Source organism: Marivita lacus, from assembly GCF_014637725.1.
In the GTDB taxonomy this organism is placed as follows: Bacteria; Pseudomonadota; Alphaproteobacteria; order Rhodobacterales; family Rhodobacteraceae; genus Marivita; species Marivita lacus.
Map to the genome: position 1 here is coordinate 1 of NZ_BMFC01000004.1, position 56,545 is coordinate 56,545.

The window sequence follows — 56,545 nt, forward strand, 5'->3', positions numbered from 1 at the left end:
CGGAGGTTCACGTTCTTGCCCGGACCATGGACGTTCATGGCAATTGCCTCCTTGCAGGAGGCAGCGGTCACACCGCATTCGATCAAGTACTGCTTCACGTTTTCCCTCTCCGTAGTGCGAGTTCGGTCGTGATTTTCTCAACCGCGTGGGAAGAAAACGCCCGCGCATCCACTCGGGAAATCGCCCTGCCATCGCGATAGTGGTTTTTCCCCAGCCAATCCCTGGCAAATGTCCGCATGATGAGGGCAGCCTCATTGCAATGCCGACGGACCGCACTGTCAAAGCTCTCGAGGTCATGGACGGAATGCGCAATGCGGCCCGGGCCGACCATGTTGTGGAGGTTTCGATCCACGTAATAGTGGATAACGCGCTCGACAAAGTTGGCGTAAAACGTCTGCGCCAAGGCTGCGAATTTATGCGTGCCCTTCAACCCGGCGAGTGAAGCCCGCACATCGTTCGCGCTGGGGCTCCACAGAGATGGAAGGTTCGATTGCATGCCCTCCGCCAACGCCGAAAGACCAGCGCGGCGGGCGATCTCCCCGAGGTCTGTATTCCCTTGGTGGATCCGACGCTGAACGCGCTCCACAGCATTGTCATACTGAAACAGGATTTCAGAAACCGACGAGGGCGTGGCGCCGTCGATGCCGATTTCGCCCAGTGACTTTGGTGAGTCTTTGGCCGCAGCTGCCTGAGGCAAGCGAATGAGCAACCAGAGCGCTTCGATGAAGACATCGTCTTTCAGAGCAAATTTCAGCGCTTCCCGACCAAATTCGGTAATCTGATCGGCCACCGCCTCGGTCGGAATGCCGCCGTCCACAATGTACCGAATGATTTCAGGCAAGGAGCGGTATGCCGGCATTCTACCAAGACGCTGATGCCCCATTTATTCTGCTTCCAAAGTTATCAGTGATCGAATCCGGTAGACACACGCCAATCAAATTTTCCCCCGAACCGGCGCCTCTTGCGCACTCAATTGTTCACTCTGTCCCGGACAATGACTCCCTTTTTAGTAATTGGTAAATAAAAAAAACACGCTTGAGGAGAAACAATCGCTTGGCGCGTCTATGAATGATTTCGAAGCAGCGCGCAGAAACCAGATAAGCGTTTGTTTCCGATTGTTTTTATCGGCTGACCGCATAGCGTTTCCCTGTTCAAAACGCTTTTCAAATGGTACTGCAATGAACCCCTTCCCTCCCAACAAGATGACCCCCGCCGAACGCCGCGCCGAACTCTGCGGCCTGCTGGCGCTCGGGTTGGTTCGGCTGCTTGGTAAGGATGGCCGCGAAGTATCTGACAATACTGGAGAACGTCGCCTACACTATCCCGACGACCAATGCCGTCATGCAACTCCAACTCACCGGAGAAACGCATGACGAAGCCCGACCCCATCCCCGCGCGCCTGGCCGCGCTGAAGTCCTTGTCCGTCACCCAGTTGAAGTCGGAGTGGCAGATGATCTTTGCCACGGCGGCGCCGAACAACAGCCGAGCGTTCCTCGAGAGCCGGTTGGCCTACCGCATTCAGGAGCTGACGTATGGAGGCCCTGATCGCGAAACTCGGCGCATGCTGGACCTGCTGGCCGACGAGGTCAGCGGCACCCTGACACGCAAGAGCCAGATCGCCGATCCTCGCAATCCCGTGGTCGGCACGAGGCTGATCCGAGAATGGAACGGGGTCGAGCACACGATCACGGTCCTGCGGGACGGGTTCGAATGGCAAGGCCGCCCCTACAAATCCTTGTCCGCGATCGCGCGCGCGATCACCGGGACGCGCTGGAATGGCTACCGCTTCTTCGGGTTACGCGAACGAAAGCGGGGGAATGATTGATGGATCAACGCGAAAATCCCGTCCGCCGCCACCGCTGCGCGATCTACACGCGCAAATCCTCCGAGGAAGGGCTGGAGCAGGAGTTCAACAGCCTGCACGCCCAGCGAGAGGCTTGCGAGGCCTACATCGCCAGCCAGCGCTCCGAGGGCTGGGCGCTGGTCCGCGATCAGTATGACGATGGCGGGATCTCGGGCGGGACGCTCGAACGGCCCGGCCTCAAGCAGCTTCTGGCCGACATCGAGGACGGCCTGATCGATGTGGTGGTCGTCTACAAGATCGACCGCCTGTCGCGGTCGCTGATGGACTTCTCGAAGCTGGTCGAGGTGTTCGACCGGAACGGCGTGACCTTCGTGTCGGTGACGCAGTCCTTCAACACCACCACGTCCATGGGGCGGTTGACGCTGAACATCCTGCTCAGTTTCGCGCAGTTCGAGCGCGAGGTCACAGCCGAGCGCATCCGTGACAAAGTCCGCGCCTCCCGAATGAAGGGCATGTGGATGGGCGGCTATGTCCCGCTCGGGTACGATGTAAAGGACCGCAAGCTCGTGGTGAACGAGGAAGAGGCCGCTACCGTGCGGGGCATCTTCGAGAGGTTCGTCGAGGTCGGATCAGCGACCGTGCTGGCCCGTGAACTGCGCCGCAAGGGGGTCCGCAACAAGCAGGGCACCTTGGTCGACAAGGGATATCTCTACAGGGTGCTGGTGAACCGCGTCTATCGCGGCGACGCGGTCCACAAGAGCAAGGCCTATCCCGGCGAGCATGCGGCCATCATCGACGCGCAGCTGTGGGATCAGGTCCATGCCATCTTGCGACAGAACCCGCGAAAGCGCGCCAACAACACCCGCGCGCAGGCGCCAGCGCTGCTCAAGGGGCTGATCTTCACGGCCACGGGCGCCGCCATGACCCCGAGCAGCACGAAGAAGGGCGCGCGGCGATACCGGTACTACGTCTCGATGGACGTCATCAAGAATCGCGAACCCAGCGACGCGGGCATCCCGCGCCGCCTTCCTGCCGACCTCGTGGAAGCGGCTGTGGTGACCGAGTTGCGGCGGGTGATGCGCGCGCCGTCGATCACGGCACAGGTCATTGCCCACTTGGCGCGCGAGGGTCACGCCTTCGCCGAGGCCGACGTGATCTCCGCGCTGCAGACGTTCGAGGACGTCTGGGACCAGCTGTTCCCTGCGGAGCAGACCCGGATCGTGCAGTTGTTGGTGCGCCGGGTCACCGTCACGTCCGAGGGGCTGGTCATTGATGTCCGGACCGACGGCGTCTCGGGCGTCATGCGCGACATGATGGCGCCACGAAAGAAGGTGGCGGCGGAATGATGAAACCCGACGAGTCCATCCAGATCTTCGTGCCGCTCAAGGTCCGCAAGCAGAACGGTCGGCCGAAGATCATGCCGCCCTCCACCTATCTGCCCAGCGAAGACCGGACACAGGATCCGCATATCCTGCGCGCCATCGGCCGGGCGTGGGGCTGGCGGCGGCGCATGGAAGCTGGCGAATTCAACACGGTCACCGATCTGGCGAAAGCCGTCGGGCTGGCCGAACGCCATGTCAGTCGACAGCTGCGGCTTGCCTATCTCGCGCCGGGGGTCCTCAAGCGATTGGTCTACAAGCGGGAGGTGCCCGCTGTGACCCTGTTGAAACTGACCGATGTCGCGGCCCTGCCATGGCACGCACAGCCGGAGCGGGTGTTCGACTAAGGCTCAGTGAAAGCTCGCCTGAAACGCCGTTGCGGTCAGCGAGACATGCGCGTCCAGTGGCGGGTGCAGTTCGAACGCCTTCGGCTCGCGTGAGAAATTCCACAGCCGGAACAGACGCCATTCCGACCGGCGCTCATCGGCCACGGCCAGTTCGTTGCGGGTGATGTGGAACGGCGTGCGCTCCCATCCGTTCGTGGTCTTGACCTCGATCAGCCGGGGTAGCCCGTCCGGGGCGAAACTCGCGATGTCGTAGCCCGCGCCGTCGCCATCCTCCTCCGACACCCAGCGCACCTTGCGCGCCAGATCGTCCCGTCCGGCCGTCCGCAAGGCCGCCCGCTCGTGCCCCAGCACACGTTCCTCTCCCGCGCGTCCGAGGGCCCGGTTGCGCTCGTCCCGGCCCGCCACGTCGAACTTGCGCGCGATGTGCAGCATCTGGTCCAACTCCTGCGGAGGCGGCTGGTTCGACAACGTCGGCGGCGGCCCGATCCAGATCTGCGCCGCCTCGCGTAGGCCAGCGGCGGGTTGCAACCGAGGTTGGCGCCCGAGCCAGGCCGGGTTCAGCGCCAGCCACCGCGCCACGGCATCCACCAGCGTCATCTGAAAATTGAATGCGGGCTTGTAGCCAGGGATCCAGTCCTCGCCGAGCCCCTTCAGCACCGCGCTGATGTTCTGATGCTTGAACTCGACGGACCCCTCGGACCGGTCGTTCAGCAGCGGCAGCAGCGCGCGGCGATGCTCGGCCTTGCTGTAGCGGCGCGCGGAGATGTCGTCGGCCAGCATCGCGAAGTAATCCGCGACGATCAGGTCGTTCTCTTCATCCGTCCAGGGCCCGTTCGACATTGCGCCAGGCTATGGGCGCGAAGTCTGTTTGTCATCAGAGACTTCCGGCAGGGTCCTGGCTCGCTTCGGACGCTTCCGCCGGACTTGGGGATCGGCCGCCGCAGAGCCGTCCTTCCGACCGCCCTGCGCCTTCGTGTCGGTCTCCGTCACCGGAATATTTCGCGAACGGGGCGAACCCATGAACGCGGCAACCCATTGGAAATGCGAGGATGTTTTACGCCGTCCCGTGACCGTCAAGGGGCGCTCGAAGAGAGACACGGGCCATTCGGAGACCCATTCTGCGTCGAGCGCCCAGTCTCCGGAAGGCGGATCGCCCAGCCAACGCCCTTTGAAACAAAAAGAAAAAAGGCCCCAATCGGGGCCCTTGGACGGATTCGGTGTCTGAATGTGGCGGACAGGAAGGGATTCGAACCCTCGAGACGGTCACCCGCCTACGCACTTTCCAGGCGCGCGCCTTCGACCACTCGGCCACCTGTCCGAGGCGGTGTTTAGAAGAAACCGTTGGGGGGATGCAAGGGCGATTGTTCAGATATATGGCAAGTTTGTATCAAACGCCGCGTGTGCGGAACCAGAGCCACAGGAAAACACCCGCGATGGCGATCTCGATGGCGGCCGCGCCCAGAATGGCCGGGCGCGCGGTCCCGGTCTGCCAGGCAGTGATCCCGGTCGCCGCCACACCCAGAAACGCAAGCGCACCGATCAGGCAGAGCGTGGCCAGAAACGGACCTGGCGCCAGCCCACGCGCAGAGACCAGAACCACGCCAAGCGCCAGCACGGCGGGGGAAAACCGGCGGGCGGGGAAATCCATGCCGGGCACGTAGCTGGTCGCGTATAGCTGGAAATAGCTGGACGGTGCCACCAGCAGAACCAGCCCCACGACAATCACGAAGCCGCCAACCGCAAGAAACAGCGCGCGCTGCATCATGTGTCGAGGGCGATGTTGACGCGGCGGTTCTGTTTGCCCTTGTTCTCGATCTTGCCAAAGACGACGCGTCCGATCTCGCCGGTGCGGGCGACATGGGTGCCACCACAGGGCTGCAGATCGACCTGCTCCTCGCCCTCTCCGATCCGCACGAGCCGCACCCGTCCGCTGCCGCGCGGCGGCTGCACGGACATGGTCTTGACCAGCGACGGGTTCGCCTCCAGCTCGGCATCGGTGATCCAGCTTTCGCTGACCACGAGGTCACGGTCGATCAGCCGGTTCAGCGTGTCCTCCAGCGCGTCGCGGTCCTCGGGTGGCTCCGGCATCATGAAATCCAGACGCCCGCGCCCTGCCCCGATGGCGCCGCCGGTGACCGGCAGCGGGATGACCACAGACAGCAGGTGCAGCGCGGTGTGCACCCGCATGTGCTTGAACCGCCGTTCCCAATCCAGCCGCTGAACCACATGCGCGCCGATGGGCGGCAGGCGGACCGGCTCTGCGGGCACCAGCACGCTGGTCCCGGCATCGCCCTTGACCGTGGTCGCAATGGCCAGTGTCCGGCCGTCCCAGTCGATCCAGCCGCTGTCCCCCGGTTGACCGCCCCCCGTCGGATAGAACAGCGCCGTGTCGAGGATGACACCGCCTTCCTCGGTGTGGGCGACCACGCGCGACGTCGCCTCGCGGGCATAGGCGTCGGTGCGAAAAAGCGGGTCCTGGGCGTCGGTCACGATGTCGGCTCCTCGGAAGATTCATTCCCGGCCCGCGCACCGGGCAGCGCTTCGGGGTTGCGCAGCCAGATGTCACGCTGAGCAAAGGGAATCTCGATCCCCTCCTTGCGGAACGCCTCGGTGATCTGGTGGTTCACCTCTGTCCGCACCACAAGGATCTTGGTCACGTCCCGAAGGATCATCCGCACGTCGAATTCCAGCGAATCCGCGCCGAACCCCTTGAAATGCACAAAAGGTTCCGGGTTCATCAGCACCATGTCGTGGTTGCGGGCGATCTTGAACAGGATGTCCTCGACCTTGCGGGTGTCGCTGCCATAGGCGACGCCGACATCCACCACCAGACGACCCAGAGTGTTGCCGCGCGTGTAGTTCGTCACGGAATTGGACACCAGATCGGCATTCGGCACGATCACCTCGGTCCGGTCAAAGGTCTCGATCCGGGTCGAGCGCACGGAGATGTCGCGCACCGTGCCGTGCTGGCCATTCACCTCGATCCAGTCTCCCTCGGAAATCGGACGTTCGATCAGCAGGATGATCCCCGACACGAAATTCTGCACGATGTTCTGCAGGCCGAAACCGATCCCGACCGACAGCGCACCGGCAACAAAGGCCAGCGCGGTGAGGTCGATGCCCGCCGCGGTGATCGCGACGATGGCCGCCAGGAAGATGCCAAGATAGCCGGTGCCCGACACGATGGCGGTCTGCCCGCCCTTGTCGAGCCGCGTCTTGGGCAGGACCGACCCGCGCAAACCGCCCTGCAACAGCCGGGTCAGGACGTAACCGATGACAAAGACAAAGGCGAAGGTCAGGAAATCGGTGGGCGAAATCCGCGTCTCGCCAAACGAGAACCCCGCCTGGAACCGCGCCCAAAGCTCGGTCAGGTCGGCCACCCGCGCGCCCCAGATCAGCGCCAGCACCGGCAGCGCCGCAACCGTCAGCACGCTGCCCGAGATGACCGGCAACAGGCTCTGGTTTTCGTCCAGCGGCGTACCGGTGAAGAGATGGTAGAGATCGCGCATCAGGCGCTGCAGCATCAACAGCAGCGCAAACAGACCGAGCGTCAAAATGGTCGGAAAGATCAGCGCTTCGGCAATGTTGAAATAGCCGACCCCCGACAGGATCGGCCCCGCGATACCGACCAGCATCGCACCCTGCCCCGCCAGCCGTGCAAGGCGGGACGGGAAGGTCAGCTGCTGGCTTTCCTCGGCGCCGTCCTCGCTCGTGACCCCCTCGGGCCCGGTGCGGCGCAGGATTTGGCCCAACCGGAACAGGATCAACCCGCAGAGCAGGTGGATGACGAACCCAAGCACCGCATGTGTCTCGTCCGCCCATTCACCGATCTCGGTGAGATAGGTGAACATCGCATTCAGCGCGAGCAGCCAGGACAGGGAATTGACGTAGTACCGCGCTTCGGTGCGGCGCTGTTGCGACAGCAGGATGGTGTTGATCTCGTCATCGCTCGAAAAGGTCTCGACGGCCAACCAGCGCGCCAGCAGCACGACGAACAGCATGTAAGGCAGCACGAAGATGATCTGGGTGCCACGCGTCCCGACCAGACCGCTCATGGTGATCGCCAGCACGAACAGGAACAGCCCTATCGTGGGCACGGCCAGACGCAACAGCGCCAGAAGCGTGCTCCAGACGCCGGTGCCCCTGCGGGTACGCGAACGCAGCCAGGCTCCCAGACGGTCGATCAGCTTGGGCGCACGGAACACCAGAAGCATCGAGAACGCGATGATCCCGAGGATCACCGGCAATTGGTCGAACACTTTCTCACGCACCGACTCGTCGGCCCAGTTGGTCCTCACCTCGCGGGCAATGTCGCGGAACGGAGAAATGACACTGGTGATCGCCGGCCCCCACAAACGCGGATCCAACGGCCCCGGGTCGCGTTCCAAAAGGCGTTCCGTCTCGCGCGAGCGGATGACCTCGTCGATGGAGGCGATCAGGCCGTTGGCGCGGTTATACGCCTCTTCGGCCCGCATCAGCGGCGCCTGGAGCTGGCTGATCTGGTCCCGCAGGTCCTGCCTGCGCTGCGCGATTTCCTCGGGTTCGGACCCCTCCTCTGGCGGCGGCCCCAAGGCATCAAGCTGGGATTGCAAGGTTCCCAGCCTCGGGTCTCCGGCGTTCTGCTGGCTCAGCAGCCGGTCGCGATACCCCGACAGGTCCGAACGCAGTTCCTCGAGGGTCTCGGTGGGTACATCACCTGTTTCTAGGGCAGCTTCGGCGCGGGAGGCAACGTCGCTCCACGCGTCGTAGTCGATTTGCGTCGATTGCGCCCAGACAGACGCCGACGCCAGCAGAACCAGAAGCGTTGCCGCCCGCAGCGCTGCCAGAAGCCGGGTCATGATTCCTCGAAGACGGTCGGAATATCCAGAGGAGCGGCCTGCATCCAATCGGGCACGGGCAAGCCTTTTTCACGCAGGAAGTCGGGATTGAACAGCTTGGACTGGTAGCGCGTGCCATAGTCACACAGGATCGTCACGATGGTGTGGCCCGGCCCCAGATCGCGCGCCATGCGCATCGCACCGGCGATGTTGATGCCGGACGATCCGCCAAGGCACAGACCTTCCTCGGCCAGCAGGTCGAACACAATGGGCAGCGCCTCGTCATCGGGGATCTGGTAGGCGAAATCCGGTGTGAACCCTTCGAGATTCGCCGTGATCCGCCCCTGCCCGATCCCTTCGGTGATCGACCCGCCCTCGGACTTGAATTCGCCGGTGGTATAGTACGAATAAAGCGCCGCTCCCATCGGATCGGCCAGACCGATCTTGACACCCTTGGGCTGAAGCACCTCTGCCACACCCGCAATCGTGCCACCCGACCCCACGGCGCAGACAAACCCGTCCACCTTGCCATCGGTCTGGCTCCAGATCTCGGGACCGGTGGTTTCGATATGCGCCTGCCGGTTGGCGACATTGTCGAACTGGTTGGCCCAGATCACACCCTCGTTGCTGCGCCGCGCCATTTCTTCGGCCAGACGGCCGGAATAGCGCACGTAGTTGTTGGGGTTCTTGTAGGGTGCCGCAGGCACTTCGACCAGTTCGGCCCCCGCCAGCCGCAGCATGTCCTTCTTTTCCTGGCTCTGCGTCTCGGGGATGACGATCACCGTCTTGAACCCCATCGACGCGCCCACCAGCGCAAGCCCGATGCCGGTATTTCCCGCCGTGCCCTCGACGATGGTGCCGCCCGGTTTCAGCAAGCCTTTTTCGATCGCATCCCTGATGATGAAAAGCGCCGCGCGATCCTTGACCGACTGGCCGGGATTCAGGAACTCCGCCTTGCCGAGGATGGTGCATCCCGTCAGGTCGCTGGCCTTGCGCAGCTTGATCAAAGGAGTGTTGCCGACTGCCTCGGCCAGTTCGCCCGCAAAACGCATGATGCCCCCGTCAGATGTGTTTGGTCAGGGTGTAAGACCGCTGGCCGAGGAACTCAAGCCGAGGCGCGCAATCTGCCGCGTTCCGCTGCCAGCCAGTACAGCATCATCACCAGCGGCCCCGCATTGATCTCGCCGCTCCGGACCAACCCCATCGCCGCGTCGAAGGGCATGACATGGCTGCGGATATCCTCGTGTTCCGATGCCAGACCGCCGCTTGACGCAGTGAATTCGGAAAGGTCGACAACGCCCAGGAAACAATGAAAAAACTCGGTCGAATATCCGGGCGATGCATAAACCCGCACCATTGGCTCCAGTGCGCCCAGCCGCAATCCGCTTTCCTCCATCGCCTCGCGCCGCGCAGTGTCGGCGGGCTCCTCGCCCGCATCGACCAGACCGGCGATGGGCTCGAACACCCAGGGCTGCGGATCATCGCGCCACAGCGGACCGAACCGCAGCTGTTCGACGAGGAGGATTTGATCGCTTGCCGGATCATAAGGCAGCACCAACGCGGCATCGAACGCCAGGAACGCCTCACGCATCACGCGCGGGCTGCGGGTGCCGTCGAACCGCTGATGGTCGAACCGAAACTCCGCCAGTTCGAAAAACCCGCGATACCCTTCGGCGCGCTCGTGCAGGGTCACATCCCCGGCGGTGTTCTTGTGTCGCCGCGTGGTCGGGCCGGGATTTGCCCGCGCGATCATCCGCGACCAGTGCCGTGCCATCAGGAACGGACGCAGGCTGGCCGCTGTTTCCGCGTCATACCGTGCCCGGCGCGCCATCACATCGCGCGCGGCACCCACGGCCATTTCACCCCAGCCGCGCACCCAGTCGCCCAGCACCCACTCCGCGCCTCGGGTCTGATCATGCGACATCGGATAAAAACAAAGCGCCGTAGTCTCGGTGCCAGACTCAACAACCGTCACTTCGCTCAGATGATAGGAAAATGCGCCTTCGTAATATCTTAGGCGATCTTCTTCATCTTCTGTCACAGCTTCGAGGATCACTCCGGGCGCGGTGTGACCCGGTGCTTTCTCGATCATCGGATAGGGTTGATCCTTGACCCAGGACACGCGGTGATCTGGCAAAACCGCCGGGTTCAACCGTTCGGACAGCGCATTCGGCCCGACACCCAGCACGGCTTCCAGCACGGGAACGTGGCACAGCGTGCCGTAGAAGAACAGGTCAGACAAACCGCTCTATTTCCAGCGCCGCGCCGCGTATTCCGAAAAATACCCCGTAAGCAGCGCTCCGACCAGGAAGGTCGAGATCATCATGGGGTTCATCAGCAGCGCGCCGTATTCGATGCCGATCTCGAAAATCGCCGAGAACGCCTCGACCGGGCCGTCAAACCGGCGCTTCATCGACTGGTCGAACATCTCGAGGCTGGCATGGACGAACACACACCAGAAGATCAGCGCCGCCACCCCGGTCAATCCGTTTGCAATCGCGTCCCGAGTGCCCCGCCCAGCCCGCGTGCCCACCACGATCCAGCCGACACATGCTCCGATTATGGCGTTGTATATGGAGAAATTACCGAAATACGTGCTGACCGGAAGCAGCGTCTTCACCAGTTCCGACGCCAGATATCCCAAAGCGGCCAGACACAGAGCAGCGATGGCTTTGGCGGCGGTTGGCATTCAGCTGGGTCTCGTAATTGTGATCTGGGTCACATCACAGTTTCCGCTACGAAAGGTCGCCGCGCAAGAGGTGAGATAAAAATTCCACATTCTGCGAAACCGGTCGTCAAAGCCCATGGCTGACACCTGATCCCATTTCTCGTTGAACGTGTCGTGCCAGCGCCGCAGCGTCTGGCTGTAGCTTTCACCGAACTCGATGGACTGCGCGACCTTGAGACCCGCCGCCTCGATTTCCTGTCGCAGCACGGCGGGGCTGGGCAGCATGCCGCCGGGGAAGATATATTTCTGAATGAAATCAACGCCGCGATTGTAAATCTCCCAGCGCGATTCCTCGACGGTGATGATCTGGAGCGTCGCGTGCTTGCCCGGCTTGAGGCAGTTCTTCACCGACTTGAAATAGGTCGGCCAATAGCGCTGACCAACCGCCTCGAACATCTCGATCGACGCGATGCCGTCATACTGACCGGTTTCATCCCGGTAATCCTGCAGCTTGAAGGTCACACGATCCGACAAACCTGCCTTGGCAATCCGCGCCACCGCGTAATTGTACTGCTGTTCGCTGATCGTCAGCCCGGTGACCATCAGCCCCCGCTCCTTGGCGGCATATTCCGCAAACCCGCCCCAGCCACAGCCGATCTCCAGCACGTGATCGCCGGGCTGCGCACCCATCTGGTCGACCATGCTCTTGTACTTGGCGATCTGCGCCCTTTCGGTGCTCTCCTGCCCGGTCTCGAACATGGCCGAGGAATAGGTCATCGTGTCATCCAGCCAAAGCGCGTAGAAATCATTGCCCAGATCGTAATGGTGGCTGATGTTCCGCTTGGCCTGACGCTTGGAGTTCGACTGCATCCAGAACCGGAGCAATTCGTACCAGCGCACGAACTTTATGGCCGGAAAGCTGTCATAGACATCGTTGTTTTCACCATGCACGAAATCCATGAAGGCCTGAAGATCGGGCGTGCTCCACCAGCCTTCGAGATAGGCATCGCTGAACCCCAGATCGCCGTCCCGGATCAGTCGGGCAAAAAGGTCATGGTTGTGCACATGCACTTCGGCCACCGGACCCGGCTCTTTGCCCTCGGCGCGAAAATGCCGCCCGTCGGGCAGGATGAAATCCACACGGCCCTTCCGCAACTTGTCTGCCATCGCGAAGACCTGCGCAAAATAGCGCGGCAGATCGGGTTGATTGTCGGTCGAGGTCAGGATCATTCAGGTCTTCCGCTGTCTAAGTTGGTCTTACTGGCCATAGGCTTACTGGGCAGGCAATTCGTTATCCCAAGGTAGTCCCACCCGGACAAAGACAAGATATACCGAACGTTAAGTAACGGATTTTGCTCGTAATGCGATAAATTTATCCGACAGCGCCTGCGGCGGCAAACCCCTTCTCAGAAATCGCGGTTCTCGTAGGCCGACAAGGCCCGCTTGCGTCCTTCGTCCGGCCCGACCACCGGATCGGGATAGGTGTCGCCCGCTGACAGACCCCAGGAGCGGGGGATCGCGTCGAAATAAGACAGCGCATCTTTGTGCGGATCGCTGTATTCCTCGGCGATCCAGCGGCTCACATAGTCGCGGTCCTTGTCGAACTTGTCGAGCTGCGTCACCGGGTTGAACACCCGGAAATAGGGCGTCGCATCCGGCCCCGACCCCGCCGACCATTGCCAGCCCATCGCGTTCGATGCCGGATCCCAGTCGATCAGGCAGTGATCGAACCAATCCATCCCGATTTTCCAGTGACACATCAGATGCTTGGTCAGGTAGCTGGCCACGATCATGCGCCCGCGATTGTGCATCCGACCGGTCACATACATCTCGCGCATCGCCGCATCGACAAACCGAATACCGGTGCGCCCCTGTTTCCAAGCCGTGACCTCGGCGCTGTCCGCGTCCTCGTTCCACGGAAACGCGTCCCAGTCCTCGCGCCAGTTGCTGCTCAGGATGCGCGGCGTGTGCCACATCAGGTGATAGGCGAACTCGCGCCAGACCAGTTCCTTGAGAAACGTTTCCGCCCCCGGTTTGCCATCCTGCATCGCCCGCTGTCCCGCGTGCCAGCATTGCGCCGGGCTGATCTCTCCCAACGACAGGTTTTCCGACAGGTTCGACGTGCCGTCGACTCCCGGAATGTCCCGCGTGCGGTCATAGTCAGCCACCTTGGTCGCCATGAACGCACCCAACCGCGTTTGCGCGGCCTGCTCACCAAGCTGCACAAACGGCCGCACCACGTCCGCGCCCCGGTCCATCGCCATCGCCAGATCCCAATCCGCAAGCGCCTCGCTGTCGGGCCAGTGATCCGGCGCAGGCAGGGAGGACGGCGCCGACAAAGGCACTGGCACATCGCGGTCGCGCACCGATTTCCAGAACGGCGTGTAGACCTTGTAATATTCCCCCTGCTTGGTCTCGACCGTCCAGGGCTCGAACATCAGGTGCCCGGCAAAGCTTTTGGCCTCGATCCCCTGCTCCTTCAGCGCCGCCTTCACGTCACTGTCGCGCGCCACAGACGCCGGATCATAAGCCCGCTGCCAATAGACCGCACCGGCACCCGTTTCCCTGACCAGCGCCGGGATCACGTCGCGCGCATCGCCCGAGCGCAGGATCAACCGGCTGCCCTTGGCCTCCAGCGCCTCGGCATAGGTCTCCAGCCCCAGCCCCAGGCGCCATTTGGGGGCCGCGCCAAGCCCCTCCACAGATGCGTCGCGCAGGACGACAGGGATCACCGGACCGCCACGCTCCACCGCCGCCACCAGGGCCGCATGATCGCTCAACCGCAGATCCCTGCGAATCCACACCAGTGTCGGAGATGTCATTGCCTTGCCCTTTTCATGTTTCCGCGCGACCTAGCAGCACCACGGCAAAGGTCAAACGACCCTGCCGCAGTCTCCGGTTCGCAGATAGTTTGGGTGGGTCCGCCGCAAGCAGACAGGAGCAGCACCCCTACAACACAGCGTCCAGCGCCTCGATCACCTTGGTCACCTCGGCCTCGGTCGTGTAATGCACGAAACTCAGGCGCAACACGCCCTTGTCCATGTCCACGCCCATCGCCTCAAGCGCGCGCACCGCGTAGAAATCGCCGCCGCCGCACATGATCCCGTGCTGCGCCATCTCTGCCGCGACCTCTTCACCGGGCCGGTTCAGCGCCAGCGCCACGGTGGGCGCGCGCGAAGAGGCCTCGGAGGGGCCGATGAGCCGCACCGAATTGCGGTCCTTCACCGCGTCCAGCAGCGGCTGCAACAGCGCCACCTCATGGTCGCGCATCACGTCATGCATGTCCCGCGCCGACACCCCGTGATGTGCGCCCAGCGCTTCCATGTAGTCGACCATGCCCGCACAGGCCGCGATCTGCGCATGATCCGGTCCCGCAGGCGTGAACCGCTTGTAGAGCGCGCCTGCGTTGAAATAATGCCCCTGGTTCGGCAGGATCTGCCCCAGTGTCCGGCGGATCACCATGATCCCCTGATGCGGACCGTAGGTCTTGTAGCTTGAAAACAGGTAAACATCCGGCCCCAGATCACCGACATTGACAAAGCCATGCGGCGCATAGCTGACCCCATCGACACAGACGAACGCCCCCGCCGCATGGCACAGCGCCGTGATCTCAAGCACCGGGTTGATCTCGCCCACCACGTTGGAACAATGCGGGAAACACACCAGCCGCACGCTGTCATCCAGAAGGTTTTCCAGATCGGCGATGTCCAGATGCCCGGTGTCGCGGTTCACCTTCCATTCCCGAACTTCGATCCCCTTGTTGACCAGATGCCGCCACGGCCCGGTATTGGCTTCGTGATCCTGGTTGGTCACGATGATCGCTTCACCCGGCTGCAGGTATTGCCGGAAGGCCTGCGCCAGAACATAGGTATTCTGCGTCGTGGAGGGCCCGAAACTGACCTCGTCGGTCTCGACCCCCAGCAATGCTGCCAGCCGCGACCGCGCCTCGTCCATCTCGTCTCCGCCCAGTTGTGACGCCTCATAGGGCGCATAGGGCTGCACCTTGCGGGTCCGGTAGAATCGCGTCAGCCGGTCGATCACCTGCCCACAGGCAAAAGATCCGCCTGCGTTCTCGAAAAACGCCTGTCCCTGCAACGAGGGCTCCGAAAATGCGGGGAAGTTTGAACGAACGAAGTCGATATCGAGCATGGTCTTTTTATTCCTTGAGGACACAGCACCAACGCGGGCCAGAAGATACGGGTGACATGGCACAGGAAAACCGCCCCGAACGGTGCCGGGGCGGAGTATAGCGCAAAAAGCGCGGATCAGAGAATGCGACGTTCGGCCTGCAACCCTTTCCAGATGGCGAAACACATCACCAGCAGAACGATGGTAAACGGCAAGCCGGTCGAAATCACCATGGATTGCAACGACTGCAACCCGCCCGCCGAGAGCAGCAGCACGATCGCCACCGCTCCTTCGAAGATGCACCAGAACACCCGCTGCGGCACCGGCGCATCGACCTTGCCGCCTGCCGTGATCGTGTCGATGACCAGCGAACCCGAGTCCGACGAGGTGACGAAGAACACGATCACCAGAACGATGCCGATAAAGCTGGTGATGCTCGCAAGCGGCAACCCGTCCAGCATCTTGAACAGTTGCAATTCAAGCGGTGCGTCCTGCGCCGCCGTATAGCCGTCCAGCACCACTTGCTGGATCGCGACGCCGCCAAAGACCGACATCCACAGCACACAGACCATCGACGGGATCAACAGCACGCAGGTGATGAACTCGCGCACGGTCCGGCCCCGGCTGACACGGGCGATGAACATGCCCACGAACGGCGACCAGCTGATCCACCACGCCCAGTAGAACGAGGTCCAGCCCTGCACGAAGTTGGTGTCTTCACGACCCACCGGGTTCGACAGCGCGGGCAGATACGTCAGGTAAGCGGCAAGGTAATCGACAAACCCGGTCAGGATCGCCAGCGTCGGTCCGGCAAAGAGCACGAACAGCAGCAGCAGCGCCGCAAGCCCCATGTTGATCTCCGACAGCACCTTGACCCCGCCATCAAGCCCGCGCACGACCGAGATGAGCGCCACGGCGGTGATCGCCGAGATCAGGATCACTTCGGTGGTCGAACTCACCGGCACGCCGAAGAGCTCGTTCAGACCCGCATTGGCCTGCGTCGCGCCAAAGCCCAGCGACGTGGCCAGACCGAACAAAGTGGCGAACACCGCCAGAATGTCGATCACATGCCCGGGCCAGCCCCAGACCCGGTCGCCCAGAAGCGGATAGAACGCCGACCGGATCGTCAGCGGCAGGCCCTTGTTGTAGGAAAACAGCGCGAGCGCCAAGGCCACGATGGCATAGATCGCCCAAGGGTGCAGACCCCAGTGAAAGATCGTCGCCGCAAAGGCCAGCCGAACGGCCGCCTCCTCATCGCCACCCGCCGCACCCAAAGGTGCCCAATCGGTGCGCGCCCCGCCCTCTGACGCGGTGCCGCCAAGGGACGCCGCGAAATGGCTCATCGGTTCGGACACGCCGTAGAACATCAGGCCAATGCCCATGCCCGCGGCGAACAGCATCGCGAACCAGCCGACATAATTGTAATCCGGCGTGGCCTCCGCGCCACCCAGCCGCACCGATCCCACCGGCAGCACGATCAGGGCAAGGCAGAACAGCACAAAGATATTGGCGGCAGTCAGGAAGAACCAGTCGAACCCCTGCGTGACGGTGCTGAACATCCATGTGAACATGGCACCCGACTGTTCGGGCAGGGCCAGCGTGTAAAAGACAAAGGCAATGATGCACACACCGGACACCACGAAGACCGGGTTGTGGATATCAAGGCCCAGCGGCCCGATCTTGGTCTCGAAATTGTCCTGTCCAATCTCGTAATCGGTCTCGATGATCTGCGACGACCCCTCTGGTTCGGGTATCCCCTGATTTGCTGAAGTATCGGCCATGAAACGGCCCCCCATATTTTTTCTGAAATTGACTGACGGTTATGCGCGTCAGAACACAGCCGGTTCCGCCAGGGACGTCACCGGACCACCATCACCGACACGTTCGCCCGCTTTGCGACCGTGCCCCCGTTCGACGGCCAGATGTAATCGGTGATGTTGGGCACATGGCTCGCCATCACCACCAGATCCGCCCCGGTCTCCTCGACCGCCTTGAGCAGGGTCGGATCGAGATCCGCCGCCGGGTCATGGCTGGTCAGGCCCACACCTTCGGTTCTTGCACCCGTCGCCTCGCTCTGTTGCTGCGCGAACGCGGTCATCTTCGCGGTGAATTCCTGCGGCGTATGCGCGACCGCTCCCGGTGTCTCAGCCGTGACACCGACATAGATGACGGTTGCATCGTAATGTCGCCCCAGATCCGCGGCACATGTCAACGCGCGGTCCAGTGTCTCGACATGCGCCAGGTCCACCGGCACCATGATTCGATTGAACAAGTCTGTCCCTCCTGCTTTGTCTGCCAGCACGTCGCGCGTGCCGGTCTGGGGACGCGGCCTTTGGGCAGAGTGCCCTGCCTCGTCTCGGTGCCAAAGCGCCCCCGAACATCACCCCGATGCGGGCGACATGTCACAAGACTAAACGAAACAACCGCCCCGATGCAAACCGGAGCGGTGATTGATGTCGCATTTGCGACACAGACGTGCTTCGAAATTCCTTTGGAACACACAGAATTTCGGAAATTTCACCTCGGGACATGTCGCTTTCAGGCGATCACGTCCAAGATGTCGTGGACTTATCCGGCAGCGACATCCACCACGACGCGGCCCTTGACGTGACCTTTCAGGATCTCTTCGCCAAGCCGTGGCAGATCGGCCAGCGTCGCCGGCGTCACCATCGCCTCGAGCTTGTCCATCGGCAGATCCTTGGCGATCCGCTGCCATGCGCGCACACGGTTCTCGTAGGGCTGCATCACGGAATCGATTCCCAGCAGGTTCACCCCGCGCAGCAGGAACGGGATCACCGTGGCAGGCAGGTTGGCACCGCCCGCAAGACCCACCGCCGCGACAGACGCACCGTATTCCATCTGCCCCAGCACGCGGGCCAGCATCGCGCCGCCGACCGCATCGACGCAGCCACCCCAGCTTTCGCTTTCCAGCGGGCGCTTGACGGTCTCGTTGATCTCTTCGCGCGCCACGATCTGCGAAGCCCCCAGCGATTCCAGATAGGACGCCTGTTCCGGACGCCCCGTCACCGCCGCCACCTTATGCCCCAGCGCCGCGAGGATCGCCGTCGCCACCGATCCGACACCGCCCGCGGCCCCGGTCACCAGAACCGGCCCCGGCTTGATGCCGTGATCCTCCAGCGCCATCACCGCCAGCATCGCGGTGAACCCGGCCGTGCCCACCGCCATCGCCTGACGCGTGTCGAGCCCCTCGGGCAGCGGCACCAGCCAATCGGCCTTGACCCGCACCTTCTGGCTGTAGCCGCCCCAATGCGCCTCGCCGACACGCCAGCCGGTCAGGATCACCTTGTCGCCCGGGGCGTAACGCGCGTCATCCGACGCCTCGACCGTGCCGGCAAAATCGATGCCCGGCACATGCGGATAGTTCCGCACCAAACCGCCTCCCGGCCCGATGCACAGCCCGTCCTTGTAGTTCACGGTCGAATATTCGACCGCAACCGTCACCTCGGCCTGAGGCAGATCGCCCAGTTCCAGTGTTTCCACCGCCGCGGATGTCTTGCCGCTCTCCTCGTCCTTGCGGACCACCAATGCGTTGAATCCCATGGCTCGTCTCCTTTTGCTGTCGTCACAACTTCTCTGGTTCAAAAATATCTCGGGGAGCGTGAGGGGCTGGCCCCTCACTCCCCAACTCTGCAACCGCTCAGACCCAGAAGGTTTCCGAAACCTGCGCCGCGCGCACTTCGCGCGGCAACACCACATCCAGATCGGTGCCCTCGTCCCAATGGGTCATGCGTACCATGCCGATGGCCACGTTGGTGCCGAAATCCGGGCTCCACGCCGCACTGGTCACCTGCCCCACCTGAATGTCTCCGGCCATCAGCGGCCACGGCCTGTCGCAGACAGGCACCCGGTCACCGTGGATCTCGATCGCCCGGATCTGCCGCACCGGCCCTTCCTGCGCCACCCGCAAGAGCGCATCGCGCCCGACGCAGCCGATGGCGGTCTGCGTGTTGCAGAACTTGCCCAACCCGCATTCATGCGGCGTGTTGTTGTCGGTCATGTCATTGCCATAGCTCAGCAACCCGCCTTCGATCCGTTCGATCAGGTTGGGACAGCCCGCATGCACATCCAGATCGCGCCCCGCCTCCATCAGCGCATTCCACAGCGGCATGCCCAGATCACTGCCCTCGACGTAGATCTCGAACCCGCCCTGCCGCGAATAGCCCGACCGCGCCACCGCCAGCGACCGGCCCTGGAATTCGAGCATGCGGAAGCGGAAGAACCGGATGTCGCGCACCTGATCGCCAAACACCCGCGCCATCAGATCGTCCGCCTTCGGCCCCTGCACCGCCAGCGGCGACACGTCAGGCTCGTCCACCAGCACATCCAGCCGGAACCCGTAGGCCAGCCCCTTGACCCAATAAAGCAGATCGCTGTCCGCAATGGAAATCCACCAGCGATCCTCCGCCAGCTTGACCGCCACCGGATCATTGAGCATCCCGCCGGTCTCATCGACGATGGGCACGTAGTAACACTGCCCCGGCAGCATCGATCGAAGGTCGCGCGGCGTCAGCATCTGCATCAGCCGCCCCGCATCCGGACCGCGCAGCTCGACCTGCCGCTCACAGGCGACATCCCAGACCTGCACCGCCTCTTTCAGATGGCGGTAATCCTCTTCGACCGACCGGAACACGGTGGGCAAAAGCATGTGGTTGTAGACGGTGTAGCCCTTGACCCCCGCCGCCTCATTGCCATCGGAAAACGGAGTGCGCCGCAACCTGCGCGACGGAGAGATCAAAGCCATGCACATACCTCATGCACAAGTAAACGGGAGGGTGGGCGGGGCGACGTGCCTGCACGAGCGCCGTCCTGCTGAACCGGGATCAGAGCCAAGGCCCCTCGTCCGGCATGAAGGCCAGATCGGTGACAGGCGCCTTGGCCCCCGCCGCCGTCAGCATCGCGTGGATCTGCCCGCGATGGTGGGTCTGGTGGTTGAAGAAATGCAGGATGCACAGATCAAGCGGCTTGGCCATGTCGCGGCCCATCGCGCCGGAATACCAGGTCAGGTCGCCTTTCAGGTCGATCGCGCGCAGCTTGTCGGCCCAGTGCAGGATGCGCGCATCGACACGGTACCGCTCTCCGGCCCAGGCGGCTGCGGTGGGCTGCAGGTCGACACTGTCGGCAATGCCGCCCTCGGGCCGGGCACCGCCATCGAACCGCGACATCCACATCATGTCCCCCCAGAGCAGGTGATTGGCCGTACCCAGAAGCGAGCCGAAAAAACCCTTGCGATCGCGGCGCAGCTCGGCATCGGGCAACACATCGAACGCCGCCCGCAGTTGCGTGTTCTGCCAGGCGTTATACCGCGCCATCGTCACGCAATATTCCGGGAAGATCATCATCTTACTTGGGTCCAGACCAATTGATCGGGCAAATCTCAGCCGATTTGCCGCCAAAATCCCAGATACGGCCGTAGTCGCGCACCTTGGACTTGAGTCCCCTTGCCGCGATGATGTCCGGGCCCATCCAGTACTTTGAATTGGTGATCATCACCGGGTGATCGGGATCGCCGCCATCGAGCATCTCGATCTCGCCCTGGATCTTGCGCCCGATATACAGCCCGCGCTTCTTGCCTTCGCGCACGATTTCGACCTTTTCGCGCTCGGCGCCCACGATGTCGCTGACCAGCATCGTGAAAAGCCCGGTCGTGCCCCCCGCAGCCCCGCTGAAGATCTGCAGGATGCCGTTATAGGCCTTTCCGCTTGCGCGCTCATCCACATAGGCCGCCACTTTCCAGCCGCCTTCGGCCATGCGACCCGGGATCTCGACCATCAGCCCAACGTTCAGGCCCGACAGGCTCTCCCCCTCGTAATGCCCTTCGTCGATGGCAATCGCCATCCACGCATAGCAATGCCCTTCGGTCGGGGGATGCGCGCCAAGGCTGACCACGCAGGGGCAGAAGACCGTACACGAACAGTTCAGGAACAGCTCGCCCTTGATCGCCCACTCGGTCGGTGCCATGCGCCCCCGCTTGGGATTGTCCACCCGCTGGTCGATCCTCTGGCTGACCGGCAACCGGTCCGCATCTGGGCGTTTCTTGACAGCCATCTTATCCTCCCATCACGACAGGCCAGCCGACCACCGCAACACCTGCGGCAATCAACAGAACACCCATCGGTTTTGTTGTATAATGCCCGATCTGGGGCAGTTTTTCGATCACCATGAACAGGGTCGCAAGCCCCATCCAGGCAAGGTTCATCACCCCGCCGACAAATCCCAGTGCCATGAATCCCCAGCAACAGCCGACGCAGAACGCGCCAAGGCCAAGGCCCATGCGCAACCCGCCGTCAAAGCCGGTTTTCCAACGGGTGAGGAAATAGCTCATCGGGCTGTGACACACACCGTGGCACACCTCCTTGGCGCGGGTGAACTGGAACGCACCGACAACGATCAACAGCCCGCCCTGGAAGAATAAGCTGCGCCCTATGCCCAACATGTCGATCACACCGCCGAACAGCAGCGCAAGCTGCACCGCTGTGATCAGCGCCGCGAAAGCCACCCAGACAATCGTGTATCCCAAAAGGACGGCCCACCACCCAATGCGGGTGCCATTGGCACTGACCATCAGATCTTCATAGGCACGCAGTGTCGGCACCATGGTCGGCAGCATCATCGCCGCCATCATGATCGCCCACATGGCAAAGAGCGGCCCGAATTCGGCCATCGGCATCACCATGTCCATGCGGGGGTCCATGTTGCGCATGGTCTCGCCCATCGGCCCCGGACGGCCCAGCAGATCGAGGTCCATGCCCGTGGACATCACGTAAAGGAACACCCAAGACACGAGAATGGCTGCGAAAAACGTCAGCCATCCAATCGTGCGAAATGTCCCCTGCATGCCAAAACCTCCCAGACTCAGCTTGACGATATGAATGTCAGACAATTAAATGTCTGACAAATGGAAAATCCAAAAACCCCACCGAGCCTGTCCGCCAAGATCGCGGACGCCATCCGCACCGCGATCGTCGATGGTCGGTTGCTGGTGGGGGACCGCCTGCCGTCGGAATCCGAACTTGCCGACAATCACGGCGTGTCCCGCGCCACCGTGCGAGAGGCGCTGAAACGGCTGGCGGCGCAATCGCTGATCCGCACGGAACGCGGCGCATTCGGCGGCGCGTTCATCAACCATCTGTCCTACGCCGAGGCCCGCGCGCAGCAGGTCACGACCTCCACGCTGCTGCTGGGGATGAACGCGATCAGCTTTCAGGTGGCCTGCGAGGCCCGCTATGCGCTGGAGCGCAGTTGCACGTCGCTGGCCGCCGAGCGGCGCACCGACGCGCTGCTGGCCACCATGCGATCCGAGATCGACAGCCAATCCACCCGCGACCTGTCGGACGAGGCGTTCTGCGCCTCGGACGTGGCCTTTCACCGCGCGCTTGTGGACTGCGCCGGAAACGAAGTTCTGAGCTATCATCTGGCCGGCAGCGTCGAGGCGATGCAGCCCCTGATGAACATGATCACCTTTACCGCGCGGTCACGCGCCGAAATCATCGACCTGCATCGCGCCATCGTCAGCGGTCTGGAACGCCGTGATGTGGCCTCGGTGGACCGGGCGCTTGCAACGCTCGAAGCCTACACGATCACGCTGGGCCAAACCGTGCTCAAGGCCCGCGCGACGCGCTGAGCGCCTCAGCCCAAAAGCGCGAGCCCCGGGAATGTTTCGAGCAGCCAGAAGGCAAAAGACGTAAACGCCCCGGTCACCAACGCAATCCCGACGATCACCAGCAGCCCGCCCATCGCCAGTTCGATCTTGCGCATGTGCTTCTTGATGCGGTTCATCAGCCCCATCGCGCGGGTCAGGAACATCGCCGCCAACAGGAACGGAATGCCCAACCCGGCGGCATAGACAGCCAGCAGGACCGTGCCCCGCGCCACCGACGCCTCTGACGCCGCCATCGACAGGATCGCACCCAGCTGCGGCCCGATGCAGGGCGTCCAGCCGAACGCAAAAGCCAAGCCCAGCACGTAGGCACCAAAGGCCGATCCGCCCTGCTGACCCGATTCAAGCCGCGCCTCCTGATCCAGAAACGGAATGCGGAACACGCCCAGAAAATGCAGGCCGAAGATGATCACGACCACCCCCGACGCCTGCGCCAGTTGCGTCTGGTACTGAAGGAACAAGGACCCGAAGGCCGAGGCGGTGAACCCCAGCAGGATAAAGATCGTCGACAAGCCCAAGACAAAGAACAGCGCCGCCATGACGCCCTTCCTGCGGCCTTCGCCGCCGGCCTCGATATCGGCCACGCTGACACCCGACATATAGGCCAGGTACGGCGGCACGATGGGCAACACGCAGGGGCTGAGGAACGACAACGCCCCCGCCAGAAGCGCAATGCTCATGGCCGGAAACAGGGCTGCGTCGATGATCTGAAATTCCAACATTCTTTCGACATAGGCCAAGCATCACGCGCTGTCACGCGACGCGGAGTCACATGATCGTGCCAAGCCAGTGGACAGCGGCAGCGCACAGGCCTAAATCCCGCGCATGACACAAGAACTCGATGCCACGGGGCTGCTGTGCCCCCTTCCCGTCCTGAAGGCGCGCAAGCGCCTGATGGGCCTGTCTTCGGGCAGCGAATTGCATGTGCTGACGGATGATCCGGCGGCCATCGTCGACATGCCGCATTTCTGCAACGAGGCGGGCCATACACTTGTGCGCAGCGAAACGCGGGACGATGCCATGCTCTGGGTCATCCGCAAGGCCTGAGCCCACAACGCAAAACGCCCCCGTGCCTGACACGAGGGCGTTTTTTTTCAGTTTATGCTGCTTCGGATCAGCGACCCAGGGTCCACCATCCCCGACGCTTCTTGCCGGAATCGTCGTCTGACCCGTCATCGGCATCTGCACCCACGGTTTCGGGCACGGCTTCAGGCTCGGGCGTCTTTTCAGGCTCGGGCGTCTGCTCTGCTTCGACAGGCGCTTCGCTGACCGGCTCGGCCTCTGCGACCGGCTCCTGAGCCGACGCGGCCTCTTCGACGATTTCCGCAGGAGACACCACCTCAGGCACCGGCGCGATGTCCTCGGTCGGGATCACCGTCAGGGCAGGTTCTTCCGCCGTTTCTGGCTCTTGAGCAACAGGCTCCTCAGCCACAACAGGCTTCTTCGCGCGCGACCGTCTGGCCGGAGCTTTCGCGGGCTTCGGAGCCTCTTCGGCCTCGGCAGCAACCGCTTCACCTTCTGCTGCGGGTTCGGGCTTCTTGCGCGACCGGCTGCGGGGCTTCTTCTTGGGCGCTTCTTCGGCGACGGGTGCCGCCTCGTCCGCCTCTGCCTCGACCTGCGCGGCCTCGGGTTCGGATGTCACCGCTTCTGCCGCAGGCTTGCGCGACCGGCTGCGGGTCCGCTTGGGCTTGGCCGGAGCTTCGTCGTCGGACGCAGCTTCGGTCACCGCGTCGTCGGTCGAGTCGGCGTCGTCTGTCGCATCGGCATCATCGGATGCGTTTTCGGCAACGCGTGCCGCGTAATCCACATCCGACTCGCCCTCTTCCTGACGATCCCGGTTGCGGTTGCGGCCACGGCCCCCCCGGCGCGACCGGCGGCGGCGCTTCTTGGGCTTGGACTCGTCATCCTCGCCATTCGCCTGACCTTTGCCATTGCCATTGCTCTTGGCCTTTGTCTCGACCGGTGTGGCCTCGACCTGCTGTTCCTCGTCCTCGTCGTCTTCGTCCTCGGCGGCATCCTCGTCCACCTGATCCATCAGCGAGGTGTTGACGGACACGACATGCAGCGGCGCTTCGGGCACCACGCGGGTCGCGGTCTTGAACTTCTCGATGGTGAAATCCGGGCTGACCAGATGCACGTCACCTTCGATGCGGACCGACATGCCATACCGGGCCTCGATCTGGGCCACGTGTTCGCGCTTCTGGTTCATCAGGAAGTTGGCAATGGACACGGGACAGCGCACCAGCACTTCGCGGGACCGGCGGCGCACGCCCTCTTCCTCGATCTGGCGCAGCACCTGCAACGCCATGTTGTCATCCGACCGGATCAGACCTGTGCCATGACAGCTTGGGCAAGGCTGGGTTGTCGCCTCGATCATACCCGGGCGCAGACGCTGGCGTGACATCTCCATCAGGCCGAAACCGGAAATCCGGCCAACCTGGATGCGCGCGCGGTCGTTCTTGAGCTTGTCCTTGATGCGCTTCTCGACGGCGGCGTTGTTCCTGCGCTCGTCCATGTCGATGAAGTCGATCACGATCAGACCGGCAAGGTCGCGCAGACGCAGCTGGCGCGCCACTTCCTCGGCGGCCTCAAGGTTGGTCTTGAGAGCCGTTTCCTCGATCGAGCCTTCCTTGGTCGCCCGACCCGAGTTCACGTCGATGGCCACAAGCGCCTCGGTCACGCCGATCACGATATAGCCGCCCGACTTGAGCTGCACCGTCGGGTTGAACATCGCCGACAGATACGATTCCACCTGATGCCGCGCGAACAGCGGCATGGGTTCGGCATAATGCTGCACGTTCTTGGCGTGGGACGGCATGATCATCTTCATGAAGTCCTTGGCGATGCGGTAACCGCGCTCGCCCTCGACCAGAACCTCGTCGATATCGCGGTTATAGAGATCGCGGATCGACCGTTTGATCAGGTCGCCCTCTTCGTAGATCTTGGCCGGAGCGATGGATTTCAGCGTCAACTCGCGAATCTGTTCCCACAACCGCTGGAGGTATTCGTAATCGCGCTTGATCTCGGTCTTGGTGCGCTTGGCGCCTGCCGTGCGGATGATCAGGCCCGCGCCCTGCGGCACGTCGATCTCGTTGGCGATTTCCTTGAGCTTCTTGCGGTCGGGTGCGTTGGTGATCTTGCGGCTGATGCCGCCGCCCCGCGCGGTGTTGGGCATGAGCACGCAATAACGGCCCGCCAGCGACAGGTAGGTGGTCAGCGCCGCGCCCTTGTTGCCGCGCTCTTCCTTGACGACCTGCACCAGAAGAATCTGACGGACCTTGATGACTTCCTGGATCTTGTAGCGCTTGGGACGCGGCTTGCGCGCCGGGCGGATGTCCTCGTGGGTGTCGTCATCGGCAACGGATTCGATGTTCTCATCGCGATCCGCCGGCTCCGACTTGTCATCATGGTCGTCATCGTCATCGTCATCGTCGTGATCGGAGGTAAAGGACCGTTCAATGTCCTCGGGCTCTTCGACCGGCGTGTCCGACACGGTCTCCATCGGAGACAGGCCTTCGCCATCATCGTCCTCGTCATCGAGGTCGATCGTCTCCATCCCCGAGATCTCGTCCGAGATTTCCTTGGTGGCAACCGCATCATCGCCATCCGCCTTGGCAGCGCGCGACCGGTTGCGGCCTCGCCCCCGACGCGACTTGGGCTTTTCATCCTCGTCTTCGCGCCGCGCCTGCGATTCCGCATAGGCGCGCTCTTCTTCCATCAGCGCTTCGCGGTCCGCGACCGGGATCTGGTAGTAATCGGGATGGATTTCCGAAAACGCGAGAAACCCGTGGCGGTTGCCGCCATAGTCGACAAAGGCCGCCTGAAGCGACGGTTCGACCCGGGTTACTTTTGCGAGGTAGATATTTCCAGCAAGCTGGCGTTTGTTCTCGGACTCAAAGTCAAACTCTTCGACCTTGGTTCCGTCGACCACGACTACGCGGGTTTCCTCCGCGTGGGTGGCATCGATAAGCATTTTCTTGGGCATATGTTCCGTGCGCACAACCGTCGCGGCCCCCGTCTTTCATAAAGAGGGCGGGATCGGGTGTGTCTTGTCAAGGCGAGTGCGTGCGCAGTGGCTGGCCGGGGTGAAATGCCCCGTTGCTCTGGCCTCATGTCCTGCGCGCGTTTCATCGCGTTTCTTCTCCGACGCAGATCACCTGGGTGACCGCATCCATTGCGAACCTGATGTTCGGATAAACCTCAGGTGTTTGTAGAAGGCCTTTTGGGCCGTATCAGCCTGCTCTGACCTCAGGACACTCTGCCGATGATCAGAACAGCGAAACTCTTGTGCCACACTCCGAGAGACGGATTGGGCTGTCGATCATGATAGAGGCAGAGCGACCCATTGCACAATGGGCAATCGCATCTTTTCTGCATATGTCTGGTGTCTTAAGACACAATCATCGCCCGATCAGACAAAATGAGTCCCCATGAGCAAGAGCCTCGCCCGCGTCCGTGCAGCCATTGAAACGCTTGGCCTGACCGCCGAAATCCGCGATGTCGGGCAGGCCCGCACCGCGCAGGAGGCCGCAGACAGCGTCGGCTGTCACCTCGACCAGATCGCCAAGTCCATCATCTTCCGCGCCGAACACAGCGGCGATGCGGTGCTGTTCCTGACCGCTGGCGGCAACCGGGTCGATTCGACCAAGGCATCGGCCTGCGCGGGCGAACCGCTGGGCAAGGCGGATGCCGACCTGATCCGTGCGCAAACCGGCTTCGCCATCGGCGGCGTTTCCCCTATCGGGCACCTGACCCCGATCCGCGCATGGCTCGATCCGCGCCTGCTGGAATTCGACGTGGTCTGGGCCGCCGCAGGCACGCCCCGGCATGTCTTTCCGCTTGACCCAAAGCTGCTGCCGAAAATTTCTTCGGCACAAATATCTGATTTCACGTCACAAAATAAGTAAATGTAAAAAACATTCACATAAACTCTTGCAAACCGGCCGTGCATTTCCGATTTGTTCAATGTGAAGGACATTCACATCACGCAAACAACGGAGTTGACAATGAGCACGATCACTGCCCCCGCTTCACTTACGGCCCGCATGGGTTGGTTTTCCCGCGCCGAGGCGTGGCTCGACGACAAGGGCAAAGGCGCCTGGATCGCCGCAATGGTCCTTGGTTTCATCTTTTTCTGGCCCGTCGGCCTCGCCCTTCTGGCCTACATGATCTGGAGCAAACGCATGTTCAATTCATCCTGCAGCCGCAGAAGCAACCGCAGCCTGTCGCCGACCTTCAACACGATGCGGTCCTCGGGCAACGCCGCTTTCGATGCCTACAAGACCGAAACCCTGCGCCGCCTCGAAGACGAGCAGGAAAATTTCGAAGCCTTCCTCAAGCGTCTGCGCGACGCCAAGGACAAGGCCGAGTTTGACCAGTTCATGGACGACCGCGCCAAGACCAACCGCGAACAGCGCGACTCTGCCGAGGCCTGATCCTTGCATCCCCGCACAGTGGCCCCATATCGGGGCCACGCCTGTCCTGACCCAAATCCAACGGTTTCCCCGATGCACGCCAGCAACACCTACCCCAACCTGCCCGACCCGGTGGTCCAGCCCGAATTCTACGACAGCGTCCCGATCAAGCGCGGCATCGCCTGGCTGATCGACGCGGCGCTCATCCTCGTGCTGGTGGTTCCCATCGTCGTGATGACCCTCTTCGTGGCGCTGTGGTTCCTGCCGCTGCTGTTCTTCGTGGTGGGCTTCATCTACCGGGTTGCCACCATCACCGGGGGCTCGGCCACATGGGGCATGCGTGTCATGTCCATCGAGTTCCGCGACAGCCGGGGCGAACATTTCGACTTCAGCCAGGCCTTCATGCACACGCTGGGCTACACCGTGTCGATGTCGGTCTTCCCGCTGCAACTGATCTCGATCGCGATGATGTTCCTCACTGAACGCGGCCAGGGGCTGACCGACATGCTGCTGGGCACCGTGGCCATCAACCGCCGGGCCTGACCGCCCGCGTCAAACCGATTGACAGACGCCCCGCCCTTTGCCATCGAAGCGCAGATGTGCCGACGATGGCGTCGTCGGGCCGAGACCCACATCAAGCTTTCCCACGAAAGCGTATCGTCCTGAACGCCCGGATGTGATGCCGGGCGTTTCCTGTTTGGTCCCCGGTTGATGACACGGAAACATGACCATGCAAGGCACGATCCAGCGCCCCCAGACCTTCACCTGCCACAATGGCGACAAGGCCCCCTTGCCCTTTGCCACCGCCGAATACGACCAGCGCATCGCCAGCCTGCGCGCCATCATGGCGGCGCATTCGCTTGACGCGGTGCTGCTGACCTCGATGCAGAACATCGCCTATTATTCGGGCTTTCTGTATTGCAGCTTTGGCCGCCCCTACGGCCTCGTCGTCACCCCGGACAGCTGCACCACCGTGACAGCCAATATCGACGGCGGCCAGCCGTGGCGCCGCGCCCATTGCGACAACGTCATCTACACCGACTGGTCGCGCAACAACTACTGGCGTGCAGTCGCGGCCCTTGTGGGAAAAGGCCGCCGCATCGGGATCGAGGGCGATCACCTGACCCTCGCTGCCCGCACCACGCTGGACGACTTCCTGAACACGCCGGACCTCGTCGACATCGCCCCGGCCACGATGCAGACCCGCATGGTCAAATCCCCCGCCGAAATCGCGCTCATCACCGAAGGCGCGCGCATTGCGGATGTGGGAGGCTACGCCATCCGCGACGCCATCTCGGTGGGTGCCCGCGAGATCGACATCGCCATGGCAGGCCGCGACGCGATGGAGCTTGAAATCGCCCGCAGCTTTCCCGACAGCGAGATGCGTGACACCTGGGTCTGGTTCCAGTCCGGTCTCAACACCGACGGCGCGCACAACCCGGTGACCATGCGCGCGTTGGAGCATGGCGATATCCTCAGCCTCAACACCTTCCCGATGATCTCGGCCTATTACACCGCGCTGGAACGCACGCTGTTCCTTGGCGATCCCGACGCCGACAGCCTCCGCATCTGGAACGCCAACGTCGCCGCACATGAACTGGGCCTGAGCCTGATCAAGCCCGGCATCTCCTGCGCGCAGATCTGCGACGAGATCAACCGCCTGTTTGCCGATGCGGGTCTTCTCCAATACCGCTCGTTCGGCTATGGCCATTCCTTCGGCATCCTGAGCCACTACTACGGACGCGAAGCCGGGCTGGAGTTGCGCGAAGACATCGACACGGTGCTGGAGCCGGGCATGGTCGTGTCCATCGAACCGATGCTGTGGATTCCCGAAGGCACAGCGGGCGCTGGCGGCTACCGCGAGCACGACATCCTTGTCGTGACCGAGGGCGGCGCGACCAACATCACCGGGTTTCCTTACGGACCCGAGCACAACGTGATCGGCTGAGGCCGCAGGATCAATGGCCCACCCTACACGTCTTCCGTAGGGTGGGCTTTCAACCCGTCACGATAATACGCCAGCACAAATACCCGGATGGCAGAGGCCAGCCCGACATCGATCTCGCGCGCCTCGTCGATCTCTGCGGCAAGCGCGTTGATCGGCATGTCCCGCGCGTCGGCAATATCGCGAAACGCCCGCCAGAACGCGTCCTCCAGCGACACGCTGGTGCGATGGCCCCGCAGCGTCAGCGAGCGCTTTACGGGCCGTCCGCTCATGTGGTTGATTTGCCGTCCAGATCGCGCCGGTCCTTCTCGGCCCGCGCTTTTTCAAGGTCTTTCTGCGCCTTGGTCCGCCCGAACTTCACCGCGTTCTCATCCGCCGAGGCGCGCTTGTCCTTGCGCGCCTTGGTCTTGCGAAACTGGTTGAGGTTGGTGACGGTTGTCATGCCCCAAGATTATCCCAAACGGGCCCAATTTCCAGCCGCGTGTGACGTCTGACGCAGAATTTGAGTATTTTTCACAAGAAGAAGACCAAATGCGCGCGCCTTGATCTTCTTCTTGTTCCAAATACTCGAAAAAGCGGTCTCAGCCCTTCGGACCGATCATGTCCTCGGGCCGCACGACACGGTCAAAGGTCTCGGCATCGACAAAGCCCAGCGCAATCGCCTCTTCCTTGAGCGTCGTGCCGTTCTTGTGCGCCGTCTTGGCCACTTTCGTCGCGTTGTCATAGCCGATGGTCGGCGCCAGCGCCGTCACCAGCATCAGCGATTCCTTCATCAGCTTGTCGATGCGCGGCTCATTGGCCTCGATGCCCAGCAGCATCCGCTCGGTAAAGCTGTCCGCCGCGTCGCCCAGCAATTGCATCGACTGCAACAGATTATAGGCCATCATCGGGTTGTAGACGTTCAACTCGAAATGCCCCTGCGAGCCCGCGAACTTGATTGCGGCATCGTTGCCCATGACGTGCGCTGCCACCTGCGTCAGTGCCTCGGCCTGCGTCGGGTTCACCTTACCCGGCATGATCGAACTGCCCGGCTCGTTTTCCGGCAGGATCAATTCCCCCAGACCGGACCGGGGCCCGGAGCCGAGAAAGCGGATGTCGTTGGCGATCTTGTAGCACGACCCCGCAACTGTGGCCAAGGCGCCCGACATGAAGACCATCGCGTCATGGGCTGCCAAGGCTTCGAACTTGTTGGGTGCGGTCACGAAGGGCAGCCCGGTGATCTCGGCCATGTTGGCCGCCACGGTCTCGCTCCAGCCCGCCTTGGTGTTCAACCCGGTGCCGACAGCCGTGCCGCCCTGGGCCAGTTCGTAAATCCCCGGCAGACAGGCGTTCACCCGCGAAATCCCCATGCGGACCTGATGCGCGTAGCCGGAAAACTCCTGCCCCAGCGTCAGCGGAGTCGCATCCTGCGTGTGGGTCCGGCCGATCTTGATGATGTCCTTGAACTCGTCCGCTTTCTGCTCGAGCCCCGCCGCGAGCTTGTCCAACCCCGGCAGCAGCACGTCGCGCACCATCATCGCGGCTGCAATGTGCATCGCGGTCGGGAAGGTGTCGTTCGACGACTGGCCCATGTTGCAATGGTCGTTCGGGTGCACAGGATCCTTCGATCCGATCACACCGCCCAGAATTTCGATCGCCCGGTTCGCGATGACCTCGTTGGCGTTCATGTTCGACTGGGTGCCCGACCCGGTCTGCCAGACCACCAGCGGGAAGTTGTCGTCGAACTTGCCCTCGATCACCTCGCCTGCAGCCTGAATGACCGCATCCGCCAGACGCGCGTCCAGATCGCCCGAGGCCTTGTTTGCCTGCGCGCAGGCCTGCTTGATCACGCCCAGCGCGCGCACGATGGCGATGGGCTGCTTTTCCCAGCCGATCGGGAAGTTCATGATCGACCGCTGCGTCTGGGCCCCCCAATACTTGTCTGTGGGGACCTCGAGCGGGCCAAAACTGTCGGATTCGGTGCGGGTCTGAGCCATCTGGGCCTCCTCGGTATGCAGTTGCATGCCGTTTAGCCGCAACCGCCGCTTTGGGCAATTGTCAAACTGGCGCAGGCGCTATTTCCGGAACGTATCGAGGCTGACGACCTCGGCATCCTTGCGCCCGGTCTTGCCTTTGTCCTTGGCCTTCGACCCATCCTTTGGCTCTTTCGCCGTGCGCGGCGCACGCACCAGTGCCGAGTCGTCGCTGGCCTCGCCCTCGGTGCTCTCGAACCGCAGACCAAATTCCACCGACGGATCGACAAAGGTCAGCAGCGCGTCGAACGGGATATACAGCCGCTCGGGCGCATCGCCGAAATTCAGCGTCACGGCGAACCCGTCTTCCGCCACTTCGAGATTGTCGAACCAGTGCTGCATCACCACCGTCATTTCGCCCGGATAGCGGTCCGACAGCCAGTCTGCGATTTCCACATCCGGGTGACCGGTGTCGAAGGTGATGAAGAAATGATGCTCCCCCGGCAGGCCGTCCCTCTGGACGTCCTGAAGAACGGTGCGAATCAATCCGCGCATTGCCTGGTGCATCAGGCTTCCATAATTGATGCCAGTCGTCATCGCCGTCATCTCCCGAGTCACCTCCAGCATATTGCATTAAATCCAAAACAAAAGGCTTCGCATGCTTCAATGTGAAGACGCGGGCGGAAAACCCTCAGCCGAAGACCGCGCTGATTTCACGCAGGATTTTCCGCCGGATCGCGCGGGCATAGTCGCGGTGGCCACGGGCGGTTTCCACGAACCCGTCGCGCGTGATCACGTTGCGCTGGTAGAAGTTGGTAATCGCACGGCCCAGCCCTTCGATCGCCAGCCCGTTGACCGTCACCCCGGCGCGTTCCGCCGCGCGCCGCATCTGCCCGATCTCTCCGCCTGCGTTGGGCGTGCCGTCGCCGGACATGTCGATCACCCGCCGCGTGCACTCCGGCCCCCTGCCAAAATGATCGAGCGCGTGGCGCATCGCCTCGGCCGGCGCGGTGTTCGACATGACGAACGCGCGCGGCAATTGCGCCACCGCCGCCGCGAACAGCTCCACATGGCTGGGGCTGCGCATCTGCGTCCAGTCAAGACTGACCTCCTGCGCATCCACCCCCGACCATTGCACCACGCTGAGCGCGACCTCGTCCCGCACGAGGATCTCGGCGATCTCGGGATCGCGCAGCGCCGCGGCAAGCCCGTCGATCTGCAACCGGTATTCGCCCGGATCGACCGATTGCGACACGTCCATCGACAGGATCAAAGCCGTCCGGCAGGCCGCTGCGGGCTGCGCGAGACACAGGGTTATGAAAAGGGCGCGCATGAACATTGTCGCCAGTGATGCCGCGCCACGACCGGAGGTCAAGAAAAACACGCGTGACCGGATCGGGCCGCAGCGTGATTTTCCCTTTGCTCTTGGGACCGCGCCGGATTCATATGCACCCAACCAAAAGGGAGACCACCATGCGCGCAGCCGTGATCCGGGCGTTCAACGAAGACCTGTCCATCGAAACCGTAAGTGACCCGACCTGCCCCGACAACGGCGTGGTGCTTCAGGTCGAAGCCTGCGGCGTCTGCCGGTCCGATTTCCACGGCTGGACCGGCGAACACCCCAAGGTGAAACCGGGCGACATCCTGGGCCATGAATATTGCGGCACGGTTGTCGCCGCTGGGCGCGATGCCAGGCACAAACCGGGCGACCGGCTGATCGCGCCCTTCATCCTGTCCTGCGGCACTTGCCCCGCCTGCCACACCGGCGTGTCCAACACCTGCGCGCAACAAATCGTGCCCGGCTTCGGCACGCAGGGCGCCTATGCCGAACTGGTGGCGGTGCCCTTTGACCACAACCTCGTTCCCCTGCCCGCCAGCATGACCCCCGCGCTTGCCGCCGGTCTTGGCTGCCGGGTGACCACCGCATGGCACGCGCTGACCGACCGCGCCAATGTCCGGGCGGGCGAATGGGTCGCGGTGCATGGCACTGGCGGGATCGGTCTTGCCACGCTGCTGCTGGCCAAGATGCTGGGCGCGCAAGTCGTTGTGGTCGATGTGGTCGAGGACAAGCTGACCCACGCCAGGAGCCTTGGCGCCGATGCGGCCGTCAACGCGCTGACCGACAACGTGGCCCAAGCGATCCACGACATCACTGGCGGCGGGGCACATGTCTCGGTCGAGGCGCTGGGAATCGCGGCGACCACCAATGCCTCCATCGATTGTCTGCGGGTGCTGGGTCGTCATGTGCAGGTCGGCATGCCTGCGGGCGAAACCGGCATGATGCAGGTCAACATGCGCGGCATCTACAGCAAGCAATTGTCGTTCTTCGGCACACGCGGCATGCCCGCCTGGAAATACCCGACCCTGCTCGACATGATCGAACGCGGTCAGGTGGACATCCGCCCGATGGTGGCGCGCGAGGTGTCGCTCTCTGGGGCCAGCGCCGAACTGGCGGCCATGCACGGACCCACCGCGCCGGGCACGGCGGTGATCACGGATTTCACCCGCTGAGCGGTTCTGAAAGCTGACAATGTCATGAAAATGCAGGCTTCTGTTGCCAGGTGCCTGCGAACCCCGCCTTACGCTGCTAGGCGCAAGGGCTTAAAGTTCGGTATTGCGAACAGCTTACGCTGCGAGCGCTACCGGAGCATGGTTGTCATTTGCAACTATACTTTGTGAACCGATAACGGTGGTATCCAACCGAGACAAAGCTAACGTGTTTGGACGTTCGTCGATCCTGTTTCGGCCCCATGGTCCTGCAAATGACAGGGTGTTTGGTGGAGCCGCCGGGTACCGCCCCCGGGTCCGAGCCGTTTATTGAACGCGCGTTTATGTCCATAGGTCCCTTGCGGGAACACATCCAATATCGGGCTTCCTGGTCCGGATTTCAAGCACCAACTTGCCAAAGATGTGCCACGGTGCCCGCGCGCAAGTGTCTGCCCTGTGGGCAAGGTTCCGGGTGCCGACCGTGACCGTCCTTTTTCGCCCGCTCGCACAAGTTGTGATTGGACCGGCGGCCCGCCTTTGGGCATCCTCATCGCATGAAACACATGTTTGCCCTGCTGATCGTGCTCAGCATGTTTGTGCCCCGACCCGCCACCGCGCAAGAGATCGAGGTCGATCTCGAACTGGTCCTGCTGGTGGACGTGTCCCGCTCCATGACGCCGCGCGAGCTCGAGATCCAGCGGCGCGGCTATGCGGAAGCCTTGCGGTCAGACGCGGTGTTCGCGGCGCTGCAATCGGGGCTGCTGCAGACCGTGGCCGTGACCTATATCGAATGGGCCGGCGCGCAGGAGGTTGTGGTCGACTGGCGCGTGCTGCAGACCCGTGCCGATCTCGATGCCTTTGCCAACATCCTTACATCGCGCTTTGAACCCTCGCTGCGGCGCACCTCGATTTCCGAGGCGCTGATCTATGGCGCAGAGCGCATGGACGCCAACATCTACAGCGGTCTGCGCCGTGTCATCGACATTTCCGGCGATGGCCCCAACAACCAGGGGCGCAACGTCGCCCTTGCACGCGACGCGGTGCTGGCCCGTGGCATCACGATCAACGGTCTGCCGCTTTTGACCGAGGAAGGCATCGACACCACCTGGCATCTCGACAATCTCGACATCTATTACCAGAACTGCGTGATCGGCGGGCCGGGGTCCTTTGTCATCCCGGTCTATGACTGGGACGATTTCGCCGAAGCCGTGCAGCGCAAGCTGGTGCTGGAGATGGTCGCCAACCCTGACCCCGCGCAGGTGATCCCGGTGCAGGGCAGCCGGTTCGATCCCACCGATTGCCTGATCGGCGAAAAGATCTGGCAGGACCGCCGCCGCTACTGGGACAGCCCCTGACCCCTTACAGGTTGGCCCAGAGCAGCCACGCGGCGAACACCGCTTCGAACAGGAAGTACAAATGCGCCTTGGGAAAGGGCGGCTTGTCGAGGATCAGCGACAGCGCCCGCCCGGTCCCCGCGCCCAGATAGACGAAGCCCAGCATCGCATAGGCCCAGGGCTCTGCGATCCAAAGGCAGGCGGCACCCACCACGACGAACATGCCCCCCGCCGAGGCTCGCAGCTCCGACAGCCCCATCGTGGTGTCCCCGGTGCGCAGGTCCAGCACCCCGGCGGTATAGCGCGGCGCAAGAAAGCCGAACGCGCCCAGCGCGATGGTCAGAAGGGCAGCGGTGATATTGAGAATGTCGATCATGGGGTCTCCGGTCTTGGTCGAGGGTCAGGGCCTGTGTTCGGTCCTGTGTCCTGCATGCCTCCAGATAGCCCGTGCGGCAGGATTGCCACCAAACAATTGGCGCATTTCTATGTCACTGCTACACTCGCCCCAAAACCAAGAGCAGCCGCCCATGTCCGCCCCGCAGCCCAAGGTGCACCGCCGCAAGGTGTTCTACATCCCCGGCTACGACCCGTTCCCGGCCCGCCGGTACCGCGAGCTGTACCGCAGCGAAGGCGCGAAACAGGCCGAGATCTCGGGCTACGGCCTGCAGGTCGAGGCATCCCGGCAGGATGGCACCTATGGCTGGCACGCCTCTGGCCTGATCGACGACAGCCGCGTGACCGCGGATTTCGAAGTGCTGCTCTGGTCCGACATCGTGCGCGACAGCATGTCGAGCAGCATCCCCGCGACCTATTGGCACCTGCTCCGCACCAGCTGGATCTACATCGCAAGCGGCACGCTGCGCCGTCTGGCGGTGTTGCCCAAAGGCCCGCTTGCCGCAGCGCTCTACCCGATCGGTGTGCTGATCCTGCAACTGCTGGCGGCGCTGCTGGCGGCACATCTGACGGGCTGGGCTTTGTCCACACTCTTCGGTGCTGCGACCCTCTGGGCCATCGGCCCCGGTGTCCTTCTCGACTGGGGCACATCGCTGCTCTACTGGACGCCGTTCTTTGCGATCGTTGTGCTGGTTCTGCGCTGGTTCAAATCGCAGGACCGGCGCATCTACGCCTATTACCTGATGCACGATTACGCCTTTTCGGCCAGTGCCAAAGGGGCAACACCTCCCGCCCTGCAAACCCGCATGGACGACTTTCGCGGCACCATCGCCACAGCCCTGTTGCAGGATTACGACGAGGTGCTGGTGGTCGGTCATTCCTCGGGCGCGCATCTCGCGGTGTCGATCCTTGCCGACATCCTGCGCGACACTCCCGACCGCCCCGCACGACCTGCCCTGTCCTTCCTCAGCATCGGCCACGTGATCCCGATGGTGTCCTTCCTGCCCGATGCATGGGCATTGCGCGCCGACCTCCAGTTCCTGTCCGAACGCGACGAGATCGTCTGGGTCGATGTCACCGCGCAGGGTGACGGCTGCTGCTTTGCGCTCTGCGATCCGGTAGGCGTGTCGGGTGTGGCCACCCGCGACAAGCAATGGCCGCTGGTCTTCTCGGCGCAGTTCTCGCGCACGATGGCCCCCGAACGGTGGACGGCCCAGCGGCGGCAGTATTTCAAGCTGCATTTCCAGTATCTCTGCGCGTTCGAGCACCCGCTGGACTATGATTATTTCCAGATCACCGCAGGCCCGCTGACCCTTGGCCAGCGCTATGCCACCCGCGCGCCCTCGCCCAGCCGCATCGACGTCCCGGTGTCGAAATATACGAACACCGCGCCGTGATTCCCCCGAAACCCAAATCGCGCCCGGACCGCGTGTCGCTCTGGCGCTACCTGCGGCTGTTCCGGCGCGATATCCTGTCGGCCCAACCCGAACGGCTCTATTCCGCGTGGATGGCCGAATTCCGCACACCGTTCTTTCGGTCCTATCTTGCCAATGATCCGGCATTAATCCGGACCATCCTGAACGACCGGCCGCGCGATTTTCCCAAGTCCGACCGCATCGGCGAAGGGTTGCGCCCCCTGCTGGGGCAATCGGTGTTCCTGACAAACGGGCCGGTTTGGGACCGCCAGCGCCGCATCATCGACCCCGCCTTCGAGCGCGGCCGACTGACGCAATCCCTGCCCGCCATGTGGGAGGCCGGTGAGGCGATGGTGACCCGCGTGCTGGCGCAGATCGGCGACGGCACAGAGGTCGAGATCGAGATCGAGGAAATCGCCAGCCACGCCGCCGCCGACGTGATCTTCCGCACGCTGTTCTCCATCCCCATCGAGGACGCCACCGCAAGCGAGGTGTTCCACGAATTCCGCGCCTACCAGCGCAGCCAGCCGATCCTGAACCTAGCCGCCTTCGTGCCCCTGCCCGGCTGGTTTCCGCGCTTTCACCGACCCGCGACCAAACAAGCTGCCAAACGCATCCGCGCCCTGATCACCCAACTCGTAGATCAGCGCCGGGACGCCATCGAACAGGGCACCGCGCCCGACGATCTGGCCACCCGGATCATGACCACCCCGGACCCTGAAACCGGCACCTGTTTCAGCGCCAACGAGATGGTCGATCAGGTCGCGATCTTCTTCCTCGCCGGGCACGAGACCAGCGCCAGCGCGCTGGCATGGTCGCTTTATTGCTGCGCCGCGTCCCCCGACTGGCAGACCCGCATCGCGCAAGAGGCGGAGGTGCTCACCGACCCCAGAGAGGTCAAACGCCTGACCACCAGCCGCGACGTGTTCCGCGAGACGCTGCGGCTCTATCCGCCCGTCCCGATGATGGTGCGCGAAACCACCAAGGCCGAGACGTTCCGCAAACGCGCCATCCCCAAGGCGGCGCAGCTTGTGCTCAGCCCGTGGCACCTGCACCGGCATACGCGGCTCTGGCACGATCCCGATGCATTCGACCCTGCACGCTGGCAGACCGACGCGGCCCGCCAATCGGCGCGCGATGCCTATATGCCGTTCAGCGCCGGCCCCCGCGTCTGCCCCGGCGCGGGCTTTGCCATGGCAGAGGGACCGCTGCTGCTCTCGCTGCTCCTGCGCGCGGTCACCGCGACACCCGTGCACGGCAAGACACCCGAACCCGTCGCCCATCTGACGGTGCGCGCACGCGACGGGATATGGCTGCACGCACGCCCCCGACGCAGATCGGGCACAGATGCGCTGCCATCGAACGGGGGTTAGCGCTAACCGTTTGGCATGGCTCTATCTTTTCGACAAAGGCTGATCTAGGACACGTACAAGCACACCATTCAACCTTGGGGACACCGCATGACCGACACCGCAATGGCAGACCGCATCGAAACCGGCGCAGGCTTCATCGCCGCGCTTGACCAGAGCGGCGGGTCCACTCCCAAGGCGCTGCGCCAATACGGCATCGAGGAAGACGCCTATGACGGCGATGCTGAGATGTTCGCCCTGATCCATGACATGCGCTGCCGGATCATGACCGCGCCGGATTTCACCTCGGACAAGGTGCTGGGCGCGATCCTGTTCGAACGCACCATGCGCGACAGCGTGGATGGCGTGCCGGTTCCCACCTATCTCTGGCAGGAGCGCGGCGTGGTGCCATTCCTCAAGATCGACAAGGGTCTGGAAGAGATCGACAACGGCGCACAGCTCATGAAGCCGATGCCGGGGCTCGAGGCGCTGCTGGCCGATGCCAAGGCGTTGGGCGTCTTCGGCACCAAGGAACGGTCCGTCATCCACGAGGCCAACGAGACCGGCATCAAGGCCGTGGTCGCCCAGCAGTTCGAGGTGGCCTTGACCGTCTGCAAGGCGGGCCTTGTGCCGATCATCGAACCCGAGGTGGACATCAACAGCCCCTCCAAACCCGAGGCCGAGGCGATCCTGAAACAGGCCATCCTGACCCATCTCGACGCGCTGGACGCCCACACAAAGGTCATGCTCAAGCTGACGATTCCCACCGAAGACGGGCTTTATGCGACACTGGCGGATCATCCGTCCGTGCTGCGCGTCGTGGCATTGTCGGGCGGCTACAGCACCGATGACGCCTGCGAACGCCTGTCCCGCAATCCCAACATGATCGCAAGCTTCTCGCGCGCCTTGGCCGAAGGTCTGACACATCAGATGTCGGAGGCCGATTTCAACGCGGCCCTTGGCAGCAACATCGACAAGATCTTCGCGGCGTCGAAGTAACCTTCGCGGCAAACCGGATGATGCAAAAGGCGGGGATTACCCCGCCTTTTGAAGCGCCTTGACCGTGGACCCGTAGCCACCATGATCGACATAGCTGCGCTCGGTCTCGCTGGAGCGGCGACCCAGTGCGGCATTGCGATAGGGAAAGCGGCCGAACTTGCGGATCACTTCGCGATGCGCGCGGGCGTGCAGCAGGTTGCTGGCACCGTGTTCGGGCATCCGGTCCAGCATGAGGCGCACGCAGCGGTCCTGATCGGCAAGGTTTTCCGAATGCATCAGCGGCAGGTAGAAGAACTGCCGCGCCGGTTCGTCGATCTTGAGATCCCAGTTCTTGCCGATCGCCTGCTTGGCGGCGGCAAGCGCAAAACGGTCCGACGCAAAGGCCTTGCCGGTGTCGCGGAACATGTTGCGCGGGAACTGGTCCAGCAGGATGATATAGGCCAGCACACCGCTGGGATAGGTCAGCCACAGGGCATGACGCCCCTGCATCGCCCCGGTCCATGCGTCTTCGAACCGGTCCCGGACCTCCTGGTCCAACGCGTCTTCAGCCTTGTACCATCCACTCGGGCCGACCTCGTCAAGCCAGAAACTCAACACTTCCTCAGGCGTGACCATGACTCTCTCCCCGACTGTCGCGCAAACCCCCCGTGCGCTAGCAAGATCTAGCCAGAAAAACAGTCATGAAACAGTCACATTTGGTGTCATTGACGACATATTCCGCAGGCAGCGCTAAACTGCCTCATTAAATGGCCGTTTTGTCGGGAGGCGTCGCATCAGACTCAGCCTGCGCTTCGGTTTGCGCCTCATGTGCCTCGGCGGTCTCGGCTGCCAATCCCGACGCGATCTCGACAGAGACCGGCGACCCGGTCGGCATCAGGCGCTGATAGGCAATGGTGTCCCCGGACGAGGGTGCCGGGCGCTGCGTCATCCGGTAGACCGCGTACCCCGTCAGCGTCAGCAGCACGATCGCCAGCAGGACGAAATATCCCGGCGGACCCATCACCCCCATCGCGTAGCCGGTGATCACAGGGCCCGCGATCGCGCCCACTCCGTTCACGAACAACAGACCAGCAGATGCCGCCGCCATGTCCTCGTGCTGGAGAAAGTCGTTGGTATAGGCGGTGAGCAGCGAATAGAGCGGGTTGGACAGGCCGCCGATCAGAAAGGCCGACGCCAGCAGCACGTAGAAATTGCTGCCCAGAAGCATCCCCATCAACGACGCAAGCCCCGCAATGAGCGCCGAGAGCGCGATCAGCACCCGCCGGTCGAACCGGTCCGACAGCCAGCCCACGGGGTACTGAAAGATCAACGCCCCGACATAGAACGCTGCCGTGAACATCGGGATCTGTGAAATGCTCAGCCCCGCCTCGGTCGCATAGACCGCCGCCATGCCGAACTGCGCCGCAAAGACGCTGCCCATCAGGAACATGCCGACACAGCCGAGCGGCGACACGTGGTACAATTCGACCAGCGTCATCCGCTTGGTGCTCTCAAAAGCGGGCGTGGGCGAGATCGACAGCAGGATCGGCGCAAAGGCGATGGAGACCAGCACCGACGGGATCACGAAAAGCAGGTATCCCGACGGGTCCGGCACCACCAGCAGGCCCTGCGCGATGATGATGCCCAGCATCTGCACGATCATGTAGGCCGACAGCGCCTGTCCGCGTGTCTCGTTGGTGGCCGCATTATTGAGCCAGCTTTCCGCCGTCACATAGACCCCGCAGAAACAGAACCCGATCACCACGCGGCCAAAGATCCACGCAATCGGATCCTGAAAGGTCGGAAACAACAGCAGCGCCGCCGACACGAAAGACCCCAGTGCCGCGAACACCCGCACATGCCCGACCCGGCGGATCATGTTGGGTGTCACCCGCGACGCCAACAGGAAGCCCGCGAAATAGGCCGACATGACCAGCGACAGCTCTATCGACGAAAACCCGAGCGTCGAGCCGCGCACCCCGAGCAGCGAGCCCTGCAACCCGTTGCCGAGCATCAACAGCAGCATGCCCAGAAGCAATGGCCACGAGGTTCGGATCACGGTCAGCATGTGTTTTCCTTTTGCGGGTCGAAGCTCGTCTCTCATGTGGGGCTAGAGCAGCCCGACCACAACCGCAAGGACAGCAGCGACAGTTTTCCGACACGTCACGCCGCAGACGGGACATGGATCAGGGGATCAGCAGGGAACTGTCGCCATAGGAGAAGAACCGGTAGCGCCTCTCGATAGCGTGGGCGTAGATCAGCCGCACCCGATCCTGCCCCATCAACGCCGAGACCAGCATCATCAGCGTGGACTTGGGCAGGTGGAAATTGGTCATCAAGCCGTCCGTGACCTGAAACTCGAATCCCGGATAGATGAAGATGTCCGTATCGCCCTCCCACGCCCGGATCTGACCGCCGCGCGCCGCACTCTCGATCAGCCGCAGCGCCGTGGTGCCCACCGGGATCACGCGCCCGCCCGCAGCCTTGGTCGCGGCGATCTCGGCGGCGGCGGTCTCGGACACGCGGCCCCATTCGGCATGCATCTTGTGGGTGGTCACATCCTCGACCTTGACCGGCAGGAAGGTGCCCGCGCCCACATGCAGGGTGACGAAACTCATACCGACCCCCTTTGCCGTCAAAGCCGCCACCAGCGCCTCGTCGAAATGCAGGGACGCCGTGGGGGCTGCGACCGCGCCTGCATTGCGGGCCCAGATCGTCTGGTAATCTTCCTTGTCCTGCGCGTCCGCCGGACGCTTGGCCGCGATATAGGGCGGCAAGGGCATCGCCCCCGCCTTGGCCAGCGCCGCGTCGAAATCATCACCCGTCAGGTTGAATCGCAGCCGTCCCTGCCCGTCGGCGCGCCCCTCGAGGATGGCCGTCAAGTCAGACGAGAATTCCACCACCTCGCCCTCGCGCAGTTTCTTGAGCGGCTTGACCAGCGCCGACCATGTCCCGTCCGCCTGCGGCTCCAGCAGCGTGACCTCGATCTTGGCCTCCGTCGGCCCGGTGTCACCAACACGCCGCCGCACCCCGAACAGCCGCGCCGGGATCACCTTGGTGTCATTCAGCACCAGCCGGTCCGTGGGGCGCAGGATGTCGGGCAACTGGTTCACAATGCGATCCGCAATCCCCCCCGCTTCGGCATGCAACAGCCGCGCCGAGGACCGAGGTTGCGCCGGGCGCGTGGCGATCAGGTCTTCGGGCAGGTCAAAATCGAAATCGCTGAGTTTCATGGGTCGGGTCCGCTGGTGTGTCTGTAGCCGCAGCCTCTAGCGGAGACTGCTGCGCAACGAAAGCGGGGAGCAAACCCTTTGCCCCAACAGAGGGCATGCGCCCGACGGGGTGGGCGCGAATGCGCCCGCCGTGGGGCGGGCGGGCGCATGCCCGGGACGCAAGCGCCCCGGGCAAACCCGAGCCGCAACCGGACACCCCGACTACTCCCCCGGCACCGGTGCCGGTCTGCGGAATATCTCGCGGAACAGCCCCGGTGTGAGCGCCGAGAGCGGGTTGACGCTGACACTGGGCTGGCTTGCCGGTCCGGTCAGGTTGAAGTTGAACCCGATCAGCCCCTCGCCCTTCCGGGTGAAGATGCTGCCGATGCCGTTGAGGAAAAAGATCGGCGACAGCACCCCCTGCAAATCCAGACTGCTGGTGCCAAGGTTGTAGGTCCCGTCCAAAGAGATGCCCATCGACGGGCCGGTGGCGCTGGACCGGGTGAGGTAGAGCAGGTCCGGCGTCAGACGGAACCGCGCCTCAACCTCGGTGAACAGGATGCCCGGCCCTTCAAGCTGGTCCAGCAACCCGACGATGCTGATGGCATCCAAAAGCGACGCGATCCCCGGTGCATCGCGCAGCCGCGCATTCGCCACGTCAAGCGATCCGTCATAGCTGCCCGGCTGGCCCGGCACCGGCACCAGCGCCAGCGTCATGTCGCCCCCTGCCACCGTTTGCAGGATGCCGGCCTCGCGGACCACCCGTCCCGCATCGTTTGACCGGATGCGGAAGGCGGTCGATCCGGCCTGCGCCAGCGCCTCTCCGGTGATCGGGGCAGCACCGTTCACGCTTGCGGTGAAACTGCCGGTCAGCCCGGCTCCCGATTGCAGGTCGGCGCGGAAATCGGTCAGGCGGATTTTGTCGGAGATCTGCAACTGGTCCAGCGCCAGTGTCAGCGGCACGCGCCCGGCCCCCGCGCCACCACGACCGCCCCCGAAGGGCGCGTTGCGCAGATCGACCGTCCCGCCAGTGATCCGCACGCCGGGCGGCACCCCGGCACCGCGCCCGGTCAGCGTCACCGGCGCATCGAGCCATCCCCCCGCGCGCACGCGGTCCAGATCAATCGTTCCCAGCGAGCCATCCCCGTTCAGCGTGACCGATCCGCGCGCCTCGAGCCCCGGCGCGTCCAGCACCAGCCGGTCGATCCGCGCGGGCTGTGCCAGCACTCCGGCCACCTCGAACGTGCCCGCACTGCCTTGCGAAAGGCTCCAGCCCAAGGGCGGCAGCGACAGCCCGATCCCGGTCAGCCGCGAGGACAGGGCGAATTCCGGCGCGCGCCCCGGACGCAGATCGACCCGCAGGGCGGCAGGACCGGACCCGCTGATCGTCCCATCGGGCAGCGCCACGCCAAAGCTTTGCGCCGCCGCTTCGGACAGGGTGATCGTGCCCTCGACCGTGCTGCCGGTCTGCGGCTGGCCCGGTTGCGGGATGGGCAGTGTCCAGGACCCGTCAAACGGCACCCCCGACAGCGCCGCCTGACCGGCGACACGCAGGCGGTCATTGGTCACCGTCACGTCCAGCGCCCGCGCCGTCAGCGCGCGTCCGGGGATGATGCGGTCGCTGGCCACCTGCGTCGCCTGCCCGCGCACATCCAGCGCCATGTCCGCCAGCCGCACCCCAGGCCGCAGCGGCAGGTCCAGCGTGCCGTCGAATCGCACCCGTCCCTCCAGCAGATCCACCGCGCGCCCCGCCCTTCGCATGATCCCGAGCGGTTCGGTATCGAGATAGGACAGCAGCGCCTCGATCTCGCCCTCACCGGCCAGAACGACCTGCCCGTCCGACGGGCGTTGCCTTGTGTCGGGAATGACGAAACTGCTGCCGTCGATCACGATTGCCCCACCCTGCGGCGGCGTGATCCGTCCCCGCGTCAGCCGCACCGCGAGACGATCATCGTCGAGCGTGAGCGTCCCCGCCCCCTGCGTGACCACCGGCAAGGACGGCACATAGCGGACCTGCGCCTGCTCGAAGGCGGCGTTGAGATAAACCGCCGGGCGCGGGCCCTCCTGCGCGCGCAGCGCGAACTGCCCCCGCTTGATCAGCCCGCCCTGAATGTTGGTCACCACCCAGTTGCGGGTGCGCGGTGCTAGCGACAGCGGCCAGACATGCATCAGCGCCTCGGGCGTCAATGTGCCGAAACTGCCATCCAGCGCATAATCCCACGCATCCGCAGAGGCGCGCAGCTTGCCGTTCATGCGCAGCGGCACCTGTGGGTCGTCGATCCACACCCGCCCGAGATCCAGCTCGAACGGATCGAGCCGCAGCCGGAAATCCAGCTCGGCGCGGTCCAACGACAGCGGTTCCTCGAACAGCGCATCTGGTGCCGCCTCGAGCCGGGTGAACCGCACCTGTCCGAGCATCTGCGACGGGATCCCGTCGCGCAGTCCGGTCAGTGTGGCACGGCCCTCGGCCACCGCGCGCACAAGGTCGCTGTCCACTGAAAGTTCGGAAAAGCTGATCTCGAAGCGGTCGGGATCGAAGGTGAAATAGCTGCGCGCCGAATTGAACGGCACCGGTGGCGTGTCGGGGGTGGGTTGCACCACGCCCTCCCCGATCTGCAGCGTCGCGTTCAACAGGCCCAGCGATCCGTCCGCCCGCATCGAGGACCGCAGCGCACCCGAGATCGGCGCGCGCAACGCCCCCAGCCAGGCCAGCGCAGGCCCCTGCGTGGCGATGTCCTGCGAAGGCATGTCGTCCAGCGACAGACCGAACGCGACCTCTTGCTGACCAATGGTCGAGGACGCATCGAGCTGCAACCGCGTCGCCGTCGATCCACCCCCCAGCAGCGCGAAGTCACCCGACAGGCGCAGTACATCGCCCTGCCGGTCCAGCCGCAACCGTCCGCCATCCACCGTCCAGCCACGCCGCACGCGGGCATCCTCGAACCGCAGGGTCAGGGCGTTGGCCTCGACGGTGCGCAGTTGCGACAGCCGGTCGTTCATCAGCAGCCGGTCGATCTGCGCGACAAGCGTGGGGATATCCGGCGCAACACCGTCCAGCGCGAAGACGTCTCCCAGCGCCAGCCCCAACTGCCCGGCGCGGTTGCGGGTCAGCGTGACAAAGGCCCCAGAGACGCTGAGTTCGCGCAGCACCACCTTGCGGCGGACCAGGTCCCGCAGCGCCAAGCCGATTTCGATGTCCGACAGGACGGCAACCGGCGACCCGGCGGCGGTCTGCACATCCACATCGAGCAGGATCACGCGGGTCCGACCGTCCGGCTCGAACCTGACCTGTACGTCGCCGAACAGAACCTCGAACCCCGGCAAGGCGGTTGCCAGCCGCGCCTCGACCGTGTCGCGCACCCAGTCCGGGGCCGACAGGCTGCGCCCGACCAGCGCCCAGCCGCTGCCCAGCACCACCAGCAGGACAGCCAGCAGCACCGCAACACCCCACCGCGCCCGCGACCTGCGCGCGGGGGATGCAGGAGTTTCGGAGGGCTGGTCCTCTTCGGTCACTGGAAGCGGCGTCCTTTTGCGTTACACTGTTGACTGCCGGGGGTTCCCCCGACCCGTTTTCATCTTTCTAGAGGATAGCGCCATGAGCGATACACTTGAAATGGCTCCGGACTTCACCCTGCCCGTTCAGGGTGGCGATGACAGCGACGTTTCGCTGTCCGATCTGCGCGGCACCCCCGTCGTGCTGTTCTTCTACCCGCGCGACGACACGTCGGGCTGCACCAAGGAAAACGAAGCCTTCACCGAACTGGAAGGGGAATTTGCCCAGATCGGCGTCAAGGTCTACGGCATCTCCAAGGACAGCCTGCACAGCCACGAGAAATTCATGGCCAAGAAAAAGCTGACCGTGCCGCTGATCTCGGACGAGCATGGCACCGCATCCGAGGATTTCGGCGTCTGGAAGGAAAAATCCATGTACGGCAAAACGTATCTGGGGATCGAACGTTCCACCTTCCTGATCGATGCCGAAGGCCGGATCGCCCGCGAATGGCGCAAGGTCAAGGTGCCGGGCCATGCCGAAGAGGTGCTCGAGGCCGCCAAGGCGCTGTAAAGATCCGGATCGGATCGGGCCCAGCCCGATCCAACCCGCGCACACGCGCACAAGGGAAGCCGCATGAAAACACTCTGCGACATGGCGGTGGACGTTCTGACCACCGCAGACGGGCGCGCCAAGACCGCCAAATCACGTGAGTACGCCGCGCAATGGGCCGCGGCACGCGCCTCTGGCAATCCCCTGCCCATCGGCACGGGCCGGCCGCCTCTGCGCCCCGCCCGCCCCGACGCGCCCGAGCTTCTCGAACCGCGCGATGTGCCCAAGCGCAAACCGGGCAGCCCGCAGGGACGGATCGCGCTCTTGCACGCGGTGGCGCATATCGAACTGAACGCGGTGGACCTGCACTGGGATATCATCCCGCGCTTTGCCCATGTGCCGATGCCGATGGGGTTCTACGATGACTGGGTCAAGGCGGCGGACGAGGAATCCAAGCACTTCAACCTGATGTGCGATTGCCTCGAGGAACAGGGCAGTTTCTACGGTGCCCTGCCCGCCCATGCCGGGATGTGGCGCGCCGCCGAGGACACGGTGGAGGATTTCATGGGACGGCTTGCCGTCGTGCCCATGGTGCTCGAAGCGCGGGGTCTGGACGTGACACCGGGCATGATCGCGATCTTTCAAAAGGCAGGGGCCGACAGCGCGGTGGCCGCGCTCGAGACGATCTATTCCGAGGAGGTCAGCCACGTCGCCTATGGCTCCAAGTGGTTCCATTTCCTCTGCGGTCGGCACGACCACGACCCCAAGGACGCGTTTCACACGCTGGTGCGGCGCTATTTCAAAGGCGCGCTCAAGCCGCCCTTCAACGAGGAAAAGCGCGCCGAAGCCGGGATTCCACCTGATTTCTACTGGCCGCTGACCGAAACCGGCTGACCAAATCCCCGCTTTGTGGCATTTGAGCATCGGCCTGTAAGCCTTGGCGCTATCGGCGAAATCTTGCCAATTGGGCGGCAGATCGCTTGCGCAGTCCCGTCATTGGTCCAAAAAAGTTGCCAATTTCTGAATCGGTGGGTAGAGCCGTAACAGTTACGCGTCCGGAGTTGGGGCTTGAGAGGCGCGGAAAAGGGACGGAAAAGGGAACATACAGGTGCGCACAAGACTTGCGATCAAACTGCATGGAATACTTGAACACTTTTTTCCGGAACGCCGACTTTTCCTGCGCTCTGACACAGACACCCGGTTCATCCGACTGAAATCCAGCACACAGGCGCTCGCTTTTGGCGGCGCCTCTCTTGTTTTGGCATGGAGCATCATCGCCACGGCAATCCTGCTGATGGACTCGATCGGATCGGGCAATTTCCGCGAACAGGCGCGCCGGGATCTCGAGACCTACCAGGTGCGCCTGAACAGCCTGTCGGAAGAGCGCAACGCCCGCGCCGCCGAAGCCATCGCGGCACAGGAACGGTTCAACAGCGCGCTCGAACAGGTGTCGGTGATGCAGTCCAACCTGCTGGACGCCGAAACCCAACGCGCCGAACTGGAATCCGGGCTTGAAGCCGTACAGCTGAAGCTGCGCGACGCGATCCGCGCCCGCGAGGATGTCCGCACCGAACTTGCCTCGCTCCTGAGCGAGATCGAAGCGGGTGGTACAGGCACGGCCTCTTCCGGGTCGGTCGATACGGCAACGCTAGATTTCCTGTCCGCCGCCTTGGCCCGCACCGCCGAGGAACGCGATCAGGTGGTGGTCGATGCGCAGGACGCTCTGATCCGCGCCGACGAGATGGCCACCGAGATCAGGCTGATGGCGGAAAAGAACGACACGATCTTCCGCCAGCTCGAAGAGGCGATGACCGTGTCGGTCAAGCCGCTCGACAAGATGTTCGCGGCGGCAGGCATGAACGCGGACTCGATCCTAAACCAGGTGCGCCGCGGCTATTCCGGCCAGGGCGGCCCGCTGACTCCGCTCAGCCTGTCGACACGCGGCGAAGCATCATTGTCCGAAGACGTGCTGCGCGCCAACCGCATCCTGAACCAGATGGACCGGCTGAACCTCTACCGCATCGCTGCCGAAAAGGCGCCCTTTGCCATGCCGATCAAGGATTCGTTCCGCTTTACCAGCGGATTCGGCTATCGCTGGGGACGCCTGCACGCGGGCACGGATTTCGCCGGTGCACATGGCACGCCGATCTACGCCACGGCGGACGGTGTTGTGACCTTTGCAGACTGGCAGTCAGGATATGGTAGGCTCGTCAAGATACAGCATGAGTTCGGCATCGAGACCCGCTATGCCCACGCCTCAAAACTCTATGTGACCCCCGGTCAAAGGGTCTCGCGCGGGGATCGAATTGCTGCTATGGGGAACACTGGACGTTCCACCGGCACCCACCTACACTACGAAGTCCGTGTCGGCGGCAAACCTGTCAACCCCATGATCTACATCAAGGCTGCAAACGATGTTTTCTAAAAGCAAAATCAATGAGCCCGGTCCCAAGGCAGACGAAGCGAGCACGCCCAAACCGGCGATGCCCGATCCGTCGCGTTCTCCGGCGTCCGAATTCAAGGCCTCCGCTCCGAAGGCCAAGCCGGCAGCCTCGATCCTGTCGAGCGACCTGCACATCACCGGAAACCTCAAGACGACCGGCGACATCAATGTCGAAGGCACCGTCGAGGGTGACATCCGCGCGCACCTTCTGACCGTTGGCGAAAGCGCCACGATCAAGGGCGAAGTGGTGGCTGACGACGTCGTCGTCAATGGCCGCGTCGTGGGCCGTGTCCGCGGTCTCAAGGTGCGCCTGACCGCCACCGCGCGCGTCGAGGGTGACATCATCCACAAGACCATCGCGATCGAATCCGGCGCCCATTTCGAAGGCTCGGTTCAGCGTCAGGACGACCCGCTCAACGGTGGCAAGAAACCCGTTGCGGCGGCACCTGCCCCGACCCCTGCGCCCGCCGCTTCGAACAGCTGACCGCAGATACATTCGGACCGAACAGGGCCGCCTTCGGGCGGCCTTTTATTTTGCGCGAATGTGGGCTCTTCCGGTCTAGGACTGCGCCTGCGGGCGCGGCACCGGGCGGCGCAAGCGCCGTTCGCGGTAGACGATCATCAACCCGCCAATCACGATCAGCGCCGCCCCCGGCCAGAGGTCATCCACCGGCGCTTCGTCAAAGAACAGCCACCCCAGGGCAAACGCGATTGGGATGCCGAAATAGCTGAAAGGCGCAAGGTTACTGGGCTCGGTCATTCGGTAGGCGACGACAAGGCAGAGCACGGCAGAGCCTCCGAACATCCCCATCAGGATGATGAAACCCAGATCCTCGAGACTGGCCAGTGGGGAAAACCCGCCGACGGCCATCGCCAGCATGAACGACCCCACCGCCGCGAAGGCCGAGGAATGCAGGTTGAACAGCGGCGTCGGCACGTCCGGGTCGATCAGCCGCGCGGTCACACCGCTGAACGCATAGAGAAACGATGCCCCCACCGGCAAAAGCAGCGCCCAGGTAAAGGCGTCGCTGCCCGGTTGCAGAATCATCATCACCCCGACAAACCCGACCGCAACAGCCAGCCAGCGCACCCATCCCACCGTTTCGCGCAGGATCGGCACCGCCAGCGCCGTGGTGAAGAGCGCCGTCGTGTAGGAAATCGTGGTCGCCGTGGCAAAGGCCATGATGCCCAGCGACAGGTAGAACATCAGCTGCGCAAAGGTCACCGACAGGCCGCGCAGCGCCGCCAGCTTCCATTGCCGGATGCGCAGCGACCGCCCGCCCGTGCGCCAGCCCGTGGTCATCCAGAGCGCGATCACACTGGGCACAAGGCCGAAGAGGTTGCGATAGGCCGACAGTTCGGCAGCGCTGTAGCGCGTTGACAGGTGCTTGATGATCAGCCCCATCAGGTCGAACAGCACAAGCGCCGCGATGCTGATCAGGATGGCGAGGACCGCGTTGTCCGACGTTTTCTTCATATCATCCTGTTCCGGCACGGTCCCCCACCAAGGAACATGTTTCCGCCCCCCTGTCGACGGCTTTGCACCGATCACAGCACCCGCTTGAGAAAGGCGCGGGTGCGGGCTTCGCGCGGGTTGGCAAACACGGTCTCGGGTGGGCCTTCCTCGAGGATGCGCCCGGCATCGAGGAAACAGATCTTGTCGGCAAGTTCGCGGGCAAAGGCCATCTCGTGCGTGGCGAGGATCATCGTCATGCCCTCGGCCCGAAGCTTCCGCAGCACGTCCAGCACGTCCCCCACCAGTTCGGGATCAAGCGCGCTGGTGATCTCGTCGAACAGCATGATCTCGGGCGACATCGCCAGCGCGCGGATGATCGCGACCCGCTGCTGCTGCCCGCCCGACAACTGGTCCGGGTAATGATCCATCCGGTGCGCCAGATCGAACCGCTCGAACAGCGCGCGCACGGGATCCGCCAGCGACTCGCGGCTCTTGCCCAGCACGCGGCGCGGCGCGAGCATCACGTTCTCGGCGGCGGTCATGTGCGGAAACAGGTTGAACGACTGGAACACGATGCCGATGCGCGCCCGGATCGGTTGCGGGTTCAGCCCCGGTTCGCTGATATCCACCCCATCGAGCAGGATCGCCCCGTCGTCGATGGGTTCCAGCAGATTGATGCAGCGCAGGAGCGTGGATTTGCCCGACCCGGACGCGCCGATCAGGCATACCATCTCGCCCTCGGTCACCGACAGGTCGATGCCGCGACACACCATGTTGTCCCCAAAGCTCTTGGTGACGGATCGCAGATCGAGCTTTGGCATCAGCTCTGCCGCCGCCGCTGCCGGTGCAACAGGTAATCGGCATAGCGCGTGGCCGGGATCGTCACCGCGAGAAAGATCACCGCCGCCCCGACATAGGGCGTGAAATTGGCCAGCAGCGACTTGTAGACGCCCGCCTGCCGGAACACCTCGACCGGGCCGATGAAGCTGAGCAGCGCCACGTCCTTCTGCAGAGCGATAAAGAGGTTCATGTTGGCGGGGGCCACGTTGCGGATCGCCTGCGGCAGCACCACGTAGCGCATGGTCTCACCCTCGGACAACCCGAGCGAGGCCGCCGCCCCGCGCTGGCTTTGATGGATCGAGTCGATGCCCGACCGGATCACCTCGGCCACGTAGGCGGCATAGACCAGCACCAGCGCCACCGAGCCCCAGATGAAGGGCGAATTCCAAGGACGCGGCAGGCCCAGTCCCGGCACGCCAAAGCCGATCAGGTAGATCACGAGAATCACTGGAAGCCCGCGAAACACATCGGTGTAGATCGCCCCGAACAGGCGCAGCGGATAAAGCGCCGGGGACCGCACATCGCGGAACAGCGCGATCACCAGCCCGAGGAAGGCGATGATCGGCGCGCACCACAGAAAGATGGCGACGTTCATGACAAAGGCATCGACCAACCCCGGAAAGATCTTGGCAAAGACCTCGCCGTTGAAAAAGCTGCGCTGCACCGCTGCCCAGCCCGGCGCAAGCGGCACCAGCAGAACCACCGCCGCCACAACCGCAAGGGTGGAGCCTGCAGCGACAGTGATCGACCGCCGCCGCTGACGCTGTTCATAGGCTTGGCGACGGGTCAGCGTCTGCGCTGACCCGTCTCTCAAAGTCGTCTGATCCGTCATGTCACTCGATCACGGGAACGCCGGTGGCATCCTGCAACCAAGTCGCCTCGATCTCGGCCAGCTTGCCGCTTTCGGTCAGCGCGGTGATCGCCGCGTTCACGCAATCGCGCAGCGGGTTGCCCTCTTCGAACAGCAGGCCGAACGTGTCGGGATTGTCCGACCGCTCTGCCGGGAACTGGCCAAGGATCACGCCGCCCTCGACCACGACCGCCGACAGGTAAAGCGCGGTGGGCAGGTCGAACAGCGCCGCGTCGATCTGGCCCGCCTGCATTGCCGCCGTCACATCGGTGTTGTCGCCGTAGAGCAGCGGATCTTTTTCCGGGGCCACGATCTCGGTCAGCATCGGCAGGGCGGTGGTGTTGGCATCCGCCCCCCAGATCAGGCCCTTCAGGCTGTCCAGCGACGCGGTGGCCCCGGCGTCGACCACGCCCTGTGTCGTCAGAACCGCCATGGCCGAGGTGTAATAGGGCAACGAGAAATCGACCATCTGTTCGCGCTCGGGCGTGATCGAATATTGCTGTATGTTGAAGTCGAAATTCTTGGCACCGGGCTGGATCGCCTCGTCGAACGAGGTGCGCACCCATGTCACGGCATCAGCCTCGAACCCAAGCTCTGAGGCAATGGCATAGGCCACGGCCGCCTCGAACCCTTCGCCCGCTTCGGGCGCGTCGTTCAGGACCCAAGGGTAATAGGCCGGGTTGCCGGTGGCGATGGTCAGGACGTTCTCGTCCAGCGTCAGCCCGGCGGCACAGTTGCCGTGGCCGGCCGCCAACGCCATCGAAGAGGACGCGGCCAAAAGACATACGGAAGTCACAACGGTTTTCATTGGTCTGATCGTCCTGTCCAGTTGAGTCGTCCAGAGGTTAGACGGCGGCAGGAATTTGTCCAGAAGCGTCGGATGTCCGGCACAAATGCGCAGCGCCTTGTCCCGGCATTGCCCGGTCTCGCGCCATCACGCGATGCGCCTGTCACAACCTGTGGGCCAGATCGCGATAGGGTCACACGCTAACTGCGCCGCCCTTTCCAGCCGCCCCGGCGTTTGGGGGTGGCGGAGGCGGACAGACCTTCGGTGAGCACCAGCGTCATCGGGTGCCCCTCGACCGGATGGCGCGCCAGAAGCTCGGTGATCAGCGTCTTGCTGTCGGCATCCACCGGCACCGCCAGGGCCCAGTCCAGAAAGATCGAACGGCATTCCTCGTAGGTGATGCCATCGATTTTGAACGATTCCGCGATCAGTCCCTTGGGGTCGGTGGCGTCACCCTTGCGCATGGCTCACTCCTCTTCGCTGACGTCTGGCAGGACTGCAGCGATCACCTCGGCGGCGCGGCGGGTGCGCGTCTCGAGAAGGTCGCGCAGAGTGCCGATGCTGGATGCACCGGTGATCCGGCACAGGAATTCAGACGCGGCGCCAGTGTCGTCGGCGGGCGCGAGCGTGGTTTCGGAAATCAACCGCGATCCGATCTGTAGCGACCAGCACAGGCGGTAGGCGGCACTCAGCGCCTCGGCATCCTCTGGTGTCAGCCAGCCGCAACCCGCCCCGCGCGCGAGAGCGTCGGGCACCGTGTCCAAGGGGCATTCGGCGATCAGCGCGGCGGCCTGCGCCAGCAGTTCGATGTCCTGCAACCGGCCCTGCCCCAGCTTGGCCTCCCACGGTCCGGCATCGCCCTTGGCCGACGCGATGCGCCTGCGCATGATCGCCACCTCGCGCAGCACGTCGTCGCGGTTGCGCGGCGCGGCCATGACCTCGGCCTGAACCGCCGTGACCTCCTGCATCAGCGCCTCCGGCCCCGCGACACAGCGCGCCCGGCTGAGCGCCAGATGTTCCCAGACCCAGGCGTCGTTCTTCTGGTAGGTCTGGAACGAGGGCAGGCTGGTGGCCACCGGCCCCTGATTGCCCGAGGGCCGCAGCCGCATGTCGATCTCGTAGAGCCGCCCCTCGGCCATCGGCGCGGTCACGGCGGTGATCAGCGCCTGCGTCAGCCGCGCGTAATAGGGCCGCGTGCCAAGCGGGCGGCGGCCTTCGGACATCTCGGCCTCGGCGGGATCGTAGATCACGATCAGGTCCAGATCGGAGCGCGAATGCAGCCGCCGCGACCCGAGACTGCCCATTCCGACCACCACGGCTCCGCGACCGGGGCATGGCCCGTGCTTGAGCGCGAATTCCGCATGCACCTCGGGGGCCAGCGCGCCCAGCGTGGCGTCCGCCAGATCGGCATATTGCGCGCCCGCCTCCTCGGCCCCGATGAGGCCGCGCAGCAGGTGCACACCGATGCGGAAATGCCATTCCTTGCCCCAGCGCCGGGCGGTGTTGAGCTTGTTCTCGTAGTCGGTTTCGCGGCCAAGGATAGCACGAAGGTCCGCGCGCAGGGCATCCTGCCCGGGCCAGTCGGCAAAGAAATCCCCGCCGATCACCGCATCAAGGACCGCGGCGTTGCGCGAAAGGTAGCGCGCCAGTTCCGGCGACACGCCGACAATGTCGATCAGAAGGTCGATCAGCTGCGGATTGGCCTCGAAGAGCGAGAACACCTGCACACCGGCAGGCAGCCCGCTCAGGAACCCGTCAAACGCCATCAGCGCATCCATCGGGTGCGAGGTCTTGGCAAGTCGTCCGAGGATCTCGGGTTGCAGGCGTTCGAAGATACCGCTGCCCCGCGCCGAGCGTAGCGCCGGATAGGTGCGCCAGCGGCTGACGATCTCGGAGTTTTCCAGCTCGTCCGGCACGTCGCTGCGCCGCGCGGGTGCGGTGTCGCCGCCAAAGAACTCTTCGGTCAGGGTGTGCACCTCTTCGAGCCGATCCCTGATCTCGCGCTGAAGGCTGGCGCGGTCGGTGCCCATGAAGGCAGCCAGCCGGTCGAACCCGTCGTCCGATTGCGGCAGATCATGCGTCTGCGCATCGCGCAGCATCTGCACCCGGTGTTCAACCTCGCGATGCGCGCGGTAATGATCGGTCAGGGTCCGGGTCACATCCTGCGGCACCCAGCCCTTTTCGGTCAACACCGCCAAGCCCGGCACGGTGCCGCGCACCCGCAGATCAGGGTCGCGCCCCCCGGCGATGATCTGGCGGGTCTGGGTGAAGAACTCGATCTCGCGGATGCCGCCGCGCCCCAGCTTCATGTTGTGTCCCGGCAGGGTGATGGGCCCGCCCAAGCCCTTGTGGTCGCGGATCTTGCGCACCATGTCATGGGCGTCCTCGATCGCTGCGAAATCAAGGTGTTTGCGCCAGACAAAGGGCACCAGCGTCTTGAGAAATGTCTCGCCCGCCGCGATGTCGCCCGCACAGGCGCGCGCCTTGATATAGGCGGCGCGTTCCCATGTCCGGCCAAGGCTTTCGTAATACCGCTCCGCTGCCTCCATGGCGAGACAGACCGGTGTCACCGCCGGATCGGGACGCAGCCGCAGATCGGTGCGGAAGACATAGCCTTCGCCCGTGTTGTCGCTGAGCATGGCGCACATCTTGCGGGTGGCGCGCACGAGGCTGGATCGCGCGTCGTGATAGTCCTCGGGATCAAAGCGGGTCTCGTCAAAAAGGCAGATCAGGTCCACATCCGAGCTGTAGTTGAGCTCTCCGGCGCCCATCTTGCCCATCGCCAGCGCCACCATGCCGCCCGCCAGTTCGGCGTCGTCCTCGGTCT

54 protein-coding genes, 1 tRNA gene and 1 other RNA gene (1 of these 56 cut by a window edge) are annotated in these 56,545 nt (G+C 63.6%); 18 read left to right on the plus strand and 38 right to left on the minus strand.

Features of this window, described 5'->3' with window-relative positions; genetic code table 11:
* Nucleotides 1-94 precede the first annotated feature (94 nt).
* Nucleotides 95-841, minus strand: coding sequence for a hypothetical protein (locus IEV82_RS09850; protein ID WP_188481866.1), 747 nt, complete (start codon nt 839-841; stop codon nt 95-97).
* A gap of 528 nt (nt 842-1,369) precedes the next feature.
* Here IEV82_RS09850 and IEV82_RS09855 point away from each other — a divergent pair.
* The 3 genes from IEV82_RS09855 to IEV82_RS09865 are packed head-to-tail and all read left to right on the plus strand — an operon-like array spanning nt 1,370 to nt 3,530.
* Nucleotides 1,370-1,825 (plus strand): DUF2924 domain-containing protein, encoded by a 456-nt coding sequence (locus IEV82_RS09855; protein WP_188481867.1) that lies wholly within the window; start codon nt 1,370-1,372, stop codon nt 1,823-1,825.
* On the plus strand, nt 1,825-3,150 hold the full coding sequence (locus IEV82_RS09860; RefSeq protein ID WP_188481868.1) for a recombinase family protein: 1,326 nt from the start codon (nt 1,825-1,827) through the stop codon (nt 3,148-3,150). The genes IEV82_RS09855 and IEV82_RS09860 overlap by 1 nt, the downstream gene beginning before the upstream one ends.
* Nucleotides 3,147-3,530 carry a ParB/RepB/Spo0J family partition protein gene (locus IEV82_RS09865; protein WP_188481869.1) on the plus strand — a complete coding sequence of 128 codons (384 nt, stop codon included), beginning with the start codon at nt 3,147-3,149 and terminating at the stop codon, nt 3,528-3,530. Before IEV82_RS09860 ends, IEV82_RS09865 begins: the two co-directional genes overlap by 4 nt.
* 3 nt (nt 3,531-3,533) lie before the next feature.
* On the opposite strand, the gene IEV82_RS09870 is transcribed toward IEV82_RS09865, so the two are convergent.
* From IEV82_RS09870 to IEV82_RS09955, 18 genes are all read right to left on the minus strand, one after another.
* Nucleotides 3,534-4,370 carry a protein NO VEIN domain-containing protein gene (locus tag IEV82_RS09870; protein WP_188481870.1) on the minus strand — a complete coding sequence of 279 codons (837 nt, stop codon included), beginning with the start codon at nt 4,368-4,370 and terminating at the stop codon, nt 3,534-3,536.
* A 388-nt stretch (nt 4,371-4,758) separates the two neighbouring features.
* A tRNA-Ser gene (locus IEV82_RS09875) sits at nt 4,759-4,848 on the minus strand.
* Between the two features lie 69 nt (nt 4,849-4,917).
* Nucleotides 4,918-5,292, minus strand: a complete 375-nt coding sequence (locus IEV82_RS09880; protein WP_188481871.1) for a hypothetical protein — start codon at nt 5,290-5,292, stop codon at nt 4,918-4,920.
* Nucleotides 5,292-6,020, minus strand: coding sequence for an alanyl-tRNA editing protein (locus IEV82_RS09885; protein ID WP_188481872.1), 729 nt, complete (start codon nt 6,018-6,020; stop codon nt 5,292-5,294). Before IEV82_RS09885 ends, IEV82_RS09880 begins: the two co-directional genes overlap by 1 nt.
* Nucleotides 6,017-8,368: a DUF3772 domain-containing protein gene (locus IEV82_RS09890; protein WP_188481873.1), complete on the minus strand. Its 2,352-nt coding sequence runs from the start codon at nt 8,366-8,368 to the stop codon at nt 6,017-6,019. Before IEV82_RS09890 ends, IEV82_RS09885 begins: the two co-directional genes overlap by 4 nt.
* Nucleotides 8,365-9,399, minus strand: coding sequence for a cysteine synthase A (locus IEV82_RS09895; protein WP_188481874.1), 1,035 nt, complete (start codon nt 9,397-9,399; stop codon nt 8,365-8,367). The genes IEV82_RS09890 and IEV82_RS09895 overlap by 4 nt, the downstream gene beginning before the upstream one ends.
* Before the next feature lie 53 nt (nt 9,400-9,452).
* Nucleotides 9,453-10,589, minus strand: a complete 1,137-nt coding sequence (locus IEV82_RS09900) for an NUDIX domain-containing protein (protein WP_188481875.1) — start codon at nt 10,587-10,589, stop codon at nt 9,453-9,455.
* A gap of 6 nt (nt 10,590-10,595) precedes the next feature.
* Nucleotides 10,596-11,036, minus strand: a complete 441-nt coding sequence (locus tag IEV82_RS09905; RefSeq protein ID WP_188481876.1) for a TrgA family protein — start codon at nt 11,034-11,036, stop codon at nt 10,596-10,598.
* Nucleotides 11,037-12,245: an SAM-dependent methyltransferase gene (locus IEV82_RS09910; RefSeq protein ID WP_188481877.1), complete on the minus strand. Its 1,209-nt coding sequence runs from the start codon at nt 12,243-12,245 to the stop codon at nt 11,037-11,039.
* Nucleotides 12,246-12,421: 176 nt separating this feature from the next.
* Complete coding sequence (locus tag IEV82_RS09915; RefSeq protein ID WP_188481878.1) at nt 12,422-13,837, minus strand: cryptochrome/photolyase family protein; 1,416 nt, start codon at nt 13,835-13,837, stop codon at nt 12,422-12,424.
* Between the two features lie 127 nt (nt 13,838-13,964).
* Complete coding sequence (locus tag IEV82_RS09920) at nt 13,965-15,164, minus strand: aminotransferase class V-fold PLP-dependent enzyme (RefSeq protein ID WP_188481879.1); 1,200 nt, start codon at nt 15,162-15,164, stop codon at nt 13,965-13,967.
* Nucleotides 15,165-15,280: 116 nt separating this feature from the next.
* Nucleotides 15,281-16,924, minus strand: a complete 1,644-nt coding sequence (locus IEV82_RS09925) for a BCCT family transporter (protein ID WP_188481880.1) — start codon at nt 16,922-16,924, stop codon at nt 15,281-15,283.
* Nucleotides 16,925-17,001: 77 nt separating this feature from the next.
* Complete coding sequence (locus tag IEV82_RS09930) at nt 17,002-17,415, minus strand: universal stress protein (protein WP_188481881.1); 414 nt, start codon at nt 17,413-17,415, stop codon at nt 17,002-17,004.
* Between the two features lie 296 nt (nt 17,416-17,711).
* Nucleotides 17,712-18,704: an acryloyl-CoA reductase gene (acuI, locus tag IEV82_RS09935; protein ID WP_188481882.1), complete on the minus strand. Its 993-nt coding sequence runs from the start codon at nt 18,702-18,704 to the stop codon at nt 17,712-17,714.
* A 97-nt stretch (nt 18,705-18,801) separates the two neighbouring features.
* Nucleotides 18,802-19,905 (minus strand): dimethylsulfoniopropionate demethylase, encoded by a 1,104-nt coding sequence (locus IEV82_RS09940; protein WP_188481883.1) that lies wholly within the window; start codon nt 19,903-19,905, stop codon nt 18,802-18,804.
* 79 nt (nt 19,906-19,984) lie between these two features.
* Nucleotides 19,985-20,503: a DinB family protein gene (locus tag IEV82_RS09945; RefSeq protein WP_308420416.1), complete on the minus strand. Its 519-nt coding sequence runs from the start codon at nt 20,501-20,503 to the stop codon at nt 19,985-19,987.
* A 1-nt stretch (nt 20,504) separates the two neighbouring features.
* The gene (locus tag IEV82_RS09950) at nt 20,505-21,209 is read right to left on the minus strand and encodes a DUF1326 domain-containing protein (RefSeq protein ID WP_188481884.1); all 705 of its coding nucleotides are present in this window, start codon (nt 21,207-21,209) and stop codon (nt 20,505-20,507) included.
* Nucleotide 21,210: 1 nt separating this feature from the next.
* Nucleotides 21,211-21,999, minus strand: a complete 789-nt coding sequence (locus IEV82_RS09955; protein ID WP_188481885.1) for a DUF2182 domain-containing protein — start codon at nt 21,997-21,999, stop codon at nt 21,211-21,213.
* A gap of 60 nt (nt 22,000-22,059) precedes the next feature.
* On the opposite strand from IEV82_RS09955, the gene IEV82_RS09960 reads away from it, so the two are divergent.
* Nucleotides 22,060-22,785 (plus strand): FadR/GntR family transcriptional regulator, encoded by a 726-nt coding sequence (locus tag IEV82_RS09960; protein ID WP_188481886.1) that lies wholly within the window; start codon nt 22,060-22,062, stop codon nt 22,783-22,785.
* A 5-nt stretch (nt 22,786-22,790) separates the two neighbouring features.
* On the opposite strand, the gene IEV82_RS09965 is transcribed toward IEV82_RS09960, so the two are convergent.
* Entirely contained in the window at nt 22,791-23,543 is a 753-nt protein-coding gene (locus IEV82_RS09965; protein WP_188481887.1) for a cytochrome c biogenesis CcdA family protein, read from the minus strand.
* A gap of 103 nt (nt 23,544-23,646) precedes the next feature.
* Here IEV82_RS09965 and IEV82_RS09970 point away from each other — a divergent pair, with 103 nt between their 5' ends.
* Entirely contained in the window at nt 23,647-23,868 is a 222-nt protein-coding gene (locus IEV82_RS09970; protein ID WP_188481888.1) for a sulfurtransferase TusA family protein, read from the plus strand.
* 67 nt (nt 23,869-23,935) lie between these two features.
* Here the strand turns inward: IEV82_RS09970 and IEV82_RS09975 are convergent, their stop codons facing one another.
* Nucleotides 23,936-26,806, minus strand: a complete 2,871-nt coding sequence (locus IEV82_RS09975) for an Rne/Rng family ribonuclease (protein ID WP_188481889.1) — start codon at nt 26,804-26,806, stop codon at nt 23,936-23,938.
* Nucleotides 26,807-27,251: 445 nt separating this feature from the next.
* Between IEV82_RS09975 and IEV82_RS09980 the strand changes: the two genes are divergently transcribed.
* From IEV82_RS09980 to IEV82_RS09995, 4 genes are all read left to right on the plus strand, one after another.
* The gene (locus tag IEV82_RS09980; RefSeq protein ID WP_188481890.1) at nt 27,252-27,728 is read left to right on the plus strand and encodes a YbaK/EbsC family protein; all 477 of its coding nucleotides are present in this window, start codon (nt 27,252-27,254) and stop codon (nt 27,726-27,728) included.
* Between the two features lie 99 nt (nt 27,729-27,827).
* Nucleotides 27,828-28,256: a DUF2852 domain-containing protein gene (locus IEV82_RS09985; RefSeq protein WP_188481891.1), complete on the plus strand. Its 429-nt coding sequence runs from the start codon at nt 27,828-27,830 to the stop codon at nt 28,254-28,256.
* 72 nt (nt 28,257-28,328) lie between these two features.
* The gene (locus IEV82_RS09990; protein ID WP_188481892.1) at nt 28,329-28,778 is read left to right on the plus strand and encodes an RDD family protein; all 450 of its coding nucleotides are present in this window, start codon (nt 28,329-28,331) and stop codon (nt 28,776-28,778) included.
* 181 nt (nt 28,779-28,959) lie between these two features.
* Entirely contained in the window at nt 28,960-30,183 is a 1,224-nt protein-coding gene (locus IEV82_RS09995; protein ID WP_188481893.1) for an aminopeptidase P family protein, read from the plus strand.
* A gap of 23 nt (nt 30,184-30,206) precedes the next feature.
* Here the strand turns inward: IEV82_RS09995 and IEV82_RS10000 are convergent, their stop codons facing one another.
* The 5 genes from IEV82_RS10000 to IEV82_RS10020 form a co-directional block, all read right to left on the minus strand.
* A complete protein-coding gene (locus tag IEV82_RS10000; protein ID WP_188481894.1) occupies nt 30,207-30,452 on the minus strand; it encodes a ribbon-helix-helix domain-containing protein in 246 nt (81 codons plus the stop codon).
* A complete protein-coding gene (locus IEV82_RS10005; protein ID WP_188481895.1) occupies nt 30,449-30,622 on the minus strand; it encodes a DUF4169 family protein in 174 nt (57 codons plus the stop codon). The genes IEV82_RS10000 and IEV82_RS10005 overlap by 4 nt, the downstream gene beginning before the upstream one ends.
* A 139-nt stretch (nt 30,623-30,761) precedes the next feature.
* On the minus strand, nt 30,762-32,156 hold the full coding sequence (fumC, locus tag IEV82_RS10010; protein ID WP_188481896.1) for a class II fumarate hydratase: 1,395 nt from the start codon (nt 32,154-32,156) through the stop codon (nt 30,762-30,764).
* Between the two features lie 78 nt (nt 32,157-32,234).
* Nucleotides 32,235-32,729 carry an SspB family protein gene (locus IEV82_RS10015; protein WP_188481897.1) on the minus strand — a complete coding sequence of 165 codons (495 nt, stop codon included), beginning with the start codon at nt 32,727-32,729 and terminating at the stop codon, nt 32,235-32,237.
* Nucleotides 32,730-32,823: 94 nt separating this feature from the next.
* Nucleotides 32,824-33,465, minus strand: coding sequence for a DUF1194 domain-containing protein (locus IEV82_RS10020; RefSeq protein WP_188481898.1), 642 nt, complete (start codon nt 33,463-33,465; stop codon nt 32,824-32,826).
* A gap of 140 nt (nt 33,466-33,605) precedes the next feature.
* Here IEV82_RS10020 and IEV82_RS10025 point away from each other — a divergent pair, with 140 nt between their 5' ends.
* Nucleotides 33,606-34,643 (plus strand): zinc-binding dehydrogenase, encoded by a 1,038-nt coding sequence (locus IEV82_RS10025; protein ID WP_188481899.1) that lies wholly within the window; start codon nt 33,606-33,608, stop codon nt 34,641-34,643.
* A gap of 29 nt (nt 34,644-34,672) precedes the next feature.
* Here the strand turns inward: IEV82_RS10025 and ssrA are convergent.
* Nucleotides 34,673-35,027, minus strand: a transfer-messenger RNA (tmRNA) gene (gene ssrA / locus IEV82_RS10030).
* Between the two features lie 146 nt (nt 35,028-35,173).
* Here ssrA and IEV82_RS10035 point away from each other — a divergent pair.
* Complete coding sequence (locus IEV82_RS10035; protein WP_229747748.1) at nt 35,174-35,974, plus strand: DUF1194 domain-containing protein; 801 nt, start codon at nt 35,174-35,176, stop codon at nt 35,972-35,974.
* 4 nt (nt 35,975-35,978) lie between these two features.
* Here IEV82_RS10035 and IEV82_RS10040 read toward each other — a convergent pair whose 3' ends face one another.
* Nucleotides 35,979-36,329 (minus strand): DUF4345 family protein, encoded by a 351-nt coding sequence (locus IEV82_RS10040; RefSeq protein WP_188481900.1) that lies wholly within the window; start codon nt 36,327-36,329, stop codon nt 35,979-35,981.
* Between the two features lie 151 nt (nt 36,330-36,480).
* Between IEV82_RS10040 and IEV82_RS10045 the strand changes: the two genes are divergently transcribed.
* The 3 genes from IEV82_RS10045 to IEV82_RS10055 all read left to right on the plus strand — a co-directional run bounded on the left by IEV82_RS10045 (nt 36,481) and on the right by IEV82_RS10055 (nt 40,109).
* Nucleotides 36,481-37,743 carry a hypothetical protein gene (locus IEV82_RS10045; RefSeq protein ID WP_188481901.1) on the plus strand — a complete coding sequence of 421 codons (1,263 nt, stop codon included), beginning with the start codon at nt 36,481-36,483 and terminating at the stop codon, nt 37,741-37,743.
* A complete protein-coding gene (locus tag IEV82_RS10050; RefSeq protein ID WP_188481902.1) occupies nt 37,740-39,134 on the plus strand; it encodes a cytochrome P450 in 1,395 nt (464 codons plus the stop codon). The genes IEV82_RS10045 and IEV82_RS10050 overlap by 4 nt, the downstream gene beginning before the upstream one ends.
* 87 nt (nt 39,135-39,221) lie before the next feature.
* Nucleotides 39,222-40,109 carry a fructose bisphosphate aldolase gene (locus IEV82_RS10055; protein ID WP_188481903.1) on the plus strand — a complete coding sequence of 296 codons (888 nt, stop codon included), beginning with the start codon at nt 39,222-39,224 and terminating at the stop codon, nt 40,107-40,109.
* Nucleotides 40,110-40,145: 36 nt separating this feature from the next.
* Here IEV82_RS10055 and IEV82_RS10060 read toward each other — a convergent pair whose 3' ends face one another.
* The 4 genes from IEV82_RS10060 to IEV82_RS10075 all read right to left on the minus strand — a co-directional run bounded on the left by IEV82_RS10060 (nt 40,146) and on the right by IEV82_RS10075 (nt 46,813).
* Nucleotides 40,146-40,724 (minus strand): DUF924 family protein, encoded by a 579-nt coding sequence (locus IEV82_RS10060; RefSeq protein ID WP_188481904.1) that lies wholly within the window; start codon nt 40,722-40,724, stop codon nt 40,146-40,148.
* Nucleotides 40,725-40,851: 127 nt separating this feature from the next.
* Nucleotides 40,852-42,156, minus strand: coding sequence for an MFS transporter (locus IEV82_RS10065; protein WP_188481905.1), 1,305 nt, complete (start codon nt 42,154-42,156; stop codon nt 40,852-40,854).
* A 118-nt stretch (nt 42,157-42,274) separates the two neighbouring features.
* Entirely contained in the window at nt 42,275-43,321 is a 1,047-nt protein-coding gene (gene queA, locus IEV82_RS10070; protein WP_188481906.1) for a tRNA preQ1(34) S-adenosylmethionine ribosyltransferase-isomerase QueA, read from the minus strand.
* A gap of 201 nt (nt 43,322-43,522) precedes the next feature.
* Nucleotides 43,523-46,813, minus strand: a complete 3,291-nt coding sequence (locus tag IEV82_RS10075) for a YhdP family protein (protein WP_188481907.1) — start codon at nt 46,811-46,813, stop codon at nt 43,523-43,525.
* An 82-nt stretch (nt 46,814-46,895) separates the two neighbouring features.
* Between IEV82_RS10075 and IEV82_RS10080 the strand changes: the two genes are divergently transcribed.
* From IEV82_RS10080 to IEV82_RS10095, 4 genes are all read left to right on the plus strand, one after another.
* Nucleotides 46,896-47,363: a peroxiredoxin gene (locus tag IEV82_RS10080; RefSeq protein ID WP_188481908.1), complete on the plus strand. Its 468-nt coding sequence runs from the start codon at nt 46,896-46,898 to the stop codon at nt 47,361-47,363.
* Between the two features lie 63 nt (nt 47,364-47,426).
* The gene (locus IEV82_RS10085; protein ID WP_188481909.1) at nt 47,427-48,236 is read left to right on the plus strand and encodes a ferritin-like domain-containing protein; all 810 of its coding nucleotides are present in this window, start codon (nt 47,427-47,429) and stop codon (nt 48,234-48,236) included.
* 214 nt (nt 48,237-48,450) lie between these two features.
* On the plus strand, nt 48,451-49,767 hold the full coding sequence (locus IEV82_RS10090) for a M23 family metallopeptidase (protein WP_188481910.1): 1,317 nt from the start codon (nt 48,451-48,453) through the stop codon (nt 49,765-49,767).
* Nucleotides 49,757-50,269 (plus strand): bactofilin family protein, encoded by a 513-nt coding sequence (locus tag IEV82_RS10095; RefSeq protein ID WP_188481911.1) that lies wholly within the window; start codon nt 49,757-49,759, stop codon nt 50,267-50,269. Before IEV82_RS10090 ends, IEV82_RS10095 begins: the two co-directional genes overlap by 11 nt.
* 75 nt (nt 50,270-50,344) lie before the next feature.
* Here IEV82_RS10095 and IEV82_RS10100 read toward each other — a convergent pair whose 3' ends face one another.
* The 6 genes from IEV82_RS10100 to IEV82_RS10125 form a co-directional block, all read right to left on the minus strand.
* Entirely contained in the window at nt 50,345-51,262 is a 918-nt protein-coding gene (locus tag IEV82_RS10100) for a DMT family transporter (RefSeq protein ID WP_188481912.1), read from the minus strand.
* A 71-nt stretch (nt 51,263-51,333) separates the two neighbouring features.
* Nucleotides 51,334-52,062: an amino acid ABC transporter ATP-binding protein gene (locus tag IEV82_RS10105; RefSeq protein ID WP_188481913.1), complete on the minus strand. Its 729-nt coding sequence runs from the start codon at nt 52,060-52,062 to the stop codon at nt 51,334-51,336.
* Nucleotides 52,062-52,913, minus strand: a complete 852-nt coding sequence (locus IEV82_RS10110) for an amino acid ABC transporter permease (protein WP_188481914.1) — start codon at nt 52,911-52,913, stop codon at nt 52,062-52,064. The genes IEV82_RS10105 and IEV82_RS10110 overlap by 1 nt, the downstream gene beginning before the upstream one ends.
* A gap of 1 nt (nt 52,914) precedes the next feature.
* The gene (locus tag IEV82_RS10115; RefSeq protein ID WP_188481915.1) at nt 52,915-53,739 is read right to left on the minus strand and encodes an ABC transporter substrate-binding protein; all 825 of its coding nucleotides are present in this window, start codon (nt 53,737-53,739) and stop codon (nt 52,915-52,917) included.
* A 179-nt stretch (nt 53,740-53,918) separates the two neighbouring features.
* Entirely contained in the window at nt 53,919-54,182 is a 264-nt protein-coding gene (locus IEV82_RS10120) for a hypothetical protein (protein ID WP_188481916.1), read from the minus strand.
* Nucleotides 54,183-54,185: 3 nt separating this feature from the next.
* On the minus strand, nt 54,186-56,545 hold the 3' portion of the coding sequence (locus IEV82_RS10125; protein ID WP_188481917.1) for a bifunctional [glutamine synthetase] adenylyltransferase/[glutamine synthetase]-adenylyl-L-tyrosine phosphorylase. 433 nt of this gene lie beyond the right edge of the window; the window shows 2,360 of its 2,793 coding nt (coding positions 434-2,793); its start codon lies beyond the right edge, outside the window; its stop codon occupies nt 54,186-54,188.

Excerpts from the sequence above, each read along its gene's own strand:
- IEV82_RS09855 (WP_188481867.1), top strand. The coding sequence starts at position 1,370 with ATGACGAAGCCCGACCCCATCCCCGCGCGCCTGGCCGCGCTGAAGTCC.
- IEV82_RS09860 (WP_188481868.1), top strand. The coding sequence starts at position 1,825 with ATGGATCAACGCGAAAATCCCGTCCGCCGCCACCGCTGCGCGATCTAC.
- IEV82_RS09865 (WP_188481869.1), top strand. The coding sequence starts at position 3,147 with ATGATGAAACCCGACGAGTCCATCCAGATCTTCGTGCCGCTCAAGGTC.
- IEV82_RS09870 (WP_188481870.1), bottom strand. The coding sequence starts at position 4,370 with ATGTCGAACGGGCCCTGGACGGATGAAGAGAACGACCTGATCGTCGCG.
- IEV82_RS09880 (WP_188481871.1), bottom strand. The coding sequence starts at position 5,292 with ATGCAGCGCGCGCTGTTTCTTGCGGTTGGCGGCTTCGTGATTGTCGTG.
- IEV82_RS09890 (WP_188481873.1), bottom strand. The coding sequence starts at position 8,368 with ATGACCCGGCTTCTGGCAGCGCTGCGGGCGGCAACGCTTCTGGTTCTG.
- IEV82_RS09895 (WP_188481874.1), bottom strand. The coding sequence starts at position 9,399 with ATGCGTTTTGCGGGCGAACTGGCCGAGGCAGTCGGCAACACTCCTTTG.
- IEV82_RS09905 (WP_188481876.1), bottom strand. The coding sequence starts at position 11,036 with ATGCCAACCGCCGCCAAAGCCATCGCTGCTCTGTGTCTGGCCGCTTTG.
- IEV82_RS09910 (WP_188481877.1), bottom strand. The coding sequence starts at position 12,245 with ATGATCCTGACCTCGACCGACAATCAACCCGATCTGCCGCGCTATTTT.
- IEV82_RS09915 (WP_188481878.1), bottom strand. The coding sequence starts at position 13,837 with ATGACATCTCCGACACTGGTGTGGATTCGCAGGGATCTGCGGTTGAGC.
- IEV82_RS09920 (WP_188481879.1), bottom strand. The coding sequence starts at position 15,164 with ATGCTCGATATCGACTTCGTTCGTTCAAACTTCCCCGCATTTTCGGAG.
- IEV82_RS09925 (WP_188481880.1), bottom strand. The coding sequence starts at position 16,924 with ATGGCCGATACTTCAGCAAATCAGGGGATACCCGAACCAGAGGGGTCG.
- acuI (WP_188481882.1), bottom strand. The coding sequence starts at position 18,704 with ATGGGATTCAACGCATTGGTGGTCCGCAAGGACGAGGAGAGCGGCAAG.
- IEV82_RS09940 (WP_188481883.1), bottom strand. The coding sequence starts at position 19,905 with ATGGCTTTGATCTCTCCGTCGCGCAGGTTGCGGCGCACTCCGTTTTCC.
- IEV82_RS09945 (WP_308420416.1), bottom strand. The coding sequence starts at position 20,503 with ATGATGATCTTCCCGGAATATTGCGTGACGATGGCGCGGTATAACGCC.
- IEV82_RS09950 (WP_188481884.1), bottom strand. The coding sequence starts at position 21,209 with ATGGCTGTCAAGAAACGCCCAGATGCGGACCGGTTGCCGGTCAGCCAG.
- IEV82_RS09955 (WP_188481885.1), bottom strand. The coding sequence starts at position 21,999 with ATGCAGGGGACATTTCGCACGATTGGATGGCTGACGTTTTTCGCAGCC.
- IEV82_RS09960 (WP_188481886.1), top strand. The coding sequence starts at position 22,060 with ATGGAAAATCCAAAAACCCCACCGAGCCTGTCCGCCAAGATCGCGGAC.
- IEV82_RS09965 (WP_188481887.1), bottom strand. The coding sequence starts at position 23,543 with ATGTTGGAATTTCAGATCATCGACGCAGCCCTGTTTCCGGCCATGAGC.
- IEV82_RS09970 (WP_188481888.1), top strand. The coding sequence starts at position 23,647 with ATGACACAAGAACTCGATGCCACGGGGCTGCTGTGCCCCCTTCCCGTC.
- IEV82_RS09975 (WP_188481889.1), bottom strand. The coding sequence starts at position 26,806 with ATGCCCAAGAAAATGCTTATCGATGCCACCCACGCGGAGGAAACCCGC.
- IEV82_RS09980 (WP_188481890.1), top strand. The coding sequence starts at position 27,252 with ATGAGCAAGAGCCTCGCCCGCGTCCGTGCAGCCATTGAAACGCTTGGC.
- IEV82_RS09985 (WP_188481891.1), top strand. The coding sequence starts at position 27,828 with ATGAGCACGATCACTGCCCCCGCTTCACTTACGGCCCGCATGGGTTGG.
- IEV82_RS09990 (WP_188481892.1), top strand. The coding sequence starts at position 28,329 with ATGCACGCCAGCAACACCTACCCCAACCTGCCCGACCCGGTGGTCCAG.
- IEV82_RS09995 (WP_188481893.1), top strand. The coding sequence starts at position 28,960 with ATGACCATGCAAGGCACGATCCAGCGCCCCCAGACCTTCACCTGCCAC.
- IEV82_RS10000 (WP_188481894.1), bottom strand. The coding sequence starts at position 30,452 with ATGAGCGGACGGCCCGTAAAGCGCTCGCTGACGCTGCGGGGCCATCGC.
- IEV82_RS10005 (WP_188481895.1), bottom strand. The coding sequence starts at position 30,622 with ATGACAACCGTCACCAACCTCAACCAGTTTCGCAAGACCAAGGCGCGC.
- fumC (WP_188481896.1), bottom strand. The coding sequence starts at position 32,156 with ATGGCTCAGACCCGCACCGAATCCGACAGTTTTGGCCCGCTCGAGGTC.
- IEV82_RS10015 (WP_188481897.1), bottom strand. The coding sequence starts at position 32,729 with ATGACGACTGGCATCAATTATGGAAGCCTGATGCACCAGGCAATGCGC.
- IEV82_RS10020 (WP_188481898.1), bottom strand. The coding sequence starts at position 33,465 with ATGCGCGCCCTTTTCATAACCCTGTGTCTCGCGCAGCCCGCAGCGGCC.
- IEV82_RS10025 (WP_188481899.1), top strand. The coding sequence starts at position 33,606 with ATGCGCGCAGCCGTGATCCGGGCGTTCAACGAAGACCTGTCCATCGAA.
- IEV82_RS10035 (WP_229747748.1), top strand. The coding sequence starts at position 35,174 with ATGAAACACATGTTTGCCCTGCTGATCGTGCTCAGCATGTTTGTGCCC.
- IEV82_RS10040 (WP_188481900.1), bottom strand. The coding sequence starts at position 36,329 with ATGATCGACATTCTCAATATCACCGCTGCCCTTCTGACCATCGCGCTG.
- IEV82_RS10045 (WP_188481901.1), top strand. The coding sequence starts at position 36,481 with ATGTCCGCCCCGCAGCCCAAGGTGCACCGCCGCAAGGTGTTCTACATC.
- IEV82_RS10055 (WP_188481903.1), top strand. The coding sequence starts at position 39,222 with ATGACCGACACCGCAATGGCAGACCGCATCGAAACCGGCGCAGGCTTC.
- IEV82_RS10060 (WP_188481904.1), bottom strand. The coding sequence starts at position 40,724 with ATGGTCACGCCTGAGGAAGTGTTGAGTTTCTGGCTTGACGAGGTCGGC.
- IEV82_RS10065 (WP_188481905.1), bottom strand. The coding sequence starts at position 42,156 with ATGCTGACCGTGATCCGAACCTCGTGGCCATTGCTTCTGGGCATGCTG.
- queA (WP_188481906.1), bottom strand. The coding sequence starts at position 43,321 with ATGAAACTCAGCGATTTCGATTTTGACCTGCCCGAAGACCTGATCGCC.
- IEV82_RS10080 (WP_188481908.1), top strand. The coding sequence starts at position 46,896 with ATGAGCGATACACTTGAAATGGCTCCGGACTTCACCCTGCCCGTTCAG.
- IEV82_RS10085 (WP_188481909.1), top strand. The coding sequence starts at position 47,427 with ATGAAAACACTCTGCGACATGGCGGTGGACGTTCTGACCACCGCAGAC.
- IEV82_RS10095 (WP_188481911.1), top strand. The coding sequence starts at position 49,757 with ATGTTTTCTAAAAGCAAAATCAATGAGCCCGGTCCCAAGGCAGACGAA.
- IEV82_RS10100 (WP_188481912.1), bottom strand. The coding sequence starts at position 51,262 with ATGAAGAAAACGTCGGACAACGCGGTCCTCGCCATCCTGATCAGCATC.
- IEV82_RS10105 (WP_188481913.1), bottom strand. The coding sequence starts at position 52,062 with ATGCCAAAGCTCGATCTGCGATCCGTCACCAAGAGCTTTGGGGACAAC.
- IEV82_RS10110 (WP_188481914.1), bottom strand. The coding sequence starts at position 52,913 with ATGACGGATCAGACGACTTTGAGAGACGGGTCAGCGCAGACGCTGACC.
- IEV82_RS10115 (WP_188481915.1), bottom strand. The coding sequence starts at position 53,739 with ATGAAAACCGTTGTGACTTCCGTATGTCTTTTGGCCGCGTCCTCTTCG.
- IEV82_RS10120 (WP_188481916.1), bottom strand. The coding sequence starts at position 54,182 with ATGCGCAAGGGTGACGCCACCGACCCCAAGGGACTGATCGCGGAATCG.